Raw genomic sequence first — 57,329 nt, forward strand, 5'->3', positions numbered from 1 at the left:
GCTTGCTCGCAAATTCATCTATGAATAATTTCATACGATGAATTCCAACTTGTTCAATTGGTGGTTTCATATTCTTTAAAGTAATTCTAATACTTTCAATCCCATCTTTTGAAATATGAATCGCATTTTGTAATAACTCCTCCGCTTTCACTTTATCAATTTCCATTAACCTCTTTGCTGCTTCCATTTGAATCAGTGCGCCTGTCATAGAGTGACCAATTTTATCATGAATTTCTTGCGATAATCGATTTCTCTCTTCTAACTTAAATGTGTATTCTGATTGCCTTATGTATTCTTTATTTTCATGCAAACTTTTTGTGAGCCGTTGCATATCTTTTCGCATCTTATCATTTTGCATTTCAAACTTTAATAAACGTGTTATGTAAATATCTGCTATCGTTAAAATAAGAAAACAAAATGTAGCAATAAGTCCATATGTCATTCGAATACTTTCATCAGCAAAAACAATAGGGAGAATCATAATTAAATAGATTTGCCATTTCTTTTCTATGCAATAAGATACGATTTCATATGAGTTCAAAGGTAAAAACAAAATGAATAGCGGATGAATCTGCCATGTAAACAAAATTATAATGCCAATTGATATCCCGATTAATATTTTCTTATAAGCATCTTTTTTTAAAATAGAAATTGCCACGTTTACACAAAGATACGAAAGCAAAGTAAATATAACCCACGGTAAGTTCGTAACATTTGAGTGAATATAACTGAACACTATATATAAAAGGACAATTAATTTACTTACAATTAACCAAAACTCCATAAAATCAGTCTACTTTCCCTGTTAAATAGTAAATCGCAATTTGTGTCCGGTGCTCAAGACCCGTTTTTCCTAAAATAGACGTAATATAGTTTGCAATTGTTCCTTCCGATATGAACAGTTGCTTTGAAATTTCTTTATTAGAGAAACCTTTTGCGATTAAAGCGATAATACTAAGTTCCCTTTCTGTGAAAAGAGTCTTATCTATTTTTGATTCCTCTTCTTTACTTTCAAGCAAATTAGACTTAATTTTATCAAGTACTACATCTTGCATAACAGTCTGTCCGTTATATACTCCTTTTATCGCATCACGAATCCTCTCTGGATCGTTATTTTTTAGTAAATAACCTTTCGCCCCATTCTTCACTGCTTCTAAAATATACTCATCATCATCAAATGTTGTTAAAATGAGCGGCTTTGTTTTTGTCTCTTCACAAATAAGCTTCGTTGCTTCCACACCATTCATATTCGGCATTCGAACATCTAAAAGTGCAACATCCACATCATGTTTTTTACAATACTCCAAGGCGTCTTGTCCATCATTTACTGTTTCTACTACTACAAATTCTTCATATGTACTTAAAATAATTTTCATGCCTTCTCTAATAAACGAGTTATCATCGGCTATTAATATTTTTATTTTCATGTTTGTTAATAGAGAGACCTTCCCCCTACTAACATTCACATCCTTTCATTTCACAATTCTCAGTTGTTTCATTCTAAACTTCCTTAGAAATTGTATTACATAAGTATGAAATTTATCCACTTAAAAAGAATTATACAAAATAAGAAGAGCACCTTCATGATAAACTGAAAATGCCCTCTTTGTCCGTACTACAACTATATAATCGCCTTCAATCCTTCTAACACCAACCCAATCATAAATCCACAAACAGCACCGTTCACTCGAATCCACTGCAAATCTTTTCCAACGTTATTTTCAATCATTTCAATTAATGTTTGATCATCTAACTTATCAAGATTTTCTTGTACAAGCTTTCCAATCTTAGAATGATTGTTTTCAACAAGAGTTACAATTTGCTTTTGCAGCCAGTCTTCCATTTTTTGAACTGTTACCGGGTCTTCTTTCACTTTGTTCATTTGTTTCGTTAAAAATGGAAGGAGATATTGATCTGTAAATTCTTCTTTTTTAATAAAAGCGACTGCTCTTTCTTGTACTTGTCCTAACAATTCTTTTATTTTCGCAGCAGCATCCCAATTTGTAATCCAGTTTTCTTTCCACTTCTCTAATTCTTGTAATACTGCTTCATTTTCCTTAACATTCATAAGTTCTTGACGTAGTTTCATTAATATAAGCTGTCTTGTACTATTATCAGGATCCTGCAAACTACTTATGTTACTAATTACAAATTTCTGTAAAATCCCTCCGATTTTATCTTCATCCACAATATTCATGAACGATTTAAGAGTAAACTGCAAAAATCCATCTACCTTTATATTTTCCATCGCTTTCATTCCTAAGCTTCCAAGCTGATAACGAGCCTCCTCTTGGGCTGTCCATTCTTTCGCTTTGACTAACATATAATCAAGTGTTTTTTCATCGTATTCTTGTACAACCAATTGATCAATAAGGACTTGCAGTATATTTCCTGTATTAATCGTATGTAAATATGTTTTTAATTCTTTTTCAATTACAATAGCTAATTTTTCGGTATCCATTCGAAGAATTGCTTTTTCAGCAATTGTCACAATCCCTTTTTTTACAGTATCCGATTGCATCTCTCTTTCAGCAATTTGTAACACCATTTGCGCCAACTGCATTTCTTTCACTTTACTTGTTATGCTTTCCTTCGTCAGCCACTCATTTTCCAGTGTAGAAATGAGCCCCTTTGTAACCCGTTTCCGATTTTTAGGAAGCAGCGCTGTATGCGGAATTGGAATACCCATCGGATGACGAAATAGCGCTGTAACAGCAAACCAGTCAGCCAGTCCACCTACTAATCCCGCTTCAAATCCACCTTGTATAATCTCTCCTGCTACTGTTCCTTGAAACGGGATTGTTGCAGCAAAACCAACTCCCATCACTCCAAGTGAAATACCTGCTAAATATTTTGATTGTAATGACATTGTATACACACATCCTCTTATTATGTAAAATGAAGCTTCTTCATTGTCCTCAATTCATATTAGTAATCCTTTATATTTTATAAAAGCTTATACCTATACTATAATGAACCGCTTTAAAAATAACAAAGAATTTTAGCATTTATTAGAATGACTAATTAGATATACAGTAAATGGAACTGATTTCCATCCAATCTTAGAGGTAATCTTATTTAAATAAAAAAAGATGAGGCCATCCAAGCCTCATCTTTTTTTACTTTCGTTCCTCTAATGCTAAATTCAAACCCTTTTGATAATATTGCATCATCACTTCTTCAGGAACCATGCTTCCACCAGTCCCCCAAACAATATGTGTACCCTTACTCATTTTTTCCGTTAAATTATGCTTTTGCAAATACTCTTTGCCCTCTTTACATAATTTCATTGGACCTATCATACCTGCTAGCGCCGAAGGTTCTAAGTAAATCTTTTCTGTATCAGCAAGCTCTTTTAACAACTTATATAACTCTTCATCGCTAACTGTGTAATTCCCACTTAGAAACGGTTCCATCGTTTTACCGACAAATCCAGACGGTCTTCCTACTGCAAGACCATCCGCATCTGTTACATTATCAACACCAATATCTTGAACTGCAACTTTATCATGAAGTCCAGTCATTAAACCGAGTAACATACATGGTGAATGAGTAGGCTCTGCAAAGAAGCAATGGACATTGTCTTTATACAATAACTTTAAGCCAAATGCTACTCCTCCAGGTCCACCACCTACTCCGCAAGGAAGGTAAACAAATAAAGGATGTTCATCATTTACTGTTATCTCTAACTCTTCTAACTGTTTTTGCAAACGAGATGCCGCTACCGCGTATCCTAAAAACAAATCATGGGAGTTTTCATCATCAACAAAATAGCAACTAGGGTCTGCATTTGCTTGTAGTCGCCCTTCTTCTACCGCTTTACTATAATCCGCTTCATATTCAATCACTGTTACATTTTTACTTCTTAACAAATCTTTTTTCCACTTTTTTGCATCGGCTGACATATGAACAGTCACATTAAAGCCTAACTTCGCACTCATGATGCCTATACTAAGCCCTAAATTACCCGTCGATCCTACCGCAATGGAATACTCTGAGAAAAAGTCTCGGAATCTATCACTATCTAAAATGGAATAATCATCTTGCTTCGTTAACATTCCGTGCTGAAAAGCTAATTCTTCTGCATGTTTCAGAATTTCATAAATTCCCCCTCTCGCTTTAATAGATCCTGATATAGGAAGATGGCTATCACACTTTAGCAATAATTTGCCTATAGGTTGCTCGTAATTTCGCTCTAAAGAACGTTTCATAGTCGGTATTCTCACTAAAGGTGATTCTATTATACCGTTCGCCCCTCCCGTTTCTGGAAAAACTTTCGCAATATACGGTGCGAAGCGCTTCAATCTTTCCTCCGCATCTTTTACATCTTCTTGAGTAAGGGGTGAATCTTCTATCGCAATTTGAAATTTTTCAATGTTTGGATTCACCCAAAACACTTCTTCCATTGAAATAAGATTATTTAATAATGGATATTGTTCTTTCCATGCCTCTATGTTTTTCTCCTCTATCCCCTTCATTTATCTCATCCTCCTCATGCCCTTGTAGCCAGCTATATAATAAATTATAATTAAATTAATTTTAATACAGTTTAACACAAAACCAACTTTATGTTAATTTTAATTTAATTTATTTAAATATAATTAAATTAATTTTAAGGAGAAGAAAACCATGGAAAATATAGATATCGGTAAAAAGATCGAAAAACAAAGAAAAGCTAAGGGGTTAAGTAGTAAAGAACTAGCAAATATGGCTGAAATTACGCCGTCTATGCTAAGTCAAATTGAACGTGGCTCCGCTAACCCTTCCATCCAAACATTGAAAGTATTAGCTAAAGCTCTTGATGTTCCAACATTTAGTTTTTTACTAGAAGAAACAAATACAGATGATTTAATCGTGCGGTCCAGTAAACGAAAAAAAATGATTATTGATAATTTATCCTATGAATTGTTATCACCAGATTTTACAGGGAATTTAGCAACAACAATTATGACTGTACCTCCGAACACTTCTTCCTCAGAAAATCTTCTAGAGCATAAAGGAGAAGAATTAGCATTTGTTTTAGAAGGGAAAATTACGGTGTATTTAGATGAAGAAGAGTATATATTAGAAACTGGTGATAGTGTAAAAATACCAGCGTATTTAAAACATAAGTGGATAAATAATTTTAATCAAAATGCAGTTGTCCTATTTTCAGTTACCCCGCCTATCTTCTAATACATTCAGCTAAAAACACAGTAAAAAGGCAATACATAAATAATATGTATTGCCCTTCTTTTTGAAGCAACATGGTTATGATATGGTCAGAAATTCGGCGATTGGCCCAAGCACGAGCACTGGCGAAAATGTTAGTGCACCGACTATAAATATAGTACCTAGTAAAATCCCTCCAAATAAACGATTATCTGTTTGGAAGGTCCCTATAGTCTCAGGTACAACCTTTTTCCTTTTGAGTCTAACTGCAACAGCAAGCATTGTAATTAAACCTAAATATCTACCAATATACATAACAATCCCCGTTGAAATATTCCAAAATGGTGTATTATCCCTTAATCCTTCAAAGCCAGAACCATTGTTGACAGCAGACGACGTGTATTCATAAATTACTTGTGTTAAGCCATGAAAACCTGGATTAGAAATTGCATCTGTTCCTAGATTCGTAGAAAATGCAATTGCTGCCGCTCCAAGAATAAGTAATGGCTGAGACACAATTGTAATCGCTATTAACTTCATTTCTTTTCCCTCTAATTTTTTATTAAGAAATTCCGGTGTACGTCCCACCATTAGTCCAGCTACAAATACGGTAATCATCGCATACATGACGACATGTATAAACCCAAGTCCAATCCCTCCAAATACAGTACCTAAAAGCATGTTTACAAGTGGGACCATCCCACCAATTGGTGTTAATGTATCATGCGTTGTATTTACACCACCTGTTCCAGAGGCACTTGTAACAGTTGCATATAAAGCAGAAGATATAACGCCCAGACGCGTTTCTTTCCCTTCCATATTTCCCTGGGAACTTTCTATTCCTAATTGATTTAACAAAGGATTCCCCTTCAATTCAGATATAGCGAGCGTACAAAATCCAATAATAAACAGAATTAACATGGATACAAAAAACATTCTACCTTGCTTCCGATTACCAACCATTCTTCCGTATACAAATGGAAAGGCCATCGGAATTAACATCTGTAACATCATCTGCATCACGTTACTAATCATATTAGGATTTTCAAAAGGGTGCGCAGAAACTGTTCCAAAAAAACCTCCACCATTGTCACCAAGTTCTTTAATAGAAAGTAAAGACGCTACCGGGCCACGAGGAATTGCTTGGATTCCATCTTCTAACGTTTTCACAATGACTGTTGAATCAAACGTTTGTGGTGTTCCTAATAATACGAATATCAACGATGCCACAAATGAAATCGGCAATAGTATTCTTGTAATAGATTGTACAAAATCAACAAAGAAGTTTCCTATTCTTTTACTCGCTAGCACACGAATAAACGTGATACCAATCGCCATTGAAGTTGCAGGTGCTGCAAACATCATAAATGTTACACCCACCATTTGAGAAAAATAGGATAAACTACTTTCTCCGCCATAGTGTTGTAAATTTGCATTTGTCATAAATGTAATTGCTGTATGAAATGCTAATGTTGGTTCTAATCCTAAAAAATGATCAGGATTTAACGGAAGAATTCCCTGTAATCGAAATATCGAATATACAACTAAGATAAAGAAAAAATTTGTACCAATTAAACAAAATATATATTGTTTCCAACTTTGATTATGTCCTTTAATACCGGCGACTTTAAATAAGGTTTTTTCCAGTGAGCCAAATACTTTTTGAAATGAACTATTACGTTGAAAAGCATTGTATATATAATCTCCCATTGGTTTTGCAACAATTACGAATAAGCCAATTGTAATTAGACTTGTAAGCCAGTTCATCCTCTTTCCCCTTTCTGTTCTCATTACACCTGAAAATAAATTACATATTTTACCATAAAGAGAATAAAAAGAAAACACCAGGTTGCACCTAGTGTTTTTTACACACACAAGTCCCCCCTCTCAAAACGCTGACGAGGTTAGCTGTCGGATTCGGACCTTGAGAGTAGCCCTACCTATAAAAGGATTCACCCCTAGTGACAAATGCACAAATTTGGTTCCCCCGCTCCTAAAGTGGATTAAGCGATTATATTTGGCTGAAAAGTCTACATTGAGCTATTCTGATTGTTAATATACTCCTCTAAATGGTAGTTGTAAAGAAAGATAAAATAAAAAGATAAACGATTCATACAATCTATAAAAACACTAAAAACAGCAATGCATGAACAATCGCTCGTACATTGCTGTTGGTTATTTTTTCGGGAACAATACGATACCTATACTAATCACACAAAAAATAAGTATCTGCTGCATTGATAGACCAAATAATAACGGAACTTGTTCACTTATAAGTGAAATGAATATATGAGCAATCCCTTCTACAATTAGAAAATAACTTATGTATTTTCTAGTTCCTAGTCTCTCGTTTCGTACCCACAACCATCCCGTTATACAGATTGCTATAAAGATTTCATACATATATATAGGATGATAAGAAAACTTTGAATCATATAGTTTCATTCCCCACGGCATTGTTGTCTGCAAACCAACTTTTTGATGGAATAGAAAATAGAAAATGATAGTGCCTCCTATCCCAAATGGAAGTATATCTAGTAAAACAGAAAGCGAGAAATTATCCCTTTTGCATTTCCATACAATGTACCCACTGGCAATGAAACAGCCAACTATAATGTGCTGGGCACTCCCTACAGCTAATAATGCTTGCCACGGTGATTGAAAAGCCCACCTTGGATTCAAAATTGCTGGTGCGAATTTCCATGTTAATATAATGATAAAAAATCCATTTGTTACGACATTCATCATTCTTTCATATGAAAGACCTTGACTTTTCATTTTTAATTTCATGAGCATGAGTCCAAATAAACTTCCCACTATAGAAGAAATCGGCTGTATTTTCACTATCCACTCCATCATTCTGTGGTCCCCTTTTACTTCTCAATTAATTGTTTAAATTTCTTTTCCAACTGATCCGGTGGTAATACTCCGCGCACTTGTTCTACAATGATGCCATCTTTATCAACAAAAAACGTTGTTGGTAATGAAAAAATTTTATAATCAAGCCCAGCTACTCCATCCATGTCTAGTAAAACAGGAAACTTAAATCCAAAACGATCCGCAAATGCCTTTGCTTCTGATACCGGATCACTGACCGTTGCATTCACCGCAAAAATTTCGATTTCTCCTTTATATTTATCATAAAGACGCACTAAGTCTGGTGCTTCCATTTCACATGGACCACACCATGATGCCCAAAAGTTAATAATATACGGTTTTCCTTTTGCATCATTTAATGAATAAAGCTTTCCATCTAATCCTTTAAGTGTAATTTTCGGTGCCTTAAATCCTACTTGAGGTAATACTTCTTTCTCTTGCTGTGCTGCTTGTTTCGCTTTCCGTTCTTTTTCTTCTTGCTTGGAATTATAAAAGTTAACTCCAGCCCACATAAGTGCTCCAGCCAGTATAATTGCAATTAATTTTTTCACTTTCTTTCCCCCTATTTTTAAAATCCTGTAAATCCATCAAATAATCTGATAAAGAATGCTGTTATTTTCGTCATTTGATTCGTATAAAGTAAAATACCTGTTAAAACCATCATGCTACCGCCAATTTTCATCATAACGCCCGCATATGTAACGATCCATTTTACCTTACTTATAAAAAATGCCATGATAAAGAATGGAACCGCAAAACCAAGCGTATATGCTGTAATATAAAGAAGAGCCTCATCTGGATTAGTTGCACCAAGCATTAATACTGCAGAAAATATTGGTCCCACACATGGTGTCCATCCAGCTGCATACGTCATACCAACAAAAATAGAACGAATATACCCTGTTGATTTACTTTTATAATGAAATTTCTTTTCAGACATAAGCCATTTCGGTTGAATCAGCCCTGTCATAAATAAGCCCATGATGATAATAAAGATGCCACCGATTTGTTGGATGAGCCTTTGATTGGATGAAAAGGTCACACCAATCCAACTTACCGATAAACCTAGTGCATAAAATATAATGGAAAAACCGATGATGAAAAACAATGTGTGCATCAGTGCTGTTTTTTGCATCATACCGCGGTTTTCTTTTAAATCTTGAATGGAAACACCTGTAATATATGATAAATAAGATGGATATAACGGCAATGAACATGGTGATACAAATGAAAGTATCCCCGCTCCCACTACAAGCCATATCGTTAAATCTGCTGTGTTCATTTTATTCCTCCTACAAAACACTACACACAGTAGTGTTTAATATTAAAAAAAGAGGCTATATGCACTCTCCAATAATAAGTACAAACGAAATGAGAAATAGCCCTATTGTCACATAAACGGAATTTGTATGTAACGGCATGCTAAGCTTTATAGATGACGGACTAATAATTTGCTCAATACGCAAATTAATTGCCGTCTTTGCAAACGACGCTGTTATGAACGGATTAGATGTTGTTTTTATTTTCATTAATTTTAACAATGCACTACCTAATTCAAACGATGATTTCATTTGATCCATCGTATATTTGTCCGCCAATAGCTCCTGATACGTATGATAACGTTGTAACATCCCTTTCAATACTGGAACGTATATCATCCCTTCTGCTAACACCGTAAAGAGAAACAATTTTAAAGGATCACGATTCTTTTGATGATATTCTTCATGCAATACAATTGCATCAACTTCTTCTTCTGAAAAAGATTGAAATACACCTTCTGAAAGAACGATTTTCGGATGAAACAATCCAATTGTAAATGCTGTAACTTCTAATGATGGCAGTAAGTACAATTGTTTTCCTTTTCGATTAATCCCAATTAGATTTTGCTTGAATTTCTGACTATAGAAAAATTGCTTCCATACTCTTTTACATACAACAAATAAAGTGAATAACAGCAATCCTCCCATTATGACGCGAATGATGGATAATTCTCTCATATGTTTTTGCAATTCAAAGAGACAAAACTGTGATAAAAAAAGAGCTTTATTTTCAAAGAGAAATGGATATGTAACGTAGTACACTAACATACCGAAAAAGAAAATACTAATGATGCTTGCTAACAATATCATTTTTCGTATTTGCCACTTCATCATACTAGTCCTCTTTTTTCAGTTGATTGAGTTTTGCTTCTAACTTCTTTATTAAAACTGGATCAGCTTGGTCTAATTCATCTAACATGTGATTCACAACGAGATCACCAAATTCCCCCATTAATTCCTGTGTCATTTTCTTTGTTTGATTTGATAAAAAGGACTCTTTCGTTTGTATAGCACGGTATACACCGCTTCTTTTTACCATTTGTTTTTGCAGATGCCCTTTTTCTACTAACCGATTCATCACAGTCATTACTGTATTAAAATTCACAGGAGATTCTTCGCTTAATTTCTGTTGTACTTCTTTAATCGTAACATCTGGAGTATTCCAAATAATCTCCATAATCTTCGCTTCAAGCGGTCCAAAGAAATGATTTAATCCTTGCTCATTTAACTTATAGTTTTGTGTGAACATACTCGGCCTCCTCTCACACTACGAATTGTAGTACAAAATGAATGAAAGGTCAAATATAGAATTACAGTTACAGCAGGAATGCAACTCTTCTATAGCGAAATTCTACAAATAACAAAAATCTATTAGGTGGTGCTTCATTATGAAGTTAGCTGTAATTGGTGGAGGTTACTTTGAACAAACAGATCATTTCCATATAAATCAACGACTTATAGAATTAACCGGGAAACGATCTCCAAGAGTATTATTTATCCCAACGGCAAGCAATGATGATGAAGGGTATATAAAAGAATTTAGAGAAACATTTGAAAAGCAGTTACAATGTGATGTTCATATTCTACGCTGTATAAAAGAAAGCGTTAGCGAAGATAAAATAAGGGAAATGATTCATTTTGCTGATTTCATTTATTTAGGCGGAGGAAATTATATCAATATGCTTGAAAAATGGAAGGAAAACAAAATAGATGAAAAGTTAATAGAAGCCCTACACAATGGAACATTCATTGCAGGATATAGTGCTGGTGCTATGTGCTGGTTTACAACCGGCCTTCGTTCTAGTTATAAAGGAGATGGCTATATAGAAAGCGATGGCTGGAATATGGTAAACAAACACTTCTGTCCCCATTACAATCAGCCGGATAGAGCGACTGCTTTCCATTTATTCTTACAAAATCATGCAGGTGATATAGATGGAATTGCTTTAGAGGATAATTGCGCTTTATACATAACAGAAAATTCCTTTGAAATTATCGGTGATCCAGAGAAAGCCTGGGAATTCTATATGCATGATGGACAACTCATGAGGCACCATTTTGATGTAACTTTGAAAAGTTATTTATGAGTAAGCATATAGAATAAAAGTGTCCCTAAGCTAGAAGGCTCAGGGACACTTTTATTTGTTTTCCATTTAACTAACAAGTCGCGTAATCCGTTTCTTCTGCCATGAAAGTTTATAATATCCGTATTGTAACAGTAAGCTCACAATAAATGCTGCTGGATAGCCAATCCATATACCTTCTATACCAAGGTCCGTATGATATGATAAGAAATAAGCAACTGGTACTTCTACAAGCCAAATCGATACAACACCGATAACGGTTGGCCATAGTACAGTTCCGCTTGCTCTCATTGTTGCTCCAATAATTTGCGCATGACCAAAAATTAAATAACTCCATAACGTAATCATAACTAAACTATGTGCAATTTCAATTGTATCGGGACTTGTTAGAAACAGTGATAAAATTTCTCTTGAGAACATGTAAATAAGAGCGATTATTACACCACCAATGATATAATTCATCACAATTCCAGCTCGAACGACTTTCTGCAACCTATCAAATTGATTCGCACCAATAGACTGTGCTGCAAAAATGGATACTGTAATTCCAAGACTGACCGCTGGCATTTGTACATAACTTGCCACTTGGTTCACAACTCCATAGGCTGCGGTCGCATCAGAACCGAAGCGATTTACAAATGCAATTACTGCAATTTCAGATAGTGAAACTAATATCATATTGATACTAGCTGGAATACCCAGGCGCAGTAATAACTTTAATAATTCCCAGTCCATACGAAGATATTTTCGTACTGTTTCATCCAATTGCAACGGATGATTTTTCTTCTTTAAATAAACAAGCATGACAACAAACGTTACAATTGTTGATATAACAGAAGCATAAGCTGCTCCATAAACATCAAGTTTCGGCATTCCTAACCAACCAAAGATAAGAACAGGCAATAATATCATATTTAATACTGTACTAACGATTAAAAAGTAAAATGGTGTTTTGGAATCTCCTGTACCTCGCATAAATGTTGTATATGCAAAATATAAAAATAACACCGGCATTGAAATAAATAAAATGCGTGCATAGTGTACACTCATATCAATAATGTTTTCTGGTGTCCCCATAAGACGCATAATATCCATTGCGAATATGCTTCCTACTACCGCTAAAACGGCTCCTAGTATAAATGTAAATGTGAGCGTTGTCCCAACAACTGCTTTCACGCGATCTTCATTACGAGCACCAAATGCCTGCCCGATTAAAATAGAACTACCCGAGCCAATTCCAATTACAAATGAAACAAGTAGAAAGAACAATGGAAAAAACGCAGAAATAGCAGCTAAATCATTTACACCAAGCCATCTTCCTACTACTACCATCCCAAATAATTGTCCAACTGACTGTAATACATTACTTAAAAGCAAAGGAACTAAAAACATGGACATTGATTTCCATATAGGTTTCCCTTCCTTTTGTTGATTTTGTGACTCTACACCTTCTTGAATATTCTCTGTCGGTGATTTCAAATTTCATTTCTCCTTTATCAAGAGATTGCTCGGTTGTACCCACGCTCTCCATATGGCTGCAATTCCTTCAGCCACTTCTCTTCTAATTTTTTCAATTCTTCCTTAACATTAAAATACCCAGTCTCTTTCTTTTTCAAGACTTCTAGCACTTCAAATTCAAAGGCATCTGCACTATGTTGCTTTCATTCCTCTTGCAGGGCTTTGTTTGTATGAGAACCAATATTGAGTTCAAAACGTCTTCAAATTCATCGTACTCTCCACATACATTTTCTTATTTCTTGTATTTGTAATACGATAAATATCAGCTTCAATCTCTGTTTCTTTGTATAGTTGTTTTGATTCTTCTCTTCTATTCATTTCCCTTTCCCTTTTCTTTTATCTTTCCTTATAACTTAACCCAATATTTACTTCCATCAGCTGTTCGATCTAAAAAACCATATTCAATTAAATATCTTCTCAAAGTTACAAAATCCGGATACACGTTTTCTAAAATTTCATTCACTTCTTTTTCCGTATACTTCTCACTGCTATCAAACTTTTTCACTAAATGTCTCAATATAATAAGTTTGCGCTTTTGTTTCTTAGGAAATTTAACAAGTGGTCCATCTAATCCTTCCGTGAAATGCAGCTTCAACACTTCATCGTTCTCTTCTTCTGTAATGTTATATCTGTCATCCACCATTGTAGCTGTTCGATGAATGGGTAAAAATTTAGACTGCACCTTCGATTTTTCTTCTGACAGTTCCATCAGTGCTAAAAACACTTTAGCCTGTTTCATCTTCTCTCGCAATGTAAAGCGATGATTTCGAATTGTTGATGTGCTTCCACCATCCAGTTCTTTCACAATTTCTTTATCATTTAAACCCATGTGAAAGAATTGCACCATCTTCTTTTGTAAATCAGTTAAACCTGTAAACTTCTTATCAAGACTTAATAAATAATCGAACATAGATGTATGTTCCTTTTCAATATGCAACTGTGCGAATTTCTCTGCTTCATACAAAACATTATGATCTTGATAAATAACACCTCTAATAAATTTTTCTCCACAAGCTAAACAAACGTATTCTTCTGTTTCCTTTTCAAATACATATCCTTTTTTTAGTTCTTCAACTGAGGCTTCCCAAAATCGCTCTGAAATATCATTCATACTAAACAATCCTCCAAATAGTTTATTAAAATACAAACAAATCACGATATCGTTTGTTGCTACCTCATCATCTTAACATAATAAAAATAAACTTTTCAACTTTTCGTTTACCTATTTTACAAACAAATTAAAAAACGTTTGCATAAGATATGCCGTGAGGAGCATTTTACAATTTAAAAAAACAAAAATCTGTTAAAAGATTTTTGTTTTTTACGCCCGATCATATCGTCTTATTTATTCTTTATGTTCATTTCCATATTATGATCAAAAACAACAGATTACAGTTTCACTACAATATCTATCAAGATCTTACTTACTTTTATGATTTCCTTTATATTCGTTAATTGGTTCCAATCACCTCGAAATCCACTCCAATATTCACAACCATTCAAAGTAAATAGACATGCGCACAGTACACCTATCATAATACCTTTTTACAACTCACCCTAAACCACCCTTAATCGCAAAAACTAAACAATATATTCATTCGTTACCAAACCTCAAGTGTAAATAGCAGCATTCATATTTTTAAATATTACATGAATTCACTCAGAACAAAATATGCAATTATGCATATCCATGCGTTTAATCATAATATTACATTTAAATTTTTTAAGGTTTTACTGCCCGCAAATAGCAGGATAAATGAAACTCCCTCTTATTTCTTATCCATCTATTTCTAAAGATAACATTATTGCTTCCTCACTATTCAATCCGCTCCATATAAGTACGATCTATACCCTCACCGTATTTATTATTATTATATAGACAATAACTAAAAATGTTTGTTAAAATATAAACAAAATAAAAATTCGTTTATATTTAAAAATATAACATACATCCACAAAAAGTAGAGATTTTTATTATAACAATCATCATATTTTGTATTTCGCACCGCTATAGAAATCATTACTTATAAAGTGAAACTTTAATCAGTGGAGATTTTCTTCATCGCCCACTGATTATTAGTCCCCACCTACCTTCCTTGTTTTCTTAAGGTGGGGGTCTTAATGCCCGCAAATAGCGGGATAAAACTTGAATTCTCTTTGCTAAGGTATATATCAACTTATATTTAATGGAGGGATAAAGATGAAAAAAGCACTTTACATCAACGTTGGTGGGGAAGGACACGTAAACCCAACACTTGGATTAGTAAGTGATTTAATAAAACGAGGAGAACATATTGTCTATTATTCATCCAATCATTTTGAAGAAAAAATTAAAAAAGTCGGTGCCCAGTTCCACCCCGTTAATCAAAAGGCACAAAAAAAGCTTGCAGAAAGTATGGATTTTATGGCTTCCCAGCCTCAAGAATATTTATTGCAATTTCTAAGTGCAATGGAATCAATCACCGACTCTATTCTAGAAGACATTTCCAACGAAACGTATGATTATCTCATATACGATGCACAGTCTTTACCTGGCAAATGGATTGCCAACCAAAATAAATTATTATCTATTGCAACATGGACCACTTTTGCATATTCACAAGATGCAAAAATAAATATGTCCCTGACAGGAATAGATAATATGGAACAAAAACAAGAACGTTTGGCCATGTTAAATGCATTTTTACAATTAGAAGAAATCGCCAAACGCAAACAATATTTAGAAAACAAATATAAATTCCCATTATCTTATAACTTCTTACTTTGCCCTGGTTCAGGAGATTTAAATATCGTCTTCACTTCTTCCTATTTCCAAAGAAATAGCAGCGTTTTTCAGAAGGACTATATTTTTGTTGGTCCTTCCATTACAAAAAATGAAATTGCAAACGATTTTCCAATGAATCTATTAAATGAAACACGTGTAATTTACATTTCTCTGGGAACGATAATGAACAATCAGCCAGACTTTTATCAAAAGTGCTTTATCGCTTTAAAAGATTTAAGAGTTAAAGTGGTGCTAAACATAGGCAAACAATTAAAGGCAGATCAGCTAAAGGATATACCTGATAACTTTATTGTGCGTAACTACGTTCCTCAATTAGATATACTTCGTCAAACTGATCTCTTTATTAGCCATTGCGGAATGAACAGCACCAATGAATCGCTTTATTTTGAAGTACCCTTAGTTATGCTTCCTATCATAAATGATCAGCATACGATTGCTGAACGAGTAAAAGAACTTGGTGCAGGAACGATGTTAAATATTCAACAACTATCGGTGGAGGATATCAAAGAAGCTGTTAATGAAATGCTAAAAAACCCCATTTACAAAAAGAATACCCAAAAAATTAGTCAATCCTTTCGTAACGCGGGTGGTTATGCTAGAGCTGCTAATGAAATTTTCAAATTTACTCGTTCATAAAAATTATGAAAGCTCCATGTTTTCACTAATATGGAGCTTTTTATAGCACATAAGCGTTATCGTGTGAAACTAATTATTAGATTTACTTTGATCTTGCTCTCCTTTTCCTTCTTTCAATAAGCTTAAGGGTTGCAAATCCTACGATGGAAGATAAAAAAACGAAGAGTAATTGTATGTAGTCCATCTCAAAGAAGTGATTCGTAGATACCGCTGGAGTTATCGTTGCAATGCTCGTCCAATCTAGTGAATCAGCTATGTAAAGGTATGTAAAATAATTTCTGATAATGATTGCAATACGGGAAATGTGATAAGTACTGATAGTATAGAAATGGTGTATTTCATTCTCCTCACCTCACTTTCATTTCGCTTATCTTACCATAACAAAAGAGCCAAAATTCTAAATTTAGAATTTTGGCTCTTCATTATTCATTAAGATTATTCTTTCGGTGCAATCATTTTCTTCGGATCTACAATTTCATCAAATTGCTCTTCCGTTAATAGTCCTGATTGTAATGCTGCTTCTTTTAACGTTAATCCCTCTTTATGAGCATGCTTCGCAATTTTCGCTGCATTTTCATAGCCAATGTGTGGGTTTAATGCTGTAACAAGCATTAAAGAACGATTTACGTTTTGGTTAATCACTTCTTCGTTTGCTTCGATACCAACCGCACATTTATCATTGAACGAAACTGTCGCATCGGCTAATAAACGAGCTGATTGTAAGAAATTATATGCAATTACCGGTTTGAATACGTTTAACTCAAAGTTACCTTGGCTCGCTGCAAATCCAATTGTTGCGTCATTCCCCATAACTTGCGCTACTACCATTGTTAATGCTTCACTTTGCGTTGGATTTACTTTACCTGGCATAATAGAACTTCCTGGCTCATTTGCAGGAATAATAATTTCACCAAGGCCACTACGTGGACCGCTTGCAAGCCAACGTACATCGTTTGCGATCTTCATTAAATCAGCTGCTAATGCTTTTAATGCACCATGTACAAATACAACCTCATCATGACTTGTTAATGCATGAAACTTATTCGGTGCTGATACGAATTGTTTACCTGTAAACTGGCTAATCTCTTCCGCTACCATCGCACCAAATTTCGGATGCGCATTAATGCCCGTTCCAACTGCAGTACCACCAATTGCAAGCTCTTTCATATATGTATTGCTCTCCGTAATCATACGCTCCGTTTTTTCAAGCATACGGTGCCAACCACTAATTTCTTGTCCTAATGTTAGAGGCGTTGCATCTTGCAAATGCGTACGGCCAATTTTAATAATATGTTGAAAAGTAGTTACTTTTTCTTGTAATGTCTCTTTTAATTTCGTAATTGCTGGTAATACTTGATTTTCCACCGCAATTACACAAGCAACATGAAGCGCTGTTGGGAATGTGTCATTTGAACTTTGAGACATGTTCACATCATCATTTGGATGAATATGTGCATCAAGCCTTTTTTCTTTCAAAATTTGATTCCCGCGATTTGCGATTACTTCATTCACATTCATATTCGATTGTGTACCGCTACCTGTTTGCCATACAACAAGCGGGAAATGTTCATTCCATTTTCCTGCCAATATCTCATCAACTGCTTCTACAATCGCCTGAGCTTTTTCTTCTGATAACTTTCCTAATTTCTGGTTGCTAATTGCTGCACTTTTCTTTAAAATTGCAAATGCTTGTACAACCTCAAGTGGCATATGCTCCGTTCCAATCGGAAAGTTTTCTTTACTGCGTTGTGTTTGTGCTGCCCATAATTTATCAGCTGGAACTTTCATTTCTCCTAATGTATCTCTTTCAATTCTGTATTCCATGTTTTCATCCCCTTGAAAATATAATAGCTACATTTTTATTGTAACAGACTTCCTTTCAAATGATAAGGATTCTCACTCTTATTTATTCATAATTCTATATTTAAAAAATTATGTTTCAGATGGATCAGGAGATAAAAACCAACCACAAACACCAATCGCAATTAATATGATATAAAAAATAGCTTTCCACGTAACTGATTGCGGGAAATCCTTATCAATGATTCCAACCATAGGATGCGCTAGCGTTGAAACAATAAGCTTCACACCAACCCACCCAACAATCATAAAAGCCGCCGTTTCAAGACCAGGTCTTTCACGCAACAACTTCACAAAATAAGAAGCTGCGAATCGCATAATAATTAAACCAACCATTCCACCCGTTAAAATAACGAAAAATCTCCCTGAGTCAAGTCCACCTATCATCCCTTTATTTAGTGGTGTAATTGTTAATGTAAGAGCCACTGCAGCTAAAATTGAATCAATCGCAAATGCAGTATCTGTAATCTCTACTTTCAAAACTGTTAGCCAAAAACCACTTTTCTTTTTCGGAGTATTTTCTTCAATCTTGTTTTCCTGCTCTCCGTGCTTTTCTCTTTGCCACTTCTTTTTTCGATATATTTTAACTAAACTTCTAGCAGAAAGAAACAATAAATAAACAGCACCAATCGCTTGCATCTGCCATACATTCACAAGAAACGAAATTAAAAATAATGAGCCAAACCGCAATACGAACGCTCCAAACAATCCATAAAATAATGCTTTTTTACGCTCATCTTCAGGTAAATGTCTAACCATAATCGCAAGTACAAGAGCATTATCTGCAGATAGCACTCCTTCTAGTGCGATAAGAATTAATATAATCCCTCCATACTCTAACAGTAATGATCCGTCCATGCCTTTCCTCCTGGTATTTGATACTATATATTGTGCTTGTTAGTATAGCAAATATACCGGAAAGATAAGAAAGAGAGTTTGCTGTATCTTTCACTCATCAAGGCTTTTTCAGGTAGCCATTTATTTCCTATAGACCACATAAACTTATCCCTGTATTGCTTTTACAAAAAAAATCACCCTCTGCTATACGCAAAGGATGATTCTTTATGCTTATGTTATGACGCTTGCTTCCCTTTTTCAGTATCATCAACATACCAAATGAATTTCCCTGTATATCCGTATATAACTGCCAGTGCTAACGATACAAAGCTCATCCACATGAATGGAATATATGATAATGTTGCAACGCCTAATATACCAGCCATGAAAATCCCGTTATCAGACCATGGAACCATCCCTGAAGTTAGCGTTCCACCTACCTCTGAATTACGTGCTAATATACGACGATCAAGTTTTAATTTATCATAGCTATCTTGCATAATTTTTGGAGTTAAAATAAGTGATACGTACATCGCACAGCCGAATACGTTTGCTAGGAAAGCAACGATTAATGTAGACAGCGTTACATTTCCTGCAGAGTTTAGTTTCTTCTCAAATTTTGATACGATTACTTTTAAAACACCGAGTTTTTCAAGCAACCCTCCGAAACCTAATCCAAAAATAATAACAGCTACTGAACCAAGCATACCATTGATTCCGCCGCGATTTAGCAACTTATCAATAAAATCCACACCTGATTCAATAGAGAAACCGTTATATGCTGTTCCGATTGCATCCCCAAAGTTCATACCTTGGAAAAGCGTCGCCCAAATTGCACCGAGAAGCGCTCCCATTGCAATTGTTGGCATTGATGGTTTTTTCATTGCTAATAGTGCAATAACAATAACCGCTGGAACAAGCATCCAAATTTTAATATCAAATTGCTGTAATAATTCCTCTTTTAAAAATTCAACTTTGTTTAAATCAACATTGTCCCCACCATACATCCAACCAGCAACTGTAAACATAATTCCGGTAATAATATATGCTGGAACATCTAGTACAAGCATCGCACGAACGTGCGCAATAACATCTACTTTTGCCATTGAAGCAGCGAGTACTGTACTATCAGATAGCGGAGATAATTTGTCCCCAAAGTATGCTCCTGAAAGTACTGCTCCGGCAACTAATGGAAGTGGTAAATCAAGACCTTCACCGATTGCCATCATGGCAATACCAGCTGTACCAACTGTTCCCCACGATGTACCTGTTGCAAGAGAAGTAATCGAACAAATAATTAACGTTGCTAATAAGAATATACTCGGATGAATAAATTCTAATCCGTAATAGATTAATGTCGGTACAACGCCGCCAGCAATCCACGTTCCAATTAGTGCTCCTACAGCAACTAAGATGAGCACAGCTTCTAATCCGTTTGAAATTCCCTTTGTAATTGCCTCTTGCAATTCTTGATAACGAAACCCTAATCTTAATCCAAGCGCAATTACTAAAAACCATGAAATAAATAGCGCTAGTTGAATCGGCAAATTAAAGATCGTTTGAAAGGAAAAGACAACAGCAAGAAACAGTAATAAAAGAATAATGATTTCTGGAATCGATGGTAATCTTACACTTTTCATTTGCTTCTCTCCTTACAAGTCGATAACATGATGTATGTCGCCTAATATGTACTTTTGAATATAACGCACAAAGACAAGCTATAATTTTCATATTATTCCGATTTGTTTTTTTAGTATAATAAATATACACCTTTTCCATTGTAAAAGTAGAGCCGATATTTCGCAATAAAAATTATTAAAAAACCGTATTTTTATTTATATCCCCCTAAAAACAGCCTAAAAAGCAAAAAACTGCTGAACTAAATCAGTCAACAGTTTTTTGCTTTCTATCATTTCATTATATAAATATTCCCTCAAGATATGAAAGAGAACCTCCATTAATGCACAAGGTCTTTTCTTTTAAAATCATACAAGCTTAATGCTAGAAAAATTGAAAAGTGTAAAACTAAAATCCCCACTCCTAAAAGTACACCATCATGATTTAAGATTTTCTCATGAAACTTTGTGTAACCAAAAATGAAATAAGAATTCAAAGATAACCCTAAACTTCCGATAATATTCATTGCTAATAATAGACCAACACCAATTCCAATTGCATTTGCTGTACTATTCATTTTAATCGAAACATACATCACAACCGCTGTGACAGCAAGCAAAAATAAGAATGTTGCACCATTCATTTGAAGAAGCACTCCTATGCCTTCAAGTATTGATAATTCTACCTTTCCATAACTAGGGTGCTGCAACATAAATTGTTCTCCAAGACCGAATAAATAGGAACCACTTGCAATAGAAACGATAAAATTAAATACTAAAAAGAATACAATGATAAAACTTAATGCTATCAATTTACTAAGAATTACAGAATTTCTCTTCATTCCTTGTAACAATGGTAATTTTAATGTTCCGTCTCTATATTCATCAGTTATACTACTTGCCGCCAATACAATGATATATACTACTAATAAAAAGCTTGATATCCCATCTAATGTAATAGTACTTGCCGAAAATCCATTTAATGCAATTTCAGGAACAGGTGGTAGATTTAAATTGGCAGGAATATTCTCTTTAATTGTCCCCATATTTTCCATCATATTCTTCGTAGAAACGAGTGTAACAATTACATAAAGAAGAGAAACGGCAATAAACACATACATTCTTTTCCCAGAAAACATTTTTATCAGTTCATTTCCAACCATTTTAAGCATAAACCATCACTCCTTCTACTGTGTCAAAGAATAAATGTTCTAAAGAGCCTATTTCTTGATCAAGGTGCTCTCGTTTACAATCTAATAATAATTTTCCTTTATCTAAAATGAGAAATCGCGTACATACTTGTTCAAGTTCATGCAAAATATGACTTGATATAAGGAGTCCTATTTTCTCTTTCTCCGCCAACTCTTTAATCATCGCTCTCATATCTCGTATTCCTTGTGGATCTAATCCATTTGTTGGCTCATCTAGAATTAATACATCAGGTTTTTTCAGTAAAGACATCGCAATACCAAGGCGCTGTTTCATTCCTAATGAATATTCCTTTACCTTATCTTTAGCTCGTGCTTGTAGTTGCACAAGATTAAGAACTTCCCAAATCCGTTTCTCAGATACATCATTTAAATTGGCTACTAACTTCAAATTTTTATATCCTGAAAGATTCCCATGAAAGCTTGGATTTTCTACAATCGCTCCTACCTTTTCCATCGCTTGACTAAATTCACTATCAATATTATGTCCACCAATTGTTACTGTTCCGCCATCACGATGAATTAAATTTAAAATCATGCGGATTGTTGTTGTTTTCCCAGCACCATTTGGTCCAATAAATCCCACAACATCTCCTTCATAAATTTTAAAACTCATATCTTCTACAACCTTCATATTTCGAAAAGACTTATGTATATGAGAAACTTCCAACAGTACACGTTTTGCATTCATTATTAAGCCTCCTAATTTAATTATTTTTTGATAAATTTTAACCCAGTGAATTATTTTCTGTTGTACTTAGAAGTTTTACTTTTAACTTTAGAATTTAATAAAGTGTATAGCATCACCTACTTCCTAATTTATACAAAGAAATATTTACCATTTACAACTACATGTTATCATTAAGTATTATTTATTGCAAGGTACTGTTTTATGTTTTATAAAATAAGCATGCATCTACTAAGTTCAAAAGAAGATGCATGCTTATTTTCTATTTATCTTGAAAATCAATACTATATATGTTCTGTTATTCTTTTTTGATTGATAACTTTCATAAATTTTTTCATATATTTCTTTACGTCTTCCACCTTTATTCCTTAGTAATACTATTAACTATTTCAAATTATCATTGCGGCAAAGCATCATATACATATGGATCCTTCGGCGTTTCTATTTTTTCTACTTTATTTAGTTTTACAAGTGGAAATAGCGTCCCTTTATATGTCGTTTCATCTAGTGTCCCTGTTACTTTCACCCATGTTTCTTCCGGAAGATTTTTTAGCTCTTTACCAGAAACAATCATTCCCCAAACAGTAGCATCCGCAATACAACATGTAATTCCATAACGGGCAACTACTATTTTATCTCCTTTTACTTCTTTATCATGATAAACAAAACCCGTAAATGTGATTTCTTTCCCTTTAAATCCAAGCACATCTTGACCAATTACATTGATCGTTTGAATATAATTTTGATTATCTACTTGGATTGTGTTTTGCTTCATGATGCTTTTTTCTAATTCTTCTTGTGACTGTTTTGGTATAGGAAGGTTTTGAATGGGTTCTTCTTCTTGATCAACTAATAGCTCTCTCCAATCAGAACTTTCGGGTTCTTTCTTCGCTCCTGCACTTTGATTCATGCCACGTTTTGCTGCTACACTACCATCAATTGTCACATTAGAAAATAAAAATGCACTCACAATCGGAATGAGAAAAATTGCGTATAACATACAAATTCTAATTTTTGATTTTGGCACTGTATGATTTTCGCCGCAGTTACATTCTCTTTTTTTCTCCCCATTCCCATTCCATACTTGTAAACAACCTAAAATTAGCGAAAGAAAAAACGCGAAATAGATAAATTTTATCATTTTTGGTGCAATAAAATAATCAATATTGCCTGTTACCAATAGTTTAAATAGGAGCATCGCAAATCCAAGCAAAATAACTCCTCGAATATATGCATGAAACTCTTGTTTACTTTGCTTTTCCATTATCGTCATCTCCTAACTCATTGCAAACTGAACAACGATATATACACTAATCGTGACAATTCCAATAAAGAAGAAAACAAATCTTTTTTGAAAATAAGCGAATAACATCAATGTATTTTTCAAATCTAACATCGGACCAAATACTAGAAAAGCAACGAGTGCTTTTACTGAAAATATATGACCAAATGACGCTGCGATAAATGCATCTGCCTCCGAACAAAGTGATAGTACATACCCAAATGCCATCATGACAAACGGTGAAATTACTTCGCTATTTGCAACTTCTGCAAGCACATTACGATCTAAAAATGTCTGAAATAAACTGGCTAAGAACGCACCAATTAATAAGTACTTGCCTGTATCAAAAAATTCATCCACTCCATGACTTATTACATTTCGCCAACTTTTTTTCTTCTCGTCATGAGAAATCACTGTTTGCTCTTTTAAAATGTTTTTATTACGGTATACATAATACACAACTATGCCTATAAATAATGCAACGAATAGAGCTAACCCAAAACGAGCATATACAACATTGAGATTTGTTCGAAATGCATAATACGTTGATAAAAACACAATTGGATTTAAAATCGGGGCACTTACTAAAATTACCATCCCTACATGCGAGGGTAAACCTTTCTGAATGAGCTTTCTTACTACAGGAATGATGACGCACTCACACAGAGGAAAAATGACGCCAACAAATGCAGCTGGAATCATCGTAACAATTGCTGATTGAGGTAATATTTTTTGAATCATCTCCTCTGTCACAAATACTTGAATGACTGAAGAAACAAGAACTCCTAATAAAATAAAAGGTACTGCCTCAAAGAAAATACTTAAAAAAATTGTATTTACGTTTAACCATTCTTTTGGAATGCTCTTATGCAAGTTTGCTAGGCTTGTAAAGTCTACAAAAAATAATAAAAAAAGAAAAATAGCAATGAGGAGCGTGCCAATTAATTCTTTTGACATTCTAGTAAAAACCAACTTCCTCGCCTCCATTTTATTTATACTTAAACGTATGCTTGTCCCTTTTTTCTATGACACTTTCTAAACATTTTTCTATACTCTATTCCTATTCACAAATCGTAATCATTATGATTTATTATTGCATTCCTCCCCTTTTTCATTTATCATAAAACGTAATGATTACGATTTATTAGGAGGAATTTATAATGAAAAGAGTACCTATTACTGTATTAAGTGGTTTTTTAGGTTCTGGAAAAACAACATTACTGAATCATATTTTGACAAATAGAGAGGGCTTAAAAATAGCTGTCATTGTAAATGATATGAGCGAAGTAAACATTGACGCTGCTCTTGTGAAACAAGGTGGTTTTTCTCGTACAGAAGAGAAATTAATAGAAATTCAAAATGGTTGCATTTGTTGCACTCTTCGAGAAGACTTAATTATTGAAGTAAATCACCTTGTAGAGGCAGGAGATATTGACTACATTGTTATTGAATCTTCCGGTATTAGTGAACCAATTCCTGTTGCACAAACATTTACGTATATGGACGAAGAACTAGGAATTGATTTAACGAACAAATGTCGTCTTGATACAATGGTTACTGTAGTCGATGCAAACCGATTTTGGGATGATTTTGCAGCGGGGGAAAGTTTACTAGATCGCAAGCAGGCAATCGATGAAACAGATACACGGGAAGTTATCGATTTACTAATTGATCAGATTGAATTTGCAAATGTTATTCTTTTGAACAAAGTGGATTTACTAGAGAAAGAAGATATTATCGAACTCCATCGGCTATTACAAAAATTAAATCCTAGCGCAAAAATCATTGAATCTTCATTTAGCGCGGTCCTACTAAATGAAATTTTAAATACGAATTTATTTAACTATGATGAGGCAAGTCAAGCAGCTGGCTGGATTCAGGAGTTACATAGCAAGCACCATACACCAGAAACAGAAGAATACGGTATTGGTTCATTCGTCTATCGTCGCAAACGTCCATTTCATCCTGTTCGACTTATGAAATTTTTACAAAACTGGCCATTAGATGTTGTAAGAGCGAAAGGATTTTTCTGGCTCGCATCTCGGAACCATATGATGGGACTTCTATCTCAAGCTGGTTCTTCGATTACGATTCAAGGAGCTGGTGAATGGGTTGCAGCATTACCTGAAGTTGAACAACAGCAAATTTTTAAGGAAGAACCAGAAGTCTTAAAAAATTGGGATGAGCAGTACGGGGATCGAATAACAGAACTAGTCTTTATTGGAGTTGAAATGAATCAATATGACATTGAACGTTCTTTGGATACTTGCTTATTAACCGATGAAGAAATGGGGCAGGATTGGGATGATTTTGCTGATCCAATTCCACTATTTACCGTGGCATCATAATGCAAAATAGAAAAACAAGATGGTTTCCTTAAAAGGTTACCATCTTGTTTTCGTTTATTCTTTAGAGTTACTGGGCTTATTTATTACATTACTCCATATAACAAGTACCATTGTACTTATAACAACAAAAATTCCATAACCAATCCCCGCAGCATCACCAATTGCTTCTAATGCAAATGGAAGCAGAACGGTAATAATTCCTATTACGTAAGAAAAAAAACCTGATATTCTTGCAAGTTTCTCTTTATCCCCTACAAACGTCTCCTCTTGATATCCCGCAAGGAGAAATAACCGCTTTTTCATATGAATTTGGTATCCTAAAATGATGATTAACATACCTACAAGAAAACAAATTATGAATCCACCGATCATCAAATCCCCCCCCTTTACAATATTTTACCATAATCACACCTATTACTTGTTCAACTGTACTATTAAAAAATTCTGTTTATTTTTAATAGTACTCGTGATATATTACATATTATATTCAATATTTCAATTAGATTTTCTTTTTTAAAGGAGGCCCTGCTACTATGGATTCAGGACGGTTAAAAGGCATTATTATGGTCATTACAGGTGCTAGTTTATGGGGATTATCCGGGACCGCTGCACAGCAACTTTTTCAACAAGAAAATGTTTCTACAGAATGGCTAGTTACAATTCGATTACTTATATCCGGAAGTATTCTGCTCTTATTCTCCTCATTTGGCAGTAGAAAATCAGAAGTACTCGGCATTTGGAAGCAAAAAGCCGATGCAAACAAAATGATTCTATTTGGATTGTTAGGCATGCTTGCAGTACAATACACCTATTTTGCTTCTATTAAAGAAGGAAATGCTGCAGTCGCAACATTGTTACAATATTTAGCACCAATATTTATAACTGTTTATCTCATCTTTAAATGGAATATTCGTCCTACAAAAATCGATTTTATTTCTATCGCACTATCTTTAATTGGAACCTTTTTCTTACTAACGAATGGATCTATTGATAATTTAGCTGTTTCAACACCGGCTATCATTTGGGGTATTTTATCTGGTCTATCACTAGCATTCTATAGCCTTTATTCAAAGGAATTATTAGAGAAATGGTCTTCATCTGTCATTGTTGGATGGGGCATGATTATTGGAGGAGTTGGTGTAACCATCTTACATTTTTTCTCCACGAACGAGCTCATCTTATTATCAGGTATGAAATATTTACAGCCTAACAACCTATTTCTCATTGCATTCGTTGTTATTTTCGGAACACTCATCGCATTTTATTTATATTTAGACAGCATACGGTATCTTACACCGAAAGAAACGACATTATTTGGTTGTACAGAACCGCTTGCAGCTATCATTTCTTCTATTCTCATTTTGCATGTTCCGTTTCAATCATTTCAATTATTAGGCGCTCTTTGTGTTATTGTAATGGTACTTGTACTTAGTCAAAAGCCTGATGAAGGAAAACCGAAACTACGACTGGTCGAGACAAAAAAACAAAACATAAAATGAAAGGAACTGTCTGGTCATGCCTATTCCTCAAAACTATCGAAAGCAAGAAAGAGTATCCGCTAAGTCACTTGTGTTAAATCAATTACAAGATTGGATTATTGAAGGTGTTTTACAGCCTGATGAAAAAATTAATGACGGAGAGCTAGCTGAAGCTTTAGGTGTGAGTAGAACACCCGTTAGAGAAGCACTACAAGTGTTAGAACTTTCAGGACTGGTCGAGATGATTCCAGGACAAAAAACAAAAATTGCCCCTATAAAACTAGAAGATGTATCTGTCATTTATGAAACGATCGCTGGTCTTCATACTATTATTGGAAAACAAGCAATTCATCAAATAAACGAAACTGATCTAATGAGACTTTCTGAAATAAACGAAGCATTTGAAAATGCCATAGATGAAAAAAATTCAAAACAAGCATTACACTTAGATATACAATTTCACAATACAATCGTATCAATCGCTAAAAATACATATATTGAACCTTTCTTAGCAAACATTCAGCTTCATGTATTACGTCTCGAATATCTATTTTTTCAAAACTTCATTCCTGCACGTCAATCGATTGAAGAACACAATTTAATCATTGAGGCATTAAAAAAACAGGATACGGCACAAATAGAAAAAATCATGTCGCAAAACTGGTTGCGACCAATGAAAGAAATTCAAAAAATGATTTCTGCAAAATAACAGAAAGAGCCGTTTACGTTTTCTACAACGTAAACGGCTCTTCATTTACCATTCTATATAACTATGCGCGAATCCCCGCATATTTCTCAATGTCCCTATACTCTTTTTCTAATTCCTCTAAGGAAAGCTCGTATAATTGCCGATCAAGAACTTTAAACACCCCTGCCCCAATTAACTGATCGATTAACTGCCTCTTACGATTTTCAACAGCAAAACGGAGTTGACTACTCATCTTTTTAAAAACTCCTTTCTACAATTATTGAAAATGATAATCTTTATCAATTACCACTTTGATTATAAAAGATGATGTTTTATAAGTAAAGTAATATAATGAAATATTCACCTTACAAACTGTTTGTGGCCACATTATATATATGTATGTTTCGTAAGATTGTTTATGACACTTTTTATCATCTTTTTCTTTCATACTTCGCAAAGTGGCTCTTTATGGATAAACTCTCCCGCTACTTCTATTTGTATCGTAACATGTTCTACATGAAACCTATCCTTCAATAAACGTGTCGCTTTTGCTAATACACCTTGTGTCTCCTCACCTTTTTCTATAACAAGATGACATGTTAAAACTTGAAAATCTGATGTAACCGACCATATGTGTAAGTCATGTATCTCTTTTACAATTGCAATGCTTAATAATGTGTCTTTCACTTCTTTTACATCAATATGCCCTGGTGCACCTTCCATCAATACATGAACAGTATCACGTGTTACACGCCAGCCACTTATAATAACTAGTATGGAAACGAGGATACTTGCAATTGGATCGGCAGCCGTCCATCCAAAAAACTTAATGAGTAAAGCAGCTATAATCGCTCCTACTGAACCTAGCAAATCACCTAATACATGTAAAAAGGCGCTTCGTACATTTAAATTTCCTTTTACATCTCCGCCTCGCATTAACATCCATGCTGATGTAATATTAATAAATAAACCAAGAACAGCGATGATTAACATCCCATTACTAGCAATCTCTACTGGTTCTTGAAAACGGCGAATTGCTTCGATAAAAATGTATATCGAAATAATGATAAGAACAACACCATTACATAATGCAGCTAACATTTCAATTCGCTTATATCCATATGTTTTATCTAAAGTGGGCTTTTTTTCTCCAATTTTAAAAGCAAGCAAACTTAAAGCAAGGGAGACTGCGTCACTTAGCATATGCCCAGCATCTGATAAAAGTGCTAAACTATTCGTTACAAATCCGCCAATGACCTCGGCAATCATAAAACTTGTCGTTAATATGAATGCTATCATTAATGCTTTTTTATTTTGTGAATGACCATGATGATGTGAATGTCCCATGTAAATCCCCTTCAAAAATAATTTCTGCATTCTATTATGTGACAAACCTTACCAATGTATCCAAGTCTATTCACTTACACCCCTATCCACGATCCATCCCTTCACTTATACCCCTTTCGTTATTCCTACTACTATTTCCTTTTTCTCAACCAAAAATAAGACTACTTCTTTTTCTTTCTCATATTATTTAATACTGTTAAGAAATGAAGAGGAGGATATAAAATTGAAGCGATTATTCCTTTGTATGGAACGTGAACTTCTTGTGGTGAAAGAAAGAAATGAAGAACTTCAAGTTCGATATCACTTACAAAATATGCAACCTACTTGTATTGCGGTTGATCCATTTCAACCAAATCGTATATATTGCGGAACATTTGGCCGAGGGTTATGGCTAAGCGATGATAGAGGTGATTCTTGGCGACCAATTGGAGATTCTTACCGCTATTTTGACTTTCCTAAAGACGATGGTATTTTACATTCTGCCATTACTTCTATCGCTATAAGTCCTATTAAACAAGTTAACGGTTACGGCATTGTTTATGTGGGAACGGAGCCTAGCGCTTTGTTTTATTCAGAAAATGGTGGCGAAACATGGGGTGAGTGTAAGAACATGAAATCATTGCTATCTTCATATACATGGGCATTTCCACCACGTCCATTTACACATCATGTTCGTTGGATTACAGTTGATCCAAATAAGCAAGATACGATCCATGTATCAATTGAAGCCGGAGCTGTTATCCAAAGTAAAGACAATGGCCAAACATGGGAGGATAAAAAATTCGGTGCTCCTATTGATGCTCACCAACTACTTATGCATCCACAGGCCCCTAATCGCCTTTATGCATCATGTGGCGATGGGTTTATGAGCGGACCTGAACGTGCATATCTTGAAAGTTATAATAGCGGAAACAGTTGGATTTCTTGTAGCGAGGGTTTAGAACATCACTATTTATATAGTATGGCTATTGATCCTGGTGATTGTAATACGATACTTGTCTCTGCTGCACCAAGCGCTGACCTAGCTCACCATCGTATCCCTTATGAATCTTATATTTATCGAAAAACAAAAAACACTCCTTTTCAAAAAGTGCAGCACGGGCTATCGTCAGCAATTGGAACTGTCATTTCTATGCTTGCAACAAATCCTGCCGAACCTCATGCATTTTATACTTTAAACAATAATGGTGTATTCCAATCTTTAGATAGCGGGCAAACTTGGGAACAATTAAACATTCCTTGGAAAGAAGAATATAAAACGCAGCACCCTCACGCCTTATTAGTTACAACTTCTTAATAAAAGAAAAAGGACTGCTTATTTACCAAGACAGTCCTTTCATTTTTATTTCTTTATATCAATTACGATATCACCTAAAACAATATCTCTACTTTTCGCTTCTCTTTTGGGTACTTCTATTTTCTTCTCTTTTCCGCCGATTATCTCTACTGCCCCATAGTTCTCAGGTGTGCGAATTCGCATATTTACATGAGGAGTCACAATTAATTTTGTTGCATTTTCATTGAGTTTTTGGAATGTTGCACTCCAACTACTTTTATTTTGCTCTATATCTGTACTTCCTCCGTTACCTTTACCTGCATATCGATTGCCTAAATCATCCTTAACCTCTAACTCAACATCAGCATCATCCCACTTATTTAATAACTCCTTAGAATTCTCTTGATTGTAAAAAATGATGAATGACATAGACGTTACTTCCATCAATATATTAGGAATACATTGAAGGGTTGTTTATATTGGATTATTCAAATCTCACTTCCATTCTCATTTATTCAAGAAAAATAAAGTGAGCTTAGAATGTCTCTATCCTAAGCTCACTTTATGAAAAATGTTAATTCGCACATTCTCTATTTTCTGTATCAATTGACCAACCAATAATAGTCGCACAATCTCTTCCCTTCCATTCAAGCACGCTTGCTAATGCAGGCTCAATCTGAAGGCAATCTCCTTTATGCAGCACCTCAAGTAAAGACTGGTTATCATCAAACGTTGACTTATCACACTCTAACACACCGTCTGTCGCCAAAACAATATGATTGATTCCCTTCTCTAATCCACGAACCCCTGAAGTAAAACACGGCGTATTAGCAGAAAAAACATTTTTTCTTCCAATATACTCGTAGAATTTACGTTTATTTAATCTTCCTTTTCCATTCAGTAATTGTTCTCGATGAAATAAATAGGCAAAGCAGTTGCCAACTGATAACCAATATAAGAACTCACCTTTTCGTAAACAAATTAAACATGCAAGTTCTTCATTCTCTTGTTCACATTTCTCAATAAATAACTCATCTGTAAACAATGCTAATAAATACATATGTGTATGATGGAACGCTAGATGAATGGGATATGAGAATAATTCTTGTAACTTCTCTTTTCTTTCAGAAATTGCTTCTATTATATAATGTATATTTTTCGTTTTATGATGAGCGTCAAAAATCATAACAAATTCAAATTCTAATTGCGGGTCCCACCAAGCTAGTACTGCATCTCCTCTTTCATATGCATCGCTCTCTTGATTCCCGCCATATATACCAACTGAAAGAGGACCGCATTTTTCAACATGCACTTGGTCTAAATACATCTTTTCATGACTAATCCATTTAAATGTATGCACTTCAATCATCCTCTCTCTTGCTATTTGTATGCCTTTACACTAAGAGTACCGTATATTGCAAGAAAAATAAACTTTTTCATTTTTTTATGTTAAATAGAAGGAATTTACTTCTTACAAAACGAATATATCTTATTATACGATATAAATACAAACGGAGGATTTTTATCATGAAAAACATCAATCAAAATTGGGAAACCATTTATTATCACTTACGATATGAATATGAAGACAATCTTTCTCACCAAGCCATTCGGATCCTTCAAATCATTTCCCGAGAAACAGAAACTACAATTGGTAAGATTGCATCTGAATTAGACTTATCTCATAATACCGCATCAGAGCATGTGAAACGCCTGATTCAAAAAGGATTCGTTATAAAGGAACGAAATAAACAAGATGAACGAGTCGTTAACCTTGCATTGACTACTGAAGGTAAGGAAGCGTTAGCGAAACATACATTATTAGATGAAGAAAAATTAAAAGTATTAGAATCCCAATTTTCAAAAGAAGAACAACAATTAATTGAAAAGGCCTTTTCATTACTAGCAAAGGAGTCAAAATATGCATTTCCTCGTTAAAGTCATTGTCTCCGCCCTCATCATCGGTGGTATAACTGAGTTTGCAAAACATTATAGTACAGTTGGTGGATTTATTGCTGCCCTTCCACTTATTAGTTTGCTTAGCTTGTTTTGGATTTCTGTTGAAGGCGGGAGTAAACAAGAATTAAGTCAATTTACTTTAGGAGTATTATATGGATTTCCTGCATCAGCACTCCTATTATTTATTGTTTATATTGGATTAAAAAATTCTTTTTCACTAAGTACCTCTGTACTATTTGGTATCGGTATTTGGTGTATCGCTTTCGCTTGTCAAAAAATATTTCAATCCTAGAGGGGAGATACTATGAATCATTTTATAGAAGTGCTCAGAAATAAGATGGAAGTTTGTATAAAAGGAACTGGTTCTCAAATCGTAGTGATTCAAACCGGAATGGGCTGTTCTTTTTATGATTGGATGCCAATTGCAGAGAAGCTTGCTCTCCATTATAAAGTTATTCTCTTTCATCGCCCCGGTTATGGGAAAAGCGAACTTGGTGACGAGCCGCGTACAACACTACAAGCAGCAAAAGAATTACGCGAATTATTACATGTGCTTACGATTCGACAACCCATTATTTTAGTTGGGCATTCTTATGGAGGACTATGTGCACAGCAGTTTGCTATGTTGCACTCGGAACAATTAAAAGCTGTTGTGCTTGTTGATTCTACTTCTATGGATTTACATCGATTAGATGATCTTGATTTACCTGTCTCGGATCAAACCGACTCAGATGAAGTATGGTTACAAAAATACATAGCTTATTCCAACATGGATCAACATACTCTCTATACAGAATTACAACCTGTGTTATTAACTCAATATAGTCATTTAACATCTGATAAACAAAAGCAATATATAACTTTCTCTACTTCGCCATCATTATATAAAGCCACTGCTTCAGAACTTTCGAATTGGAAAATCTGTGTTAAAAATATTAAACAACTAGACATCACTTTGAAAATTCCAGTTATTATTATAGGAAGAGATCCAAACTATTCTATGAGGCAAATGGTTCGAGATGGCATGCCTTATGAAGAAGCTATAAAGCTTGAGAAAGTTTGGCAAGAACTTATTCAAGAGCAACAAACAATCTCTCAAAACAGCCGATATATCCTCGCTCAAAATGCTAGCCATGGAATCGAAAGTGACCGTCCTGATCTCATAATTCATGCCATTCATTCCTTAGAAGCAAGTAGCATACATGATCTTAAAAACAATGAGCATTCTAAAACTAAATAAACACGCAAAAAAAGAAAGCAGCCTTCACTGCTTTCTTTCTTTTTCATCTATTCATAATCTACCTCGTCTTCATCACCATCGTAGTACGAGTTTCCATTATTCACATATACAGGTCCATTCGCAACATCAATCCGAAGTACCCATGCCCAAGGTACAGCTAAGCGTTTATGTAACGCACGCCAAAACTCCATTGACTTTCTTTCATACTCCTGGAACTCCTGGAGTATATCTTTGTAGGAGGAACCGTCTAACTGAATATTTGCTTCTAGTAAACGAGAATAGGCATAGTGCTGTAATTCTAGTTCAGCAGCAACTTCCATCTCTTCTGGTGTTGCCATCCCAATAATTGTTCCATCCGTTGGGACAATTTCATATACGTTATGAACTTCAATGAGCCCTTCTGGATGATCTACTAACCCCTTCTCTTTCTCAAACATGTAAACAGCCTCCTTTATCACACATTTTTTTATGCTACAAAAGCATACTTCTCTAACAACTCTGTTCTTTCCTGCTTTCTCGATAAAATTTTACAAATTATTCACCAAATGACCGGTTTGTCATTCGCTCTGCTGCTATTCTTACCACAGAAGTTAATATTTCCTCATTAAAAGTTCATTTATATATATCCGGCATTTCAAGTTCTTTCCAAAAACTAAAATCATATTTAGAATCAAAATAATTCATAATGAGTACCATAATATTCCCATGCGTTCCAATGACAATATTTTTCCCTTCGTAGTCTTTTAACATTTTCTTGATACATGCAATACCACGCTGTTGTGCACTATTATTTGATTCTCCATCATCGAAAAAAAATATTGGGTTTTCCCATACTTTTGTAATTGCTTCCTCAAAATCTACTACCGGTTCTTTACTTAGTAACCTCTCACGCAAATTTTCTTCAATATGTATTGGTAATTCAAATTGATCCGCAACTCCTTTAACAGTTTGAACTGCTCGTTTATATGGACTAGAAATTACAACATCAATTTTCTCTCCCCTTAATAAATCAGTCACGGTTTGCGCATCATTCCATCCTTTTTCAGATAATGGACGTTCGCTTTCTTCTGGTGTATATGTAGAATGAGCGTGACGGACAAAATATATATGAGTCATGAAACCCCTCCTTTTACTTCCTCTTCTATCCAATTGATTCTATTAGAGATTGACCAATTCCTTTCAATATTTTTCTCTGTATAACAAACAAAAGGCACTTCATGAAAAAAGCGCCTTTTTTGTTTACATAATAAAATTATATTGTTATAACTTTTTCTGAGTTCCTCACTCGAGAACAAGGGCTACTCTATCTCACATGAAGTCACCTCTCCATTTAATACAATCACTATATCAGACCGCTGTCCATCCGTAGAATGCTTTAAATTCGGCGGTCCAATCACAACAGACTCCTTAATTGGAGCAAGATCCTTAGCTAAATGTTCAGCATTCACACCGTAAGCAGCTTGGAATACTTCTGGTGGGGTCATTCTAAGTACGTCTGAGCCTTCAGCTGTTTCAAATTGGTCATTATTGAAGAAAAGGTGTAAATGAACTTCTTCTGATACAGCCGTAATCCAGTGCCACCAGCCCATTGGAATAAAAACTGTTTGCCCAGCTTTCACTCTGTAATTTTGCAACTGATTCGTTTCTGGATTTAAAATAGAAGTAACTGCTTCCCCTGAAACAACGACATCCAATTCCCAGGCATTAGGATGCCAATGTGGTTCTCTCATATGACCTCTCGTCATAAAAAGGTCAACAAATGCTCCTCCAATCATAGCTGGTAACTGTGTTGAAGTCACTTCGTAAGCAACGTTTTTGTCATCCCGTTTAAAAAATACATTTTCCCGTGAGTCAAAGAAAAGATTCGGTGTCCCAGAACTTTTCTTTAAATTTTTATTATCTGGAACATATCCTGAATTAGCCATTCTATCCCTCTTTTCTAATCCCAGCATTTCATACTATTTGTATCATATGAAAAAAAACAAACTAATGTGCCCATATATTATCATTTTTTATAACAAAAAAACATGCTCCAAAATACCAGCATGTTTTGTGATATACTTCACATTATTTAATTAAAAAATAATACCATATTACTTACTGTGATGTAACATTAAATCATCGAATTCTTCTTCAATATGATTTAACTTTGCAATCCCTTCTTTCCATTTATGGATATAACGTGATACTCCAACAACAAATAAAGTGATAATAGTAGAAAGAATAATACCATATACGATAACTACAGTACTCATAAGTTACACTTCCTTGTAATAGGTTATACATTTATTATATTCCTTTTTTTGATAAAATGGTGGAAATTCAAGTCATTGTAACAAAATTGATTTTTCTGATTATACAAGAAGCATTCACTTTAATAGGAGAAATCTTATACATACTGAGATTTCTCCTATATTAAAATATTATTTCACACCAACAGAAACGGTTTCTGGCAATGTACTTCCACCATCAATTACAATGTGCGTACCTGTTATGTAACTTGATTCGTCAGATGCAAGAAAACCAGCTAACTGTCCGACTTCTTCAATTTTTCCTAATCGTCCTAATGGAACTGCTGAAGCGATTCCATCAATCACATGATTCGGTTCATTTGGATCAGATTCATTTGCAATTTGTTCTGCCATTGGCGTCATAATATAACCTGGACAAATCGCATTCACAGTTATATGATGCTTTGCTACTTCACGAGCTAATGCTTTCGTAAATCCCCAAATTGCTGCTTTTGTCGTTGCATACGCCGTTTCTCCTTCATCTGCAACTAGCGTTCCTGTTACAGAAGACATATTCACAATTTTCCCGTAATTCTTCTCAATCATGTATGGCAGAACGGCTTTAGAAAAGTTCCATACACTATTAATATTCACTTGAAATTGGAAATCACGCATCTCGTCCGACATCTCTAAAAAATTAGCGAGTCGAATCACTCCTGCATTATTCACTAATATATCAATTTTCCCATATTTCTCATACGCATCTTTGGCTATTTCTTTTACAGCTGTAAAATCAGTTACATCTACTTGGTAACTAACTGCTTCTAATCCCTTACTTATAATTTCTTTTGCGGTCTCATGAACCTTGTCTGAAATATCAACAAGTAATACTTTCGCTCCTAGTTCTGCAAACACATGAGCAATTCCTGCACCATTCCCCATTGCAGCGCCTGTAACAAAAGCTACTTTTCCATCTAATTTTCCCATTTCATAACCCCCTTATGATTTGTAGAAAACTTTTTTAACACTCTCATTATACCAAATATTACCTATTATTTTCAGAATTGTTCCGTTTGTCAAAAAACGTTCAAAAAGAAAAGCCGTCGTAACAAACGACAGCTTATACATAACTTTTCAATTATTATTCTATTGATTTTTCTTCGCTTCTATTTTTTCTTTTGCATTTTCAGCCTTATCTAATGCTTCTCCGACTTTTTTCTGCTTTTCTCGCGCTTCATCCATACTATCTACAGCTTTGATTACTTTATCAATGCCTTCTTCGTCCACTTTTCTCTGCTTCGCAATTCTTTCCTTTTCTTTTTCCTCAATATCTTTCGCCTTCTGAAGCATATTTTCTGCATTTGATTTTACAGCTTTCTCAAGAGGAGCATCCTTTTTCTTTTGCAATACTTGGTTTGCATCATCTTTTGCTTCTAAATATTTTCCATCCTTTAACGCCGATGCACCATGATTCATCAGCTTAGCAACGTCCTTATAGGATTTTGTCTCTTCCGTAAATTTTTCCTCTTCAGCCTTTTCAAACCACATAACTGCGTCACTATATTTTTCACCTTCTAATGCTTGCATGCCTGTTTCAATATACGTATCGTAGTTACTACAGCCAGTCATTAGAAAAAATAAACAAAACATAACAAAACTTATTTTTCTCATACTGCTTTTCTCCTCTTTCTTTGTTACACACTTTATTAAATGTATCATAGCTAAAACATACTTTCAAAAAGAAAAAATCATCCAGTAAATATAACCGAATGATTTTTTTACATATAAATAATGAAATTACAAGTTCCATTTTATATTATCTCTTAAAACAATGATTAATTCGATAATTTAAGCCGATACATCTACTTGTTTTTTCATTCTAGACTGCTTCATTCCTACAAGAACTGCTAAAAGTAGCCCAGTTCCCAATATTAACATTACGATACTCGTTGGGAGCATATCCAATAAAAACCCAAACAAAATCATCCCAAGCGGGGCAATTGCAGTAGCAATTGTTTCAAGTAGCCCAAAAACACGCCCTAAATATCCTGGATCTGTGTTTTTTTGAATATGTACTTGCATTGGAATATTTACTGCCATTATTGAGATGCCGCTAAGAAGCATAAAAACAATGTAATAAATAAAACTTGCTATCTTTGGAATCGTAACAATTAATGGGAAGACGGTACATAAACTTAAACTTGCAAACAAAAACAAGCTAATATAAATAGAGCGAAATGGGTTATTTACTTCCTTACGAACAGATAAAACAATTGCACCAATTAACATTCCAACCGCAAGCATCCCTTCTACAGTTCCAAGTTGCTTAGAAGTTAAATGTAAGCTTTGCACAATAATATAGGGAAGCGCAACAAAAAGTGCACTAGAAAAAAAGTTTACCCAAAGAGCTATTTTTATAAGACGATATATTTCATGCTGCTGTTTCACATACAAAAACCCCTCTTTTATACTCGCAAAAAAATTTCCTTTCTCCTCTTCTACTTCTTTCTTATACAAATCAAATACGATAAATAATTGCACAATAACAGCTAAGAAAAATGTAATTCCATTTAAAAGAAAAAAGGATGTAATAGAAAATAAACCAAATATTACTCCCCCAATTATCGGTGCTAAAATTCTTGATAATGCATCAGCTGTCTGATTTAAAGCACTTGCTTTTTGAATCCGCTCTACATCTACTAAATTTGGAATAGAAGAGGTGAACGAAACAGAGTAGAAACTTGCACAAATTGATAATAGTGCTGCCGAAATATAAATAAATAGAAGTGATGATCCAAATATAGTAGAAAGAATAAACATTGTAATCATTGTTAAACTACTTAATAAATCCATACCAATAATAAGCCATCGTCGATTCACACGATCTGCCACTGCCCCTGCAATCGGTCCACATATCATCCTTGGAATTGAGCCACAAATAAGTGTAATCGCAAAACCTACTCCTGACCCTGTTATTTTTAAAACATATAACCCCATTGCAAACGTATAAATCCCAGCTCCTAATAAAGAAGTGATTTTTCCAATCATCATCAAAAAGATATTTCTTGTTGCAATTTTAAGTCTTGGATCATTTTGACTTATACTTGCGTCCGCCATTATGTCACTCTCCCCTTAAAAGTTAAATTGTGTTAAACTTATTATATAATTACTTTTCAAATTTTGACAACAAAAAGTTTAATTGTATTTAACTTTTTTTATAATAAAGGAGCAACTACATGGCTACTCTTGGTGAAAAAATTAAAGCATTACGAAAAGAAAAGCGTCTTACACAAACAAAACTAGCTGGCACAGAGTTAACGAAAAGTATGCTGAGTCAAATTGAAAACGGGAAAGCAACACCTTCTATGAAGACATTACAATATATTGCTAGTAAACTTGGGTGTGAAGCGAGTTTTTTACTGGAAGAAGATAATGAAGAAGTGGCAGAACTTCTTCCAAAAATGGAACAAGCTATAAAAAATAAGAAGTTTGAAGAAGTATATCATACACTGCTACCTATTGTTCAAGAAGAACTGCCACCTACTTTAAGTACAGCTCGTTTATATAAACAATTTATAAGCGCTGCTTTTCATTTAAACGATTACAACATACATTCTTATATCGAAAAAGCCGTAGCAATTTTTCAAAAATATTCTTTATACCGTGAAAGTACACAAACTAGTTTAAAGCTTTGTTATGTGTTATTTGTCCATAAAAAATATAAAGAATGCCTAGAACGTCTTACCTCTATTCGAAAAGAGTATGAAGCAAAACAATTAGAAATGGACCTTATTATACAAATAGAACTTTTCCTATCTGAGGCAATTGTTTTACTCGCATATGGTGATTATGAGGGGTGCGAAGCAATTATCTTACAAGCCCTTGACTTCTCAAAAGAAAATCAAGTGTATTATAAAACAGACGAATTTTATCGAATTCTCTCTTACCAAAAGGTAATAGTAGCGGATGAAAATAAATATCTACACTATATTAAGAAATCCGAACAATTTGCCGTTTTCACTGAAAATATTTTATCTATTGCTATTGTAGACATATTAAAAGCTTATTATTATAACACAATTACAAATGAATATACGTTAGCCCTACAACATCTGGAATTGTTTAGGCAAAAACTCCAAGATGAACAACTCTTTCAAGAAAACGGGGCGTATTACGTAGAAAAGGGAAAAGCTTTATACGGCCTCAAGCGATACGAAGATGCATTAGAAGCATTAGAACGAGCAACAATCCCAGATTACATGTTCCATCCACTAGATCAAGCATGGATTATAACTGGTGGAGCTTACCGTGCTCTTTGTTATATGGAACTTCAAAATAAACAAAAAGCACTTCAGGAAGCAACCGAAGCCTTTCATGCGATACAAGAATTCCCTGATTCGACATTTACTGTGTTTATTAAAGGAACATTACAAATAATACAAAAATTTTAAGCCTATCTCAAAATGGTATATTATTCCTCCTTTTTAGCAAAAATAATAAAGATGGGAGGAATGTAAGAATGAATGTACAACGTGCAAAAGAGCTTTCCGAGTCATCAGAACAAGCGCATGTTAGTTTTCAAGGTATGCCCGTTATGATTCAACATGTTGATGAAAGCAATGAAACCGCCCGCATATATGATGCAACAAATCCAAATCGCGAGTTAACTGTTCCAATTAATAGCCTGGAGGAAATATAAAAAATCCCACTTCAATTTTATTTGAAGTGGGATTTTTCTTCTTTTTGTATTATTTCATATGAAATGAAAGGCCACCCGTTTTTTTGTTCTAGCCATTCCTACATAAATAACGTAATTTTCTATTTTTCAATAACTATCCCAATACGGTACGTGATATTTTATAAAATATTTCCATACTCAAAAGACACACTATTCACTCTTTATGATATGATACAATCCATAAGTACATTTGGAGGGATACGATGAGTGGTGCAAAGCAAAATAACATACCTTACTATGCAGTTATATTCACTTCCAAGCTTTCACAAGACACAACTGATTATGTCGATGTTGCTGAAGAAATGGAAAGACTCGCTAAACAGCAACCTGGGTTTATAGATGTTGAAAGTGCGCGGGATACATCTGGATTTGGTATTACAATTTCATATTGGGATTCACTTGAAGCAATTAAACAATGGAGAGAAAATGCAGCACATACTATAGCAAGACAAAGAGGTCGTGAACAATGGTATGAACAGTTCCATATGCGAATTTGTCTTGTTGAAAAAGAATATGATTTTCATAGGAAAGGTTTGTAACTTATGAATCCAAAAGTAGCTCTTATTGTTGTACATGAAATATACGGCGTAAATGAACATATGCAGGATATAATATCAAATTTTTCTTCAACACTGGTTGATGTATTCTGCCCGAATCTTTTACAACTAGATTCTCCTTTTCATTATGATGATGAACAAAAAGCTTATTCCCATTTTATGCAAAACGTTGGATTTCAACATGGAAAAGAGAAAATTGAAGAAATGATTCAAACACTTTCAAAAGACTATCCATACATAGGACTCATAGGTTTTAGTGTTGGAGCAACCGTCTCTTGGCTATGCAGTAATAATCCAAAAGTTCATTTTATTATTGGCTGCTATGGCTCTCGCATACGTGATTATCCTTATATTATTCCTACATGTCCTACTCTTTTAATTTTTCCAGAAATAGAATTGAACTGTTCCCTTTCTTCTCTTATTACAACATTGCAAGAACAACACAACCCATTTTTGCATATAAAGCAGCTTCCAGGAGATCATGGATTTCTAGATCCTTATACTGTAAAATATAACGAAAAATCTACAAAACAAGCATATGAAATGATAGGTTCATTTCTTGAAAAAACTATACTGAAACACATGCATTAAAGGAGCTTTGATATGTCATTTACATTATTTTTACTTGCTTTCGTTTTTCTAATCATTATCATAACATTAGCGTCCATTTTCATCACTCTTAAAAACCAAAAATATTTAAACCGTCCTTATCGACATTCCTTTATCGTTATGACTCTATTTCTTGGACATTGGATTTTAGTTTTGACTAGTTTTTATACGTTACTCCCTGACTACATTAGTGATTTTATTTTTCTACCAATCTGGTACTTTCTTTGTATTTTAGGATTTATGGTTCTCATAAAAGAATGGAAAAATAACCGAATCATTTCTGTATCCGTCGGCGCTTTTTCTTTTATTAGCCTACTGTTTGGAATACTATTACAAGGAATTTCTAACATGTAAGTTTGTTTTCCAGGAGCTGAACTTTTGGAATCAGCTCCTTGTTTACAGAACAGTCCATGTGTTTTACTTAAAAATTATTACGTTCCATCCAAACAGGAATAAATAGATATAGTGCATAGGCAATAACCATCCAAATTGTGAAAGATAAAATTTGCTGTGATGAAAATGCTGGGAAAATGCTAGAAGAATAATAGAGAAGGAAAGTATCTAAAAACAATCCGATTCCGGTGCCGAAAATCCCTAATTTTATGAGGGCATATCGCGATGAATCTATTTTTCGATACAACCACATTACAATGTATAAAGATAATGCCGTACCGATTTCTAGAAGAAGGAGCCTATTCATAAATGAAGGTGCGGATATTTCTACTAAAACAGCCGCTCCAAATACATAAAAAAATGTTGACGCCGCAAACCAAATACCTACAGAAAACAAAATAGTAATCCACAATTTATTCTTCACTATTTTCTTTCCCTTCCTGCAAAGATACAACCTTTTCTATAAACATCTCCAATCCATCATACGTTTCTTCCATATTAAACGCTGGATTCAATAATACTTGCAATGCCAATCCATCAATTAATGCATTACACATAACACTCCAAGTTTCATTTGAAATCCCTTCAATCAGTGATAATTCTCCCCATACTTGCGCTAGTCCCTTGTGTAATTCTTGATTTTCATAATTTAGCAATTCACCAAGTCTTTCTTTTATCGTTTCGTTTTGCAATCCACTGGCTACTAATTGAAAAAACAAATGATGGTACATAGAATCTTGTGTGCATCTACTTTTAGCGGAATGTAACGCTTTTTCTATCGAAAAATCCGTTTCAACCTGTGACCATGATGACTTGCAAAATGACTCCGTTACTTCAAGTAATAGTTGCTCTTTCGTTTTAAAATGATAATATACAGTCCCTTGTGTAACATGAGCTCTTTCTGCAACTGCTTTTAACGTTAGCTTTTCCATACCTTGTTCAGCAATCATCTCTTTTGCTGATCGTAGCAATTGTTGCTTATTTACAACATTCGGCTTTGCCATTTTATCCCCTCCTATTTGTAAGTTAGTTAGATAACTAACTTAATTATACAGAAAAATCAAATAAATAAAAAGAGGAAGAAAAGTCTAAAATCAACTTCTCTTTCCTCTCGTTTTTTTATGGGATTGCATTGTCATGGAATCACAAGGTGTGTAATAAATTTGCGGAGTTGCTTTATTAACAAGCATTGTAAAAGTAAGTAGACCAATGATGAAAAAGATAAATAATGTAAGCAGAATAACACCTATCGTTAAAATGATCATAACACCACCCCTTTTTAAATCACGATATTACACTTTTCGATATAATATGAGCGGAATCCTTGTTATATGAACAAACGTAACAAAATAATCACAATCACACCCGTTAACACAGTTCCTAACAAACTCCGTGTATAGATGGCAACAAAGAATGTTGGAATTGCAGCAAGTAAATAATCCCATTGCATCTCTTTATTCATAAAAAGCACTTCAGCAAGAAGCGCTGCGAGTATTGCAATTGGTATATAACTTAACCATTTTAGTCCCCAATCTGGAATTTGTATTTTACTAAATACAATGAGCGGTAATAAACGAGGAATTAAAGTAACTACCCCCGCTCCAATTAAGAGTAATAACACATCTAATCTTACTTCCATTTTTCAATCACCACCCCGATTGTTGCTGCTGTAAGTGTTGCAATAATAACTGCAACGCTTGCTGGAACGAAGAAATGTATGCTATATGCGATTACAATTGCCACAATCGCAACACTGAGATGAATTGCTACTTTTGGATGACTACTCATTAACTGCAGCACAAATAATCCAATAAACATAGCTGGTAATGCATAATCCATACCATACGTATGAGGATTTGGTATCCACTCACCAAAAATACCACCGATGACATTCGCAATGATCCAATTTAAGTATGCTGTCACATTTAAACCAAGCATCCATCTCTCACTTAAATACTTCTTTTTTGAAGCTTGCTGAACCGCAAGACCAAACGTTTCATCTGTAATTTGTGAGCCGATGATCATATTTTTCAAGAAAGGGACTTTCATTAAATACGGAGCGAGTGCAGCACTCATTAACAGATGACGTAAATTCACAAAAAATACAGTAAAAATAATTGCAGAAGTAGGTGCTCCAGCCGCAAACATACCAGCGAGTATAAATTGTGAGGAACCAGCATAAATCAAAGTAGACATTAATGCTATTTCTGCTAATGAAAATCCCGCTGTTTTTTCAATTACACCAGCTGCGATACCAATACTTAAATACCCTAGTACAGTCGGTAAGCAGTCTTTCACTCCTTGCTGAAATGTTTCATTTCCGTGCATTGTCATCTGCGCTTCAGCCCTGGCCATCAATCTTCCCCCTTCATTTCGTACATCAAGCGTTTACCCGTTACAACGTGAACTAAATCAGCATTCCCCCGCCATAGTACATCTAATTTATCAGGACCAAATTCCCTTGTAATTTCTTCAACCATAATGTCATGACGAACATATTCTGTTGCAACAAGCACTAATGCCGGATCATATGTTGTAACAGCCCATGAGGTGCTATGATCTGAGAAGTTAGCAATCAGTACTTCTTTCCCATCACGGGCAATTACCGTTAGGTGGCCTCCCATTCGCTCCTCTACAACATCTGGCGTCATATAATTATGGTGAAATGTCGTCCCTATTTTTGTCTCTGGTGCGCCAAAAAGAATAGAAAATATATGTACCCCTTCCTGTTCTTTTCTCTGAATCAATGACTCTAGTTCAGTCACTTGCTGTTCCCAAACAGAAATCCACAATTCCTCTTCGGCTCGCTCAATAATATTACGAATTTCTTTTATAATACGTTCATCTGTACGAATATGAGAGACTACATCTACTTGGCGCTCTTGCTCTAAACAATTTAATTTTTGATCAAGAAAATCAAATGATTTTTCAAAATCCTTTCTCATGCGGTTCATTAATTCAGTTGCCGATACAGGGACATATTTAACTGGTTCTGAAGGTACTAAATGCACTGCACCTTTATCCATTAATTTACCGAGTACTTCATAAATCATAGAACGCGGTACTCCCGTTTTCTTACTAATTTCATATCCCGTTGCCGGATAATGCTTTAGTAAACCGATGTATGCTATGCATTCATATTGCGAAAACCCTAATTTTTGCAACTCTTTCATAACTTCATCCATTGTAATCCCTCACTTCAATTCACTTCTATTTGTATTTACATGACAGCACGTACTTCAAAACGACGATTTTGCTTTCCCTTACTCTTTACTTTATCTATAACAAGAGTGCCAATTTCATTTGTATATTTTACATGCGTTCCCCCACATGCTTGCTCATCAATATCTTGAATAGTTACAATACGAATTTCTTGGATAGAAGTTGGTAGAAGGTTGATTGCTGTTTTAATCATTCCTGTGGAGTTTTCTGCTTCTTCACGGCTAATAAACCTAGTAGAAATTTCTTTATTTTGCTGAATCAATCGATTCGTCTCTATTTCAATTTCAGCAATTTGTTCACTCGTTAACTCTTGTAATTCATTAAAATCAATACGTGCTTTATCAGGATAAATTTGATTTCCTGTACATAATGCTCCGTATTTTTCATATACAACCGCACCAATAAGATGTAGTAAAGAATGATGACGCATTAAATTATGGCGGCGTTCCCAATCAATTTCTAACTGAACTGACCCAACTTTGAGACCTGCACCATCTTTCACATAGTGAACAATTTCATCTTGCTCTTTCTTTACTTTTACAACTTCAAAACTATGCTCACCTTGTGTAAATACACCTGTATCACACTCTTGCCCTCCACCAGTTAGATAAAATACCGTTTTCCTTACAAATACTCTATCTCCATCAACTTTTGTTACCTCTGTTTGGCAGCTTTTTTTGTATGCATCATGTAAAAATAATGCTTCCGTCATATTCCCACCCCTTTAGTAGTTATTGTTATACCTACTAATATAAAAAGAAAAAAATGGATAGTCAATAATATTCTGAATTTTATTTTAATTAACAGAAAATAGGCTATCTTTAAAGCAAGATAGCCCTACTATATTTATTTCCCTGCTAATAACAGCAGCTATTCCTTTCCCATCTCTTACTAACAACTTATTCTCATATACTTATTTCAGTTTCTCATATTCTTTCAAAGCATTTTGTAATGTTAAGGTTAATGGTTCTGGAAGACGATCTAACGAAAACCAACCAATTTCACTAATAGCATGTTGTTCCAAATTTTCTGCTGTCCCATTCGTTACTTTTGCGATATACGTCGGGCATACCCAATGCGCTTCTTCTTCAGGTAAAATATGATTCGTTACACATAATAACGATGTAACCTCGACCTCTAGTCCGACCTCTTCTTGAATCTCTCTAACAACTGTATCTTCTGCTGGTTCCGTCCATTCTACTTTTCCACCAGGGAGACTCCAGTGTTCCTGCTCTGGTGCTTTCTTCCGCCTTACAAGGAGCAACTCCTCTCGCTTATTCAAAATAAAAGCTCCAACACCGACCCGTGGATGTAATTGTTGGTTCATATTCCTTTCTCCTTTTCATGTATATCATTACTTTACCACTTTCCAATTCTAACAGAAAAATAAGAAGCTACTTCCTATCAGCTTCTTACAATCCAATAGGAAGTAGCTCTCATTGTTTCATAGATATTATTTGTCCTCTTGTATCTATTTTGTTATGGTGGAGTTTATTTTTCTCTAAATATTGTTTACATACATTCACAAAAGCTGGTAATGTTCGAATTTGATCAATATCAGAGCTCTCAATAAAATGATTCATTTGATTTTTCATTTCACTCATACTAGAAATAAGCTCTTCTTTTTCACGTCTCAACCTCTTATTTTCAGCACGAAGATTTTGAAGTTCTTTCTGTATCTCTTGTGTATTATCTTCTTTTATATGCCCTACCGCCATACTTGAAAGTTTATAAATCCCTTCCATAAATTGATATAGTTCTTGTTTTTTCCCCTCCACACCAATTGTTTCAAAATTATCGACAATCCCTGATAATATAGTAACTAGATTTGCTTCAGTCTTCTCACTTTGAACTACTACACTTTTTACTTCCTTCTCATTCACATACTGTTCTGGTTCGTGTTTTTTCTTACGTCCTGGCTTACCCTTTTTTATATTTTCAAATGGTAGCTCTTGGTTTTTTAATTTATAATACGTATTCTGCAATTGACTTTCTGTTTTCGGGAATAATTGCAGATTCTCCCTACTAATTGCCTTTGACGTAACTGCAATATTTAAATTATACTGCTGACAAAATTGGTACGTAGCATATAAAAGTTCTAACTCAGATTTCAACCACATGATTTGGGAGTGTTCGTATGCAAATAAACCACCCACTTTTTCAATATCTCTTTGGAAAGCTATCATTTTATTATATAAGTCCATTAATTCTACATACGTCACATGGAACTCTCTTTCTATTTTTCTGCATTCCTCTTCTATGTTCTGAACATTCCCTATTCCATTTACGATATTTTTCAAAAGATCTAGTACATGAATTGCTGTCTGTTGGTACATTTATATTCACTCCCACTCAGCATTTTTGCAATTTCAACTTCTTCTTTCTCTTTTATAAAAATAAAAAAATATTATAAAAATATTTTATAATATTTCCGAATTATTAGTCAAATTAACGTAAAATTGACACATTCTATTTTTATATTAAGATTAACTTATAGTAATATGAGGGGGATCCATATGGAACATAATATTTTAAAAGTCATTGCACTAGCAGAAAAACTAAAATATGAAATGAGGCATAGTTGGCTTTCAAACGGACGTCAGGAAAGCGTCGCCGAACATACTTGGCGTATGTCACTTATGGCTGTTTTAGTTCAGCCTTATTTAGATAAAGAAGTAAACATGGAAAAATTATTAAAAATGGTTATTATCCATGACCTTGTGGAAGCGGAAGCTGGAGATATCCCTGCTTTTGACACAATGAACAGCGAACAATTACAATTGCAAAAACAAGAAAATGAACAAAAAGCAATTTTAAATATTAAACATACACTAGACGGTTCTCTCGGAGAAGAGCTATATGATTTATGGATGGAATTTGAAACAAAAGAAACATACGAAGCGAAAGTAGCCAACGCTCTTGATAAACTAGAAGTTAAAATTCAACATAATGAAGCTGACATTGATACATGGCTTCCCATTGAACATAAAATGACATTCCAAGTTGCAAAACATACAGACTTTGACTCTTTCTTATCGAAATTACAAAAGATGATTGAACAAGACGGCGAAAAAAAATTAATTGCTGCTGGCATTGATGTCGAGGCATGCAAACAGTAACAGCTCATCATAGATGGGCTGTTTTTTCATACTTTTGTATGAGTTATTCCCCCTCTTTTTATTGATTTCATTTAGACATATAAAGATTACAATTATAAATAAGAACTGCATTTCAATTATTAGGAGGCTTATTTATGATTAAAGGATTATACGAAGCTCATTTGCCCGTTCGCAGCCTAGACAGATCCATACGATTCTATGAGTCATTAGGTTTAAAACTATATAAAAGATATGAGAACACCGCTTTCTTTTGGATTGTAGAAGAACAAAGTTGGCTTGGACTTTGGGAAGGGGAAGAATATAAAACCCCATATCATCCTTCTCTCCGGCATATCGCTTTTCAAGTAGACATCAAGTTTCTTCATACATCTATTAAGTGGCTGAAAGACCGAAATATTGCCCCAGTTCCATTTGGCAATCGAACTACCACCGAACCTTTTGTTCGCCCTAATCAAGGCAATGCGTCTGTTTATTTTCAAGATCCAGATGATAATAGTATTGAGTTCATTAGTTTCGTTAAAGTTCCAGATGAACTAAAACATATTACAGAAAAACTTTCTTTAGAGGAATGGGATCAACTTTTACATCCTCTTTCACAAAAGGAAGAATAAAATAAGAAAAGCAGCTTTACATAAGCCGCTTTTCTTACAAAATATACTTCATCAAAAGTAGCCCTTGGGTTACCACAATAAAAATTGCAAAACCAATCAAAAAATTTTTTCAAAATTTTTATATTTCCCTTTATTTACCCCTCGCTCTTTTAGTAATAACATAATTTCTTGTAACTCTTCCCACTGTTCCTTACTACCTAGTCTTATATACATTCTTTTCACTTTAATCCCGTATACGTTTTGCTCTTCTTCCTTCTGAGATATCTCATCAATAGAACCTAGTGGAATTTCATGCTCTTTCACTTTTTTATAATAACAATCTAATCCTTTTAATAATAACCTTTTATTTGTTAAAACAACGTAATAATAAAAGACAGCACCTGCAGTCCATAAATTCGGAATAACTTTATAGTTTACAATACCACCCTCTTCAACTAACAGTTCCTTTTCTATCACTTCATCCTCTTTTAATTCCTCACGAATAGATTTTTCTAGCGTTTGTATTGTTAATTTTCTTAACAGCGCCCCATTTCTCACATAATACTTATCTATCTCTATAGAATCATTCGCTTCTTGTTCAGCCGCATAATTTCTTCTTCTGAATATTGAAGTTCATTTAACATAGATAACATTCTTTTATCCATGTCGCATTCCACCTTTCCATAATTTTTGGATTTTTTTCTTCCCTCTAGAGATGCGATTATATATGTAATCTGCCGTAACTTGTAATTCCTTCGATATTTCTTCAATCGAATATCCATCTATATACCTCTTCAAAAAAATATAACGATCTTTATCATTTAAACCTTGTATAATTGCCCTAATTTCCTCTTCTTCTTCCACTTCGTAGGAATCATGACATCCCTTATCTACTTCAAATTCTTTTACTACCATACTTTCTTTATAAGCTTTCTTTCTATATTCCAATGCTTTTAACTTCGTAATCCCAATCATCCAAGATTTTAAATTCCTTTTTTCTATATCAAACTGATCAATGTTGAACCAAATGATCGTAAATACATCATTATAACAGTCGTCTATATATTGCTTTTCATTAGGTGTACAGAGTGTTTTGTGAATAATATAAAAAATGAGTTTCCCATATTGATCAATTACTTCTTTTAAAGCACCTTGATTTCTCCTTTTCATACCTATAATTAAATCTTTTTCAGATTCAAAAATCATATGCGTCTTCCTCTCTTACTTACTTCAACAGCTGCTTTTACTTACTATTGGTATTTTATTCTCTTTTTCTATCACTTTTGTAAATTTTTTTAATTCATGTTAAAAATTCCATATATATCTTAACAAAAAAATACCCCAAACAGAAAAAGAACAAATACATTCTTTTTTCTTTGGGGTATTTCTTATTTTCTTTAGTCACTTTAAAATTGATACTCATACACAATATAATTAAAAACATTGGTAAACCCTAAACTCTCTGCCACAGCAATTGAAGATTTATTCACTTCCATACAATCCCAATAGGGCACATACTCTTTTTTGAAACATTCTTGAACAAATGTATGTGCGACTTTCTTGGCAAGATTCTTCCCTCTATGTTCCAGAATAGTCTCGATATTTACCGCATGCATATTCCCGCTTACAAATCCTGAAAAACAAAAACTCACCACTTGATTCTCATGTAAAATCACATACCCAATTCCTTTTTCAAAAAATGATTCCAATGAATTCCAAAATGATATAATTTGTGAAACGAAAAATGATTGTTCAAGCAAAGAGTATGTCACAAGATTTTCCTTCGTTACTTTTAATACTGTATATGTCTCATCAATAATTGGTTCATCATATTCTTTGTACGTACCTTCATATAATTTGTATACTTTTTGATTAGATTCCTCGTATGATTGTTCACACAATATTTCTCTAATTGTACGATCCCACCCTACTTGGTGACCAAATCCTTCAAACCACTTCAAATCCACTCGAGCTGCTTCTTGGGCAATTTGTTCACTTAACATCTTTTGTATTTCAAGATTAAACGTTTTATTATTTGCGTCACCAATAAATACAAAACCGTCTAAAATTCCAAGCTAGACTAAACCAGACCGTGGTTCGCTCGCATTGTCAACAAATACGCGGCCCGAATTATTCCCTTCAATGATAGCTTCCACTTCGATATGCCTTTCCTTGTCTAGAAGATGCTTACAACTCATAAACTGATCTTTCTGCAATTCGTATATCATCTTTTTTCTTTCCTTTCCTATTATCAGAGCTTAAGTTTCATCACCTGCTGTACAATCTATGAATCTCTGCAATAACTCCCTATCTTCTGGAAAAGAAAGGATAATACCTTCTATTTCCTCACTGCTTTTCCAAGCCACTTCATAAATTAATCCATCTGGATCACATATCTCTTTATTCCCTCCAATTACTTCTACCTCATAGTACATACTATGAACATCATATCCATTACTATTGCCCTTCTTTTCATACACCCTTTTAATGACACGTACATCATATCCCGTTTCTTCTTTTACTTCCCGTATACAACACTCCTCAAATGTTTCCTCTTCCAATTTTCCACCAGATGGAATAGACCATTTTAGTTCTGTTTCTTTTACATCCGGGCGTCCTTGTAATACCATTAACAATTTCCCATCATCATTTCTACATAATGCAGCTGCTCCTTGAAATACTGTCATTCTTTCTCCCCTACTCTTTAAAATAAAACCATATTCCCAGTTCGCTTCGCATGTTTCTCCGCTTTCCGAACAAGCACATATGATATTCCAATTAAAACGATTAATAAGCTAGCTAATAAACCTAACTCTGGAAGTACATCTATAATCCTTTTCCCTTCCATTAATAATGAGCGAAAAATTTGAAGTACATATGTTAAAGGAAATAACGCTGCTAGTATTTTTCCCCATAACGGTAATACAACAATCGGTATCCGTACGCCAGCAAAAAACTGCATCGGTTCTTCCAAGATTGTAAATAGAATGCTAGCATCTCGTGAAAATAAGAAAATTGTATTTAAGCAGCCCCCCCACACAACAGCTGAAATACATAAAATAATAAAGGCACATAAAATATTTTCAACTGGTGGCATCGATCTATCATTTAGAAATAATGCAATTAGAATAGAAAAAAATGTGAACATCCAAACACCTTCTATTAAGTTCGCTCCTGCTCGGCAATACATCATCCATACACGCGACGCTGGCGTCAAAAAGATGAGTTCAAGTGTTCCATTTTGACGTTCCCATGACATTTGCCACGCGGATTGTACAAGGCTCCAAAAGAAAACATATCCAATATAACCTGTAATGAGGAAAAAACTAATTTGTTTCGGATCCATCCATTTGGCAAGCGGGCTACTATTTGAGGTATCAAAAGGCTTTACTGAAAAATATGCAGTGGCAAATAATAACACCGGCCAAATGAATAAAGAAAAATAAACCATCTTACTATGAAAATGATTGCGATGACTTTTTTTCCATTCTGCCAAAAACATATTCACGCACTCACCTCATTTGCAATTTGTAATATTGCGTCTTCCAATCTTGCTTTATGTGTTTCTAACTGTAAGATACGAATTTGATATTTTGTTAATAGTGATAATACTGTTGTTGTCATATCAAAGGATGCTTTTAGTTGATATCGTATATGTTCACCCTTATATTCTCTTTCAAATTGAATTTCCTTCATTCCTAAAGAATGCTCGAACTTTTCTGTCCCTTCATCCTTTACTATTGGAATTACAATTTCCAAACGATATTCACGGACAATGGATTGAATAATGCTTTCTGGAGTTCCTTCGTAAAGAAGTCGCCCTTTTTCAATAATATAAAGACGATCACAAAGCTCCTCTACCTCCTCCAGATAATGACTCGTTAACAAAATCCCTTTATTTTTTTCCTTCGCGAGGCGATATACCATTTCTCTCAGTTTTTTCGCTACAGGTGCATCGAGTCCTAATGTCGGTTCATCAAGAAATAAATAGTCTGGATCATTAATAAGACCTCTTGCGATTTGTAAACGTTGCTTCATTCCCTTTGAATAGCGTTCTACAGGCATATTAGCGGCTTCTTTCAGCTCTACTTGCTCAAGGAGAAACTGAATACGACCTTCTAATTCAGCTCCTTTTAACCCATACAAACTCCCGAAATATTGCAAGTTTTCTTTACCTGTTAAACGCCAATATAACATTCGTTCACCACCTGCAATCATATTAATCTTTTTCTTTACAAGTAAATCTTGCTTTGTGCTGTCTATACCGTCAATTTCAATGGTACCTGCAGTTGGTTCCAGAAGCGTTGCTAACATTTTTATCGTTGTTGTCTTCCCAGCTCCATTTACACCTAGTAATCCTACAATTTCACCTTTTTGAATTGTTAAATCTAATCCATTCACCGCTTCAACCACTTTTCGTTTTTTACGAAAAAAACCTATCTTTTCTTTCACCTCATACCGCTTCACAAGTTGCTTTGCTTGTATCATACAAATTCCCCCCTATGCAAAATGTTTTTCAATCACATACTTTTCCATTCGTTTCATCGCATATACGCCCGTAATAAAATAAACAATTCCTAATCCGAATAACCACATCAGTTCAATTCGTATAGAAGCTAAATTTCCTCCCTCAATCATGCACAATCGAAATGCTGATAAACCATGTGATAACGGCATCAACACACTCATAGGCTGTAAAAATGCAGGCAAATAACCTACTGGAAAAAACACACCACTTACAAGGCTCATAAAAATAAACAATGTATTTTGTGTTAAATATGTATCACGAAAATAGAGCATAAAAGCGCCAAGAATTAATGCTTGAGCAAATATAGCAAACAAGAAAACGAACAATAAAAGAACTACTGCAGCTATATTTACTTCTCGAAACTGTAATCCAAAAAACAATCCAAAAATAAAAATCGTGAAAAATTCCAGCCCCACACGCAATATCCCTTGCATAGCTGCTCCTAAAAAATACCCTTGCCGAGATGATGGCGTTAACAATAAAACATCTAGCGTCCCTTCCCGAAGTTCCGTAATCAACGTCCGGCTCACAATCATTAATAAAGAAACAGCAAAAGAATAAAAAACAGCTCCTAATATAACGTAAGAAAGATAATCATCCGTCTTCCCTAACTTTGCAAAATTCGCATCTAACTTTCCTTGAAACATAAAATGATACGTTAAATAAGCAAACAATACGATATATACTCCACTTAAAATATGCCCTAGAAAAAATGACCATGGGTATGCTCTACGCATCGTATAAAAATCACGACGAAATGTAGCCCTAAACGTTAGCCACATGTTCTCCCCTCCTCTGATTTTTGGATAATTGGGAAATCCATAAATTGATCTAAATCAACACGAATTTGTTCTAATCGTTCTCGATTTGTCTTATAAAATACGTAATAACCTTTTCGTTCTTTTTGAATAAGTCCGCTAGACTCTAGCACTTTCAAATGGTTTGAAACCGTTGACTTTGTAAGACTATATCGCTCTGTTAATTGCTGCGTGCAAAAAGCTTGAAAGGATAAATCCCTAAGCATTTTTAATCTCGTTTCATCTGAAATCGCTTGTAGAATTCCTAAAAGATCCTTTGGTACCTCATCTGCAAATGATGATGCAATTTGCACCTCATAATATACCTTTATATGTGTTGAAATAAGGTTATCTATTAATAAATGCGGCGCAACAAAAGTTGATGGATATAACGTAATTGCTGATAAATCCTCATAACGATATTGCCACGTACGGGCTTTTAAAAAGGTTATCTCCTTTTCATCAATTAAACATCTCGGATGCAACTTTCTAGAAAGAGACATCGGATTTTGTTTCATTATTTCTTTCACATCGTATACAGATTGCTCTAACCATGGTTCAATCCGAAACAACTCACGTGCAAAGTAACGTTGATGATACTGAAGTAAAAAATCACATACGATTTCTTTTTCTGCATTTGGGAACATTTCCTGAAACGTTTTTCTATCTGCTACTCGTAATTTTTCAATTCCTTCTTCTACATAAGCTTCTTGTTGAAACTCAGAGCACCAATCTATAAAACGAAACCAATCATCACTTGCATTATTAATTTCCCGCAGTAATTCTTTTTCCTCTTCATCCATTTGATTCATTACATTCTCTGCCCACTCTAATCGTTTTACGTGATGGGCAGGATTAGATAAAACATGTAAACTTAATAACATTTCGCGAAATGGTGAATATACAACTTTGACATGTCGTTGAAACCATGATGTAACTTGTAACATAATTTCTCCTCTCTTTAATTCGTTTTCCATCGAATCATTTTTATAATTTTGCAAAATTATTCAGTATATTAACAATTTACGATGTAAACGTCAATAAAAAATTAAAATATTTCTACAAAAAAAGCAAACCTGCATCCTTCAGGTTTGCTTTTCAAACTTTATTTATTATTAAACCCTTTTTTATTCAAAAACTCCTTCATATGCATTCGTTTCTCTTTTGACATGAAAGCGCTCATTGATCCTGTCCATGTTACATCTTTTTGATTCGTAGATCTCCCCTTATAATATTCATTCGTTGTTTGATCATATTCTTCTAGTAATTCATCATATTTATTTTCGTCATATATGTTTTCATGTAAAATCGCTGCGACTGGTAAACGCGGTTTCACTGCATGGCTTTCATTCGGCACTCCAATTGTCATTCCAAACACCGGATATACTTTATCTGGCAGATGAAGCAAATCACTCACCTCTTCTGGATTATTACGGATTCCTCCAATGTAACAAATACCGTATCCTAGTGATTCTGCAGCAAGTGCTAAGTTTTGAGCAAACAATGATGCGTCTACTGTAGCTACAATAAAGTCCTCTACGCTATCATGTTTGATTTCTTTTTCATGTTTCTCACATGCTATTTCTAAACGCTTCAAATCTGCGCAGCAAACAAAAAATGCCGCACAATCTTGTACATGCCGATTTCCAGATAGCTCTGCTAATTGTACCTTTAATGCTTCATCTGTTACATATATAACCGAATACGCTTGAACAAAATGTGATGATGCTGCATGCTGAGCTGCATGCACCATTCTTTCGATTATATTTTTTTGTATTGGTTCATTTTTATATTTGCGGACTGATGTGTGTCGTTCCATTGTATGTATCGTTTCATTCATACTTTCCCCACCCTTTATAATCTGAATACTCAATAAGTAACACAATCTTTTCCTACATACAAAGGATATGCTCATCGAGAAATAATCATACAAAAGGATCAATCTTTACGATTGATCCTTTTTACATATTAAGCTGTTCTCAATACTTTAATCCCTTTCACAATGTTCCAGATGAAATAATAGATTCCTACAATTGCAAAGACGACATATGTTATAACAATTCCAATTCCAACACTCGTAGATTCTCCAAAACTTAAACCAAACACACCTGAAAGTGCCAGCCCGCCGAACAAAATTACAAATGGGAAAACATGTGTCCACAATGCTTTTTTTGCATGATACTTCACATCATCTTCTGCAATAAAGTAGACAATGATTGGGAATAGAAACGGTGCAAAGAAAAGACTAAAGTAACAAAGAGAAGATAAAATATTATTGCCTTTCATACGATTCACCTCTAAAGTTTCGTTGTTTTTGTTACCTTTATTATGTCATGCAACTACTTTAG

The 57,329-nt window shown here is 34.3% G+C and carries 65 protein-coding genes, 3 pseudogenes and 1 riboswitch (1 of these 69 cut by a window edge); of the genes and pseudogenes, 17 read left to right on the top strand and 51 right to left on the bottom strand.

The annotated features are described in order from the left end of the window. The 4 genes from AAIE21_RS06415 to AAIE21_RS06430 all read right to left on the bottom strand — a co-directional run. Positions 1–784, bottom strand: partial view of a sensor histidine kinase gene (locus AAIE21_RS06415; RefSeq protein WP_343265999.1) — the 5' portion only. It extends 320 nt beyond the left edge of the window; the window shows 784 of its 1,104 coding nt (coding positions 1–784); the start codon lies at positions 782–784; its stop codon lies beyond the left edge, outside the window. Positions 785–788: 4 nt separating this feature from the next. Beyond that, positions 789–1,427 carry a response regulator gene (locus AAIE21_RS06420; protein WP_343266000.1) on the bottom strand — a complete coding sequence of 213 codons (639 nt, stop codon included), beginning with the start codon at positions 1,425–1,427 and terminating at the stop codon, positions 789–791. Between the two features lie 194 nt (positions 1,428–1,621). Further along, positions 1,622–2,869 carry a DUF445 domain-containing protein gene (locus tag AAIE21_RS06425; RefSeq protein WP_343266001.1) on the bottom strand — a complete coding sequence of 416 codons (1,248 nt, stop codon included), beginning with the start codon at positions 2,867–2,869 and terminating at the stop codon, positions 1,622–1,624. A 250-nt stretch (positions 2,870–3,119) separates the two neighbouring features. After that, a complete protein-coding gene (locus AAIE21_RS06430; RefSeq protein ID WP_343266002.1) occupies positions 3,120–4,478 on the bottom strand; it encodes a D-serine ammonia-lyase in 1,359 nt (452 codons plus the stop codon). Positions 4,479–4,629: 151 nt separating this feature from the next. Between AAIE21_RS06430 and AAIE21_RS06435 the strand changes: the two genes are divergently transcribed. Next, the gene (locus AAIE21_RS06435; RefSeq protein ID WP_343266003.1) at positions 4,630–5,175 is read left to right on the top strand and encodes a helix-turn-helix domain-containing protein; all 546 of its coding nucleotides are present in this window, start codon (positions 4,630–4,632) and stop codon (positions 5,173–5,175) included. Between the two features lie 75 nt (positions 5,176–5,250). Here the strand turns inward: AAIE21_RS06435 and kdpA are convergent, their stop codons facing one another. The 6 genes from kdpA to AAIE21_RS06465 form a co-directional block, all read right to left on the bottom strand. After that, a complete protein-coding gene (gene kdpA, locus AAIE21_RS06440) occupies positions 5,251–6,918 on the bottom strand; it encodes a potassium-transporting ATPase subunit KdpA (protein WP_343266004.1) in 1,668 nt (555 codons plus the stop codon). Between the two features lie 110 nt (positions 6,919–7,028). Further along, positions 7,029–7,171, bottom strand: a riboswitch (cyclic di-AMP (ydaO/yuaA leader). Between the two features lie 155 nt (positions 7,172–7,326). Beyond that, a complete protein-coding gene (locus tag AAIE21_RS06445; RefSeq protein WP_343266005.1) occupies positions 7,327–8,010 on the bottom strand; it encodes a prolipoprotein diacylglyceryl transferase family protein in 684 nt (227 codons plus the stop codon). Positions 8,011–8,024: 14 nt separating this feature from the next. Continuing rightward, positions 8,025–8,579 (bottom strand): TlpA family protein disulfide reductase, encoded by a 555-nt coding sequence (locus AAIE21_RS06450; protein WP_343266006.1) that lies wholly within the window; start codon positions 8,577–8,579, stop codon positions 8,025–8,027. A gap of 17 nt (positions 8,580–8,596) precedes the next feature. After that, entirely contained in the window at positions 8,597–9,310 is a 714-nt protein-coding gene (locus AAIE21_RS06455) for a cytochrome c biogenesis CcdA family protein (RefSeq protein ID WP_343266007.1), read from the bottom strand. 55 nt (positions 9,311–9,365) lie between these two features. After that, positions 9,366–10,178, bottom strand: a complete 813-nt coding sequence (locus tag AAIE21_RS06460; protein WP_343266467.1) for a M56 family metallopeptidase — start codon at positions 10,176–10,178, stop codon at positions 9,366–9,368. A gap of 4 nt (positions 10,179–10,182) precedes the next feature. Continuing rightward, a complete protein-coding gene (locus tag AAIE21_RS06465; protein ID WP_343266008.1) occupies positions 10,183–10,596 on the bottom strand; it encodes a BlaI/MecI/CopY family transcriptional regulator in 414 nt (137 codons plus the stop codon). Between the two features lie 139 nt (positions 10,597–10,735). Between AAIE21_RS06465 and AAIE21_RS06470 the strand changes: the two genes are divergently transcribed. Further along, positions 10,736–11,434 carry a peptidase E gene (locus AAIE21_RS06470; RefSeq protein WP_343266009.1) on the top strand — a complete coding sequence of 233 codons (699 nt, stop codon included), beginning with the start codon at positions 10,736–10,738 and terminating at the stop codon, positions 11,432–11,434. A 66-nt stretch (positions 11,435–11,500) separates the two neighbouring features. Here the strand turns inward: AAIE21_RS06470 and AAIE21_RS06475 are convergent, their stop codons facing one another. The 3 genes and pseudogenes from AAIE21_RS06475 to AAIE21_RS06485 all read right to left on the bottom strand — a co-directional run bounded on the left by AAIE21_RS06475 (position 11,501) and on the right by AAIE21_RS06485 (position 14,060). Next, on the bottom strand, positions 11,501–12,910 hold the full coding sequence (locus tag AAIE21_RS06475) for an MATE family efflux transporter (RefSeq protein WP_343266010.1): 1,410 nt from the start codon (positions 12,908–12,910) through the stop codon (positions 11,501–11,503). A 17-nt stretch (positions 12,911–12,927) separates the two neighbouring features. After that, positions 12,928–13,267 (bottom strand): annotated as a pseudogene (locus AAIE21_RS06480) (GIY-YIG nuclease family protein). 28 nt (positions 13,268–13,295) lie between these two features. Next, positions 13,296–14,060: a DUF2087 domain-containing protein gene (locus tag AAIE21_RS06485; protein ID WP_343266011.1), complete on the bottom strand. Its 765-nt coding sequence runs from the start codon at positions 14,058–14,060 to the stop codon at positions 13,296–13,298. Positions 14,061–15,149: 1,089 nt separating this feature from the next. On the opposite strand from AAIE21_RS06485, the gene AAIE21_RS06490 reads away from it, so the two are divergent. Next, entirely contained in the window at positions 15,150–16,370 is a 1,221-nt protein-coding gene (locus AAIE21_RS06490; RefSeq protein WP_343266012.1) for a macrolide family glycosyltransferase, read from the top strand. A 435-nt stretch (positions 16,371–16,805) separates the two neighbouring features. Here AAIE21_RS06490 and fumC read toward each other — a convergent pair whose 3' ends face one another. From fumC to AAIE21_RS06525, 7 genes are all read right to left on the bottom strand, one after another. Next, a complete protein-coding gene (fumC, locus tag AAIE21_RS06495) occupies positions 16,806–18,194 on the bottom strand; it encodes a class II fumarate hydratase (RefSeq protein WP_343266013.1) in 1,389 nt (462 codons plus the stop codon). Positions 18,195–18,302: 108 nt separating this feature from the next. Beyond that, positions 18,303–19,088: a TerC family protein gene (locus AAIE21_RS06500; RefSeq protein ID WP_343266014.1), complete on the bottom strand. Its 786-nt coding sequence runs from the start codon at positions 19,086–19,088 to the stop codon at positions 18,303–18,305. Between the two features lie 215 nt (positions 19,089–19,303). Next, entirely contained in the window at positions 19,304–20,707 is a 1,404-nt protein-coding gene (gene nhaC, locus AAIE21_RS06505) for a Na+/H+ antiporter NhaC (RefSeq protein WP_343266015.1), read from the bottom strand. 317 nt (positions 20,708–21,024) lie between these two features. Next, the gene (locus AAIE21_RS06510) at positions 21,025–21,855 is read right to left on the bottom strand and encodes an ABC transporter permease subunit (protein ID WP_343266016.1); all 831 of its coding nucleotides are present in this window, start codon (positions 21,853–21,855) and stop codon (positions 21,025–21,027) included. Beyond that, a complete protein-coding gene (locus AAIE21_RS06515; protein ID WP_343266017.1) occupies positions 21,848–22,582 on the bottom strand; it encodes an ABC transporter ATP-binding protein in 735 nt (244 codons plus the stop codon). Before AAIE21_RS06515 ends, AAIE21_RS06510 begins: the two co-directional genes overlap by 8 nt. A gap of 394 nt (positions 22,583–22,976) precedes the next feature. Then, on the bottom strand, positions 22,977–23,843 hold the full coding sequence (locus AAIE21_RS06520; protein ID WP_343266018.1) for a TIGR03943 family putative permease subunit: 867 nt from the start codon (positions 23,841–23,843) through the stop codon (positions 22,977–22,979). 12 nt (positions 23,844–23,855) lie between these two features. Next, entirely contained in the window at positions 23,856–24,848 is a 993-nt protein-coding gene (locus AAIE21_RS06525; protein WP_343266019.1) for a permease, read from the bottom strand. A 173-nt stretch (positions 24,849–25,021) separates the two neighbouring features. Between AAIE21_RS06525 and AAIE21_RS06530 the strand changes: the two genes are divergently transcribed. Further along, positions 25,022–26,209, top strand: coding sequence for a GTP-binding protein (locus tag AAIE21_RS06530; RefSeq protein ID WP_343266020.1), 1,188 nt, complete (start codon positions 25,022–25,024; stop codon positions 26,207–26,209). A 54-nt stretch (positions 26,210–26,263) separates the two neighbouring features. On the opposite strand, the gene AAIE21_RS06535 is transcribed toward AAIE21_RS06530, so the two are convergent. Further along, positions 26,264–26,581 carry a DUF3784 domain-containing protein gene (locus tag AAIE21_RS06535; RefSeq protein ID WP_343266021.1) on the bottom strand — a complete coding sequence of 106 codons (318 nt, stop codon included), beginning with the start codon at positions 26,579–26,581 and terminating at the stop codon, positions 26,264–26,266. A gap of 161 nt (positions 26,582–26,742) precedes the next feature. Between AAIE21_RS06535 and AAIE21_RS06540 the strand changes: the two genes are divergently transcribed. Both AAIE21_RS06540 and AAIE21_RS06545 read left to right on the top strand, forming a co-directional pair. Beyond that, a complete protein-coding gene (locus AAIE21_RS06540; protein WP_343266022.1) occupies positions 26,743–27,708 on the top strand; it encodes a DMT family transporter in 966 nt (321 codons plus the stop codon). Between the two features lie 16 nt (positions 27,709–27,724). Next, positions 27,725–28,396: a GntR family transcriptional regulator gene (locus tag AAIE21_RS06545; RefSeq protein ID WP_343266023.1), complete on the top strand. Its 672-nt coding sequence runs from the start codon at positions 27,725–27,727 to the stop codon at positions 28,394–28,396. Positions 28,397–28,457: 61 nt separating this feature from the next. Here the strand turns inward: AAIE21_RS06545 and fbpA are convergent, their stop codons facing one another. Together fbpA and AAIE21_RS06555 are read right to left on the bottom strand one after the other, a co-directional pair. Further along, positions 28,458–28,628, bottom strand: a complete 171-nt coding sequence (gene fbpA / locus AAIE21_RS06550) for a Fur-regulated basic protein FbpA (RefSeq protein WP_343266024.1) — start codon at positions 28,626–28,628, stop codon at positions 28,458–28,460. Positions 28,629–28,819: 191 nt separating this feature from the next. Further along, complete coding sequence (locus tag AAIE21_RS06555; protein WP_343266025.1) at positions 28,820–29,722, bottom strand: cation diffusion facilitator family transporter; 903 nt, start codon at positions 29,720–29,722, stop codon at positions 28,820–28,822. A 223-nt stretch (positions 29,723–29,945) separates the two neighbouring features. Between AAIE21_RS06555 and AAIE21_RS06560 the strand changes: the two genes are divergently transcribed. Then, positions 29,946–31,019, top strand: coding sequence for a beta propeller repeat protein (locus tag AAIE21_RS06560; RefSeq protein WP_343266026.1), 1,074 nt, complete (start codon positions 29,946–29,948; stop codon positions 31,017–31,019). Between the two features lie 45 nt (positions 31,020–31,064). Here the strand turns inward: AAIE21_RS06560 and AAIE21_RS06565 are convergent. Next, positions 31,065–31,442, bottom strand: a pseudogene (locus AAIE21_RS06565) (DUF5643 domain-containing protein); the annotation flags it as partial. Between the two features lie 130 nt (positions 31,443–31,572). Then, positions 31,573–32,367, bottom strand: coding sequence for a PP2C family serine/threonine-protein phosphatase (locus AAIE21_RS06570; RefSeq protein ID WP_343266027.1), 795 nt, complete (start codon positions 32,365–32,367; stop codon positions 31,573–31,575). 158 nt (positions 32,368–32,525) lie between these two features. Here AAIE21_RS06570 and AAIE21_RS06575 point away from each other — a divergent pair, with 158 nt between their 5' ends. From AAIE21_RS06575 to AAIE21_RS06585, 3 genes are read left to right on the top strand one after another with little or no spacing between them, the layout of a single operon-like run. Next, on the top strand, positions 32,526–32,936 hold the full coding sequence (locus AAIE21_RS06575; RefSeq protein ID WP_343266028.1) for a MarR family winged helix-turn-helix transcriptional regulator: 411 nt from the start codon (positions 32,526–32,528) through the stop codon (positions 32,934–32,936). After that, positions 32,920–33,249, top strand: a complete 330-nt coding sequence (locus tag AAIE21_RS06580; protein WP_343266029.1) for a DUF3147 family protein — start codon at positions 32,920–32,922, stop codon at positions 33,247–33,249. The genes AAIE21_RS06575 and AAIE21_RS06580 overlap by 17 nt, the downstream gene beginning before the upstream one ends. A gap of 12 nt (positions 33,250–33,261) precedes the next feature. Further along, positions 33,262–34,197, top strand: a complete 936-nt coding sequence (locus tag AAIE21_RS06585) for an alpha/beta fold hydrolase (RefSeq protein ID WP_343266030.1) — start codon at positions 33,262–33,264, stop codon at positions 34,195–34,197. A 47-nt stretch (positions 34,198–34,244) separates the two neighbouring features. Here AAIE21_RS06585 and AAIE21_RS06590 read toward each other — a convergent pair whose 3' ends face one another. The 7 genes from AAIE21_RS06590 to AAIE21_RS06620 all read right to left on the bottom strand — a co-directional run bounded on the left by AAIE21_RS06590 (position 34,245) and on the right by AAIE21_RS06620 (position 39,545). Beyond that, complete coding sequence (locus AAIE21_RS06590) at positions 34,245–34,634, bottom strand: hypothetical protein (protein ID WP_343266031.1); 390 nt, start codon at positions 34,632–34,634, stop codon at positions 34,245–34,247. Between the two features lie 175 nt (positions 34,635–34,809). Next, a complete protein-coding gene (locus AAIE21_RS06595) occupies positions 34,810–35,313 on the bottom strand; it encodes a histidine phosphatase family protein (RefSeq protein ID WP_343266032.1) in 504 nt (167 codons plus the stop codon). 182 nt (positions 35,314–35,495) lie between these two features. Continuing rightward, positions 35,496–36,149 carry a cupin domain-containing protein gene (locus AAIE21_RS06600; RefSeq protein WP_343266033.1) on the bottom strand — a complete coding sequence of 218 codons (654 nt, stop codon included), beginning with the start codon at positions 36,147–36,149 and terminating at the stop codon, positions 35,496–35,498. Positions 36,150–36,290: 141 nt separating this feature from the next. Next, entirely contained in the window at positions 36,291–36,452 is a 162-nt protein-coding gene (locus AAIE21_RS06605) for a peptidase (protein WP_343266034.1), read from the bottom strand. A gap of 168 nt (positions 36,453–36,620) precedes the next feature. Next, entirely contained in the window at positions 36,621–37,415 is a 795-nt protein-coding gene (gene ucpA / locus AAIE21_RS06610; RefSeq protein WP_343266035.1) for an SDR family oxidoreductase UcpA, read from the bottom strand. Between the two features lie 159 nt (positions 37,416–37,574). Then, complete coding sequence (locus AAIE21_RS06615; protein ID WP_343266036.1) at positions 37,575–38,099, bottom strand: hypothetical protein; 525 nt, start codon at positions 38,097–38,099, stop codon at positions 37,575–37,577. A 177-nt stretch (positions 38,100–38,276) separates the two neighbouring features. Further along, on the bottom strand, positions 38,277–39,545 hold the full coding sequence (locus AAIE21_RS06620) for an MFS transporter (protein WP_343266037.1): 1,269 nt from the start codon (positions 39,543–39,545) through the stop codon (positions 38,277–38,279). 119 nt (positions 39,546–39,664) lie between these two features. Between AAIE21_RS06620 and AAIE21_RS06625 the strand changes: the two genes are divergently transcribed. The 5 genes from AAIE21_RS06625 (at position 39,665) to AAIE21_RS06645 (ending at position 42,686) form a co-directional block, all read left to right on the top strand. After that, on the top strand, positions 39,665–40,879 hold the full coding sequence (locus AAIE21_RS06625; protein WP_343266038.1) for a helix-turn-helix domain-containing protein: 1,215 nt from the start codon (positions 39,665–39,667) through the stop codon (positions 40,877–40,879). A 68-nt stretch (positions 40,880–40,947) separates the two neighbouring features. After that, positions 40,948–41,127, top strand: a complete 180-nt coding sequence (locus AAIE21_RS06630; protein ID WP_343266039.1) for an H-type small acid-soluble spore protein — start codon at positions 40,948–40,950, stop codon at positions 41,125–41,127. A gap of 242 nt (positions 41,128–41,369) precedes the next feature. Then, on the top strand, positions 41,370–41,705 hold the full coding sequence (locus tag AAIE21_RS06635; protein WP_343266040.1) for an antibiotic biosynthesis monooxygenase family protein: 336 nt from the start codon (positions 41,370–41,372) through the stop codon (positions 41,703–41,705). Between the two features lie 3 nt (positions 41,706–41,708). Next, positions 41,709–42,314: a dienelactone hydrolase family protein gene (locus tag AAIE21_RS06640; RefSeq protein ID WP_343266041.1), complete on the top strand. Its 606-nt coding sequence runs from the start codon at positions 41,709–41,711 to the stop codon at positions 42,312–42,314. A gap of 12 nt (positions 42,315–42,326) precedes the next feature. After that, positions 42,327–42,686 (top strand): hypothetical protein, encoded by a 360-nt coding sequence (locus AAIE21_RS06645; protein WP_343266042.1) that lies wholly within the window; start codon positions 42,327–42,329, stop codon positions 42,684–42,686. A 67-nt stretch (positions 42,687–42,753) separates the two neighbouring features. Here the strand turns inward: AAIE21_RS06645 and AAIE21_RS06650 are convergent, their stop codons facing one another. The 9 genes from AAIE21_RS06650 to AAIE21_RS06690 all read right to left on the bottom strand — a co-directional run bounded on the left by AAIE21_RS06650 (position 42,754) and on the right by AAIE21_RS06690 (position 48,283). Continuing rightward, complete coding sequence (locus tag AAIE21_RS06650; protein WP_343266043.1) at positions 42,754–43,149, bottom strand: DUF5367 family protein; 396 nt, start codon at positions 43,147–43,149, stop codon at positions 42,754–42,756. Beyond that, positions 43,139–43,729, bottom strand: coding sequence for a TetR/AcrR family transcriptional regulator (locus AAIE21_RS06655; RefSeq protein ID WP_343266044.1), 591 nt, complete (start codon positions 43,727–43,729; stop codon positions 43,139–43,141). The genes AAIE21_RS06650 and AAIE21_RS06655 overlap by 11 nt, the downstream gene beginning before the upstream one ends. Before the next feature lie 90 nt (positions 43,730–43,819). Further along, positions 43,820–43,990 (bottom strand): DUF3951 domain-containing protein, encoded by a 171-nt coding sequence (locus AAIE21_RS06660; protein ID WP_343266045.1) that lies wholly within the window; start codon positions 43,988–43,990, stop codon positions 43,820–43,822. A gap of 62 nt (positions 43,991–44,052) precedes the next feature. Then, positions 44,053–44,364 (bottom strand): AzlD domain-containing protein, encoded by a 312-nt coding sequence (locus AAIE21_RS06665; RefSeq protein WP_343266046.1) that lies wholly within the window; start codon positions 44,362–44,364, stop codon positions 44,053–44,055. Then, entirely contained in the window at positions 44,355–45,080 is a 726-nt protein-coding gene (locus tag AAIE21_RS06670) for an AzlC family ABC transporter permease (RefSeq protein ID WP_343266047.1), read from the bottom strand. The genes AAIE21_RS06665 and AAIE21_RS06670 overlap by 10 nt, the downstream gene beginning before the upstream one ends. Further along, the gene (locus AAIE21_RS06675) at positions 45,080–45,910 is read right to left on the bottom strand and encodes a TrmB family transcriptional regulator (RefSeq protein WP_343266048.1); all 831 of its coding nucleotides are present in this window, start codon (positions 45,908–45,910) and stop codon (positions 45,080–45,082) included. The genes AAIE21_RS06670 and AAIE21_RS06675 overlap by 1 nt, the downstream gene beginning before the upstream one ends. Before the next feature lie 35 nt (positions 45,911–45,945). Next, on the bottom strand, positions 45,946–46,659 hold the full coding sequence (locus AAIE21_RS06680; protein ID WP_343266049.1) for an alanyl-tRNA editing protein: 714 nt from the start codon (positions 46,657–46,659) through the stop codon (positions 45,946–45,948). Positions 46,660–46,860: 201 nt separating this feature from the next. Next, positions 46,861–47,274, bottom strand: a complete 414-nt coding sequence (locus tag AAIE21_RS06685) for an NUDIX domain-containing protein (protein WP_343266050.1) — start codon at positions 47,272–47,274, stop codon at positions 46,861–46,863. Positions 47,275–47,383: 109 nt separating this feature from the next. Next, on the bottom strand, positions 47,384–48,283 hold the full coding sequence (locus AAIE21_RS06690; protein ID WP_343266051.1) for a DNA-binding domain-containing protein: 900 nt from the start codon (positions 48,281–48,283) through the stop codon (positions 47,384–47,386). 180 nt (positions 48,284–48,463) lie between these two features. On the opposite strand from AAIE21_RS06690, the gene AAIE21_RS06695 reads away from it, so the two are divergent. Further along, positions 48,464–49,066, top strand: coding sequence for an HD domain-containing protein (locus AAIE21_RS06695; protein ID WP_343266052.1), 603 nt, complete (start codon positions 48,464–48,466; stop codon positions 49,064–49,066). Between the two features lie 134 nt (positions 49,067–49,200). Continuing rightward, positions 49,201–49,677, top strand: coding sequence for a VOC family protein (locus AAIE21_RS06700; protein WP_343266053.1), 477 nt, complete (start codon positions 49,201–49,203; stop codon positions 49,675–49,677). 34 nt (positions 49,678–49,711) lie between these two features. Here AAIE21_RS06700 and AAIE21_RS06705 read toward each other — a convergent pair. The 10 genes and pseudogenes from AAIE21_RS06705 to AAIE21_RS06750 all read right to left on the bottom strand — a co-directional run bounded on the left by AAIE21_RS06705 (position 49,712) and on the right by AAIE21_RS06750 (position 57,267). Continuing rightward, a pseudogene (locus AAIE21_RS06705) lies at positions 49,712–50,321 on the bottom strand (PH domain-containing protein). After that, a complete protein-coding gene (locus tag AAIE21_RS06710; protein ID WP_343266054.1) occupies positions 50,314–50,862 on the bottom strand; it encodes a sigma-70 family RNA polymerase sigma factor in 549 nt (182 codons plus the stop codon). The pseudogene AAIE21_RS06705 and the gene AAIE21_RS06710 overlap by 8 nt, the downstream one beginning before the upstream one ends. Positions 50,863–51,062: 200 nt before the next feature. Further along, a complete protein-coding gene (locus AAIE21_RS06715; protein WP_343266468.1) occupies positions 51,063–51,725 on the bottom strand; it encodes a GNAT family N-acetyltransferase in 663 nt (220 codons plus the stop codon). Positions 51,726–51,914: 189 nt separating this feature from the next. Continuing rightward, positions 51,915–52,343, bottom strand: a complete 429-nt coding sequence (locus AAIE21_RS06720) for an NUDIX hydrolase (protein ID WP_343266055.1) — start codon at positions 52,341–52,343, stop codon at positions 51,915–51,917. A 17-nt stretch (positions 52,344–52,360) separates the two neighbouring features. Beyond that, complete coding sequence (locus AAIE21_RS06725) at positions 52,361–53,158, bottom strand: ABC transporter permease (protein ID WP_343266469.1); 798 nt, start codon at positions 53,156–53,158, stop codon at positions 52,361–52,363. Between the two features lie 2 nt (positions 53,159–53,160). Next, positions 53,161–54,144, bottom strand: a complete 984-nt coding sequence (locus AAIE21_RS06730) for an ABC transporter ATP-binding protein (protein ID WP_343266056.1) — start codon at positions 54,142–54,144, stop codon at positions 53,161–53,163. A gap of 12 nt (positions 54,145–54,156) precedes the next feature. Then, positions 54,157–54,966, bottom strand: coding sequence for an ABC transporter permease (locus tag AAIE21_RS06735; RefSeq protein ID WP_343266057.1), 810 nt, complete (start codon positions 54,964–54,966; stop codon positions 54,157–54,159). Continuing rightward, positions 54,957–55,928: an ArsR/SmtB family transcription factor gene (locus AAIE21_RS06740; RefSeq protein ID WP_343266058.1), complete on the bottom strand. Its 972-nt coding sequence runs from the start codon at positions 55,926–55,928 to the stop codon at positions 54,957–54,959. The genes AAIE21_RS06735 and AAIE21_RS06740 overlap by 10 nt, the downstream gene beginning before the upstream one ends. A 158-nt stretch (positions 55,929–56,086) precedes the next feature. Further along, the gene (gene nfsA, locus AAIE21_RS06745) at positions 56,087–56,821 is read right to left on the bottom strand and encodes an oxygen-insensitive NADPH nitroreductase (RefSeq protein WP_343266059.1); all 735 of its coding nucleotides are present in this window, start codon (positions 56,819–56,821) and stop codon (positions 56,087–56,089) included. A gap of 128 nt (positions 56,822–56,949) precedes the next feature. Then, positions 56,950–57,267 carry a magnetosome magnetite crystal formation protein family gene (locus AAIE21_RS06750; protein WP_343266060.1) on the bottom strand — a complete coding sequence of 106 codons (318 nt, stop codon included), beginning with the start codon at positions 57,265–57,267 and terminating at the stop codon, positions 56,950–56,952. Positions 57,268–57,329: the final 62 nt, after the last annotated feature.

The organism is Paenibacillus sp. 102 (assembly GCF_039549175.1).
Taxonomy (GTDB): domain Bacteria; phylum Bacillota; class Bacilli; order Bacillales; family Bacillaceae_G; genus Bacillus_A.

Bases quoted from the DNA above. Each gene is read 5' to 3' on its own strand.
- AAIE21_RS06720 (WP_343266055.1), bottom strand. From the start codon at position 52,343: ATGACAGTATTTCAAGGAGCAGCTGCATTATGTAGAAATGATGATGGG.
- AAIE21_RS06535 (WP_343266021.1), bottom strand. From the start codon at position 26,581: ATGATCGGTGGATTCATAATTTGTTTTCTTGTAGGTATGTTAATCATC.
- AAIE21_RS06695 (WP_343266052.1), top strand. From the start codon at position 48,464: ATGGAACATAATATTTTAAAAGTCATTGCACTAGCAGAAAAACTAAAA.
- AAIE21_RS06580 (WP_343266029.1), top strand. From the start codon at position 32,920: ATGCATTTCCTCGTTAAAGTCATTGTCTCCGCCCTCATCATCGGTGGT.
- AAIE21_RS06685 (WP_343266050.1), bottom strand. From the start codon at position 47,274: ATGAACCAACAATTACATCCACGGGTCGGTGTTGGAGCTTTTATTTTG.
- AAIE21_RS06460 (WP_343266467.1), bottom strand. From the start codon at position 10,178: ATGAAGTGGCAAATACGAAAAATGATATTGTTAGCAAGCATCATTAGT.
- AAIE21_RS06595 (WP_343266032.1), bottom strand. From the start codon at position 35,313: ATGACTCATATATATTTTGTCCGTCACGCTCATTCTACATATACACCA.
- AAIE21_RS06725 (WP_343266469.1), bottom strand. From the start codon at position 53,158: ATGTTTTTGGCAGAATGGAAAAAAAGTCATCGCAATCATTTTCATAGT.
- AAIE21_RS06730 (WP_343266056.1), bottom strand. From the start codon at position 54,144: ATGATACAAGCAAAGCAACTTGTGAAGCGGTATGAGGTGAAAGAAAAG.
- AAIE21_RS06435 (WP_343266003.1), top strand. From the start codon at position 4,630: ATGGAAAATATAGATATCGGTAAAAAGATCGAAAAACAAAGAAAAGCT.
- fbpA (WP_343266024.1), bottom strand. From the start codon at position 28,628: ATGAGTAGTCAACTCCGTTTTGCTGTTGAAAATCGTAAGAGGCAGTTA.
- AAIE21_RS06485 (WP_343266011.1), bottom strand. From the start codon at position 14,060: ATGAATGATATTTCAGAGCGATTTTGGGAAGCCTCAGTTGAAGAACTA.
- AAIE21_RS06750 (WP_343266060.1), bottom strand. From the start codon at position 57,267: ATGAAAGGCAATAATATTTTATCTTCTCTTTGTTACTTTAGTCTTTTC.
- AAIE21_RS06430 (WP_343266002.1), bottom strand. From the start codon at position 4,478: ATGAAGGGGATAGAGGAGAAAAACATAGAGGCATGGAAAGAACAATAT.
- AAIE21_RS06600 (WP_343266033.1), bottom strand. From the start codon at position 36,149: ATGCTGGGATTAGAAAAGAGGGATAGAATGGCTAATTCAGGATATGTT.
- AAIE21_RS06635 (WP_343266040.1), top strand. From the start codon at position 41,370: ATGAGTGGTGCAAAGCAAAATAACATACCTTACTATGCAGTTATATTC.
- AAIE21_RS06510 (WP_343266016.1), bottom strand. From the start codon at position 21,855: ATGCTTAAAATGGTTGGAAATGAACTGATAAAAATGTTTTCTGGGAAA.
- AAIE21_RS06655 (WP_343266044.1), bottom strand. From the start codon at position 43,729: ATGGCAAAGCCGAATGTTGTAAATAAGCAACAATTGCTACGATCAGCA.
- AAIE21_RS06605 (WP_343266034.1), bottom strand. From the start codon at position 36,452: ATGAGTACTGTAGTTATCGTATATGGTATTATTCTTTCTACTATTATC.
- AAIE21_RS06420 (WP_343266000.1), bottom strand. From the start codon at position 1,427: ATGAAAATAAAAATATTAATAGCCGATGATAACTCGTTTATTAGAGAA.
- AAIE21_RS06585 (WP_343266030.1), top strand. From the start codon at position 33,262: ATGAATCATTTTATAGAAGTGCTCAGAAATAAGATGGAAGTTTGTATA.
- AAIE21_RS06675 (WP_343266048.1), bottom strand. From the start codon at position 45,910: ATGGATGAAGTTATGAAAGAGTTGCAAAAATTAGGGTTTTCGCAATAT.
- AAIE21_RS06640 (WP_343266041.1), top strand. From the start codon at position 41,709: ATGAATCCAAAAGTAGCTCTTATTGTTGTACATGAAATATACGGCGTA.
- fumC (WP_343266013.1), bottom strand. From the start codon at position 18,194: ATGGAATACAGAATTGAAAGAGATACATTAGGAGAAATGAAAGTTCCA.
- AAIE21_RS06470 (WP_343266009.1), top strand. From the start codon at position 10,736: ATGAAGTTAGCTGTAATTGGTGGAGGTTACTTTGAACAAACAGATCAT.
- nhaC (WP_343266015.1), bottom strand. From the start codon at position 20,707: ATGAAAAGTGTAAGATTACCATCGATTCCAGAAATCATTATTCTTTTA.
- AAIE21_RS06555 (WP_343266025.1), bottom strand. From the start codon at position 29,722: ATGGGACATTCACATCATCATGGTCATTCACAAAATAAAAAAGCATTA.
- kdpA (WP_343266004.1), bottom strand. From the start codon at position 6,918: ATGAACTGGCTTACAAGTCTAATTACAATTGGCTTATTCGTAATTGTT.
- AAIE21_RS06525 (WP_343266019.1), bottom strand. From the start codon at position 24,848: ATGGAGGCGAGGAAGTTGGTTTTTACTAGAATGTCAAAAGAATTAATT.
- AAIE21_RS06500 (WP_343266014.1), bottom strand. From the start codon at position 19,088: ATGGACGGATCATTACTGTTAGAGTATGGAGGGATTATATTAATTCTT.
- AAIE21_RS06530 (WP_343266020.1), top strand. From the start codon at position 25,022: ATGAAAAGAGTACCTATTACTGTATTAAGTGGTTTTTTAGGTTCTGGA.
- ucpA (WP_343266035.1), bottom strand. From the start codon at position 37,415: ATGGGAAAATTAGATGGAAAAGTAGCTTTTGTTACAGGCGCTGCAATG.
- AAIE21_RS06665 (WP_343266046.1), bottom strand. From the start codon at position 44,364: ATGGAAGTAAGATTAGATGTGTTATTACTCTTAATTGGAGCGGGGGTA.
- AAIE21_RS06465 (WP_343266008.1), bottom strand. From the start codon at position 10,596: ATGTTCACACAAAACTATAAGTTAAATGAGCAAGGATTAAATCATTTC.
- AAIE21_RS06445 (WP_343266005.1), bottom strand. From the start codon at position 8,010: ATGATGGAGTGGATAGTGAAAATACAGCCGATTTCTTCTATAGTGGGA.
- AAIE21_RS06615 (WP_343266036.1), bottom strand. From the start codon at position 38,099: ATGAGAAAAATAAGTTTTGTTATGTTTTGTTTATTTTTTCTAATGACT.
- AAIE21_RS06740 (WP_343266058.1), bottom strand. From the start codon at position 55,928: ATGTTACAAGTTACATCATGGTTTCAACGACATGTCAAAGTTGTATAT.
- AAIE21_RS06660 (WP_343266045.1), bottom strand. From the start codon at position 43,990: ATGATCATTTTAACGATAGGTGTTATTCTGCTTACATTATTTATCTTT.
- AAIE21_RS06515 (WP_343266017.1), bottom strand. From the start codon at position 22,582: ATGAATGCAAAACGTGTACTGTTGGAAGTTTCTCATATACATAAGTCT.
- AAIE21_RS06680 (WP_343266049.1), bottom strand. From the start codon at position 46,659: ATGACGGAAGCATTATTTTTACATGATGCATACAAAAAAAGCTGCCAA.
- AAIE21_RS06570 (WP_343266027.1), bottom strand. From the start codon at position 32,367: ATGATTGAAGTGCATACATTTAAATGGATTAGTCATGAAAAGATGTAT.
- AAIE21_RS06700 (WP_343266053.1), top strand. From the start codon at position 49,201: ATGATTAAAGGATTATACGAAGCTCATTTGCCCGTTCGCAGCCTAGAC.
- AAIE21_RS06425 (WP_343266001.1), bottom strand. From the start codon at position 2,869: ATGTCATTACAATCAAAATATTTAGCAGGTATTTCACTTGGAGTGATG.
- AAIE21_RS06645 (WP_343266042.1), top strand. From the start codon at position 42,327: ATGTCATTTACATTATTTTTACTTGCTTTCGTTTTTCTAATCATTATC.
- nfsA (WP_343266059.1), bottom strand. From the start codon at position 56,821: ATGAATGAAACGATACATACAATGGAACGACACACATCAGTCCGCAAA.
- AAIE21_RS06690 (WP_343266051.1), bottom strand. From the start codon at position 48,283: ATGTACCAACAGACAGCAATTCATGTACTAGATCTTTTGAAAAATATC.
- AAIE21_RS06520 (WP_343266018.1), bottom strand. From the start codon at position 23,843: ATGGAAAAGCAAAGTAAACAAGAGTTTCATGCATATATTCGAGGAGTT.
- AAIE21_RS06575 (WP_343266028.1), top strand. From the start codon at position 32,526: ATGAAAAACATCAATCAAAATTGGGAAACCATTTATTATCACTTACGA.
- AAIE21_RS06590 (WP_343266031.1), bottom strand. From the start codon at position 34,634: ATGTTTGAGAAAGAGAAGGGGTTAGTAGATCATCCAGAAGGGCTCATT.
- AAIE21_RS06620 (WP_343266037.1), bottom strand. From the start codon at position 39,545: ATGGCGGACGCAAGTATAAGTCAAAATGATCCAAGACTTAAAATTGCA.
- AAIE21_RS06545 (WP_343266023.1), top strand. From the start codon at position 27,725: ATGCCTATTCCTCAAAACTATCGAAAGCAAGAAAGAGTATCCGCTAAG.
- AAIE21_RS06630 (WP_343266039.1), top strand. From the start codon at position 40,948: ATGAATGTACAACGTGCAAAAGAGCTTTCCGAGTCATCAGAACAAGCG.
- AAIE21_RS06455 (WP_343266007.1), bottom strand. From the start codon at position 9,310: ATGAACACAGCAGATTTAACGATATGGCTTGTAGTGGGAGCGGGGATA.
- AAIE21_RS06625 (WP_343266038.1), top strand. From the start codon at position 39,665: ATGGCTACTCTTGGTGAAAAAATTAAAGCATTACGAAAAGAAAAGCGT.
- AAIE21_RS06710 (WP_343266054.1), bottom strand. From the start codon at position 50,862: ATGATTTTTGAATCTGAAAAAGATTTAATTATAGGTATGAAAAGGAGA.
- AAIE21_RS06540 (WP_343266022.1), top strand. From the start codon at position 26,743: ATGGATTCAGGACGGTTAAAAGGCATTATTATGGTCATTACAGGTGCT.
- AAIE21_RS06670 (WP_343266047.1), bottom strand. From the start codon at position 45,080: ATGGCCAGGGCTGAAGCGCAGATGACAATGCACGGAAATGAAACATTT.
- AAIE21_RS06490 (WP_343266012.1), top strand. From the start codon at position 15,150: ATGAAAAAAGCACTTTACATCAACGTTGGTGGGGAAGGACACGTAAAC.
- AAIE21_RS06735 (WP_343266057.1), bottom strand. From the start codon at position 54,966: ATGTGGCTAACGTTTAGGGCTACATTTCGTCGTGATTTTTATACGATG.